The sequence below is a fragment of the Roseateles violae genome, assembly GCF_030410485.1.
Classification (GTDB): Bacteria; Pseudomonadota; Gammaproteobacteria; order Burkholderiales; family Burkholderiaceae_C; genus Roseateles_D; species Roseateles_D violae.
On the sequence record NZ_JAUHHC010000007.1, the window covers coordinates 170,652 to 222,212 of the forward strand.

The 51,561-nt window shown below is 68.0% G+C and carries 45 protein-coding genes (1 of these 45 cut by a window edge); 18 read left to right on the forward strand and 27 right to left on the reverse strand.

Annotated features, from left to right (window positions below; genetic code table 11):
• The 4 genes from QWJ38_RS22880 to QWJ38_RS22895 form a co-directional block, all read right to left on the reverse strand.
• Positions 1–1,446, reverse strand: the 5' portion of a protein-coding gene (locus tag QWJ38_RS22880; RefSeq protein ID WP_290361450.1) for a RelA/SpoT family protein. It extends 831 nt beyond the left edge of the window; the window shows 1,446 of its 2,277 coding nt (coding positions 1–1,446); its start codon is at positions 1,444–1,446; its stop codon lies beyond the left edge, outside the window.
• Between the two features lie 103 nt (positions 1,447–1,549).
• Entirely contained in the window at positions 1,550–1,753 is a 204-nt protein-coding gene (rpoZ, locus tag QWJ38_RS22885; RefSeq protein WP_077036989.1) for a DNA-directed RNA polymerase subunit omega, read from the reverse strand.
• Positions 1,754–1,795: 42 nt separating this feature from the next.
• Positions 1,796–2,416 (reverse strand): guanylate kinase, encoded by a 621-nt coding sequence (gene gmk, locus QWJ38_RS22890; RefSeq protein WP_290361451.1) that lies wholly within the window; start codon positions 2,414–2,416, stop codon positions 1,796–1,798.
• Positions 2,417–2,443: 27 nt separating this feature from the next.
• Complete coding sequence (locus tag QWJ38_RS22895) at positions 2,444–3,358, reverse strand: YicC/YloC family endoribonuclease (RefSeq protein WP_290361452.1); 915 nt, start codon at positions 3,356–3,358, stop codon at positions 2,444–2,446.
• Positions 3,359–3,390: 32 nt separating this feature from the next.
• On the opposite strand from QWJ38_RS22895, the gene QWJ38_RS22900 reads away from it, so the two are divergent.
• From QWJ38_RS22900 to hemW, 5 genes are all read left to right on the forward strand, one after another.
• Entirely contained in the window at positions 3,391–4,359 is a 969-nt protein-coding gene (locus tag QWJ38_RS22900; protein WP_290361453.1) for a serine/threonine protein kinase, read from the forward strand.
• 76 nt (positions 4,360–4,435) lie between these two features.
• Complete coding sequence (locus QWJ38_RS22905) at positions 4,436–5,335, forward strand: PP2C family protein-serine/threonine phosphatase (RefSeq protein WP_290361454.1); 900 nt, start codon at positions 4,436–4,438, stop codon at positions 5,333–5,335.
• A 12-nt stretch (positions 5,336–5,347) separates the two neighbouring features.
• On the forward strand, positions 5,348–6,082 hold the full coding sequence (gene rph / locus QWJ38_RS22910) for a ribonuclease PH (RefSeq protein ID WP_290361455.1): 735 nt from the start codon (positions 5,348–5,350) through the stop codon (positions 6,080–6,082).
• A gap of 4 nt (positions 6,083–6,086) precedes the next feature.
• A complete protein-coding gene (gene rdgB, locus QWJ38_RS22915) occupies positions 6,087–6,692 on the forward strand; it encodes an RdgB/HAM1 family non-canonical purine NTP pyrophosphatase (RefSeq protein WP_290361456.1) in 606 nt (201 codons plus the stop codon).
• Between the two features lie 4 nt (positions 6,693–6,696).
• On the forward strand, positions 6,697–7,899 hold the full coding sequence (gene hemW / locus QWJ38_RS22920; protein ID WP_290361457.1) for a radical SAM family heme chaperone HemW: 1,203 nt from the start codon (positions 6,697–6,699) through the stop codon (positions 7,897–7,899).
• Here the strand turns inward: hemW and QWJ38_RS22925 are convergent.
• Positions 7,865–8,830, reverse strand: coding sequence for a LysR substrate-binding domain-containing protein (locus QWJ38_RS22925; protein ID WP_290361458.1), 966 nt, complete (start codon positions 8,828–8,830; stop codon positions 7,865–7,867). The genes hemW and QWJ38_RS22925 overlap by 35 nt on opposite strands.
• 102 nt (positions 8,831–8,932) lie before the next feature.
• Between QWJ38_RS22925 and QWJ38_RS22930 the strand changes: the two genes are divergently transcribed.
• Positions 8,933–9,232 carry a hypothetical protein gene (locus tag QWJ38_RS22930; RefSeq protein WP_290361459.1) on the forward strand — a complete coding sequence of 100 codons (300 nt, stop codon included), beginning with the start codon at positions 8,933–8,935 and terminating at the stop codon, positions 9,230–9,232.
• 37 nt (positions 9,233–9,269) lie between these two features.
• Here QWJ38_RS22930 and QWJ38_RS22935 read toward each other — a convergent pair whose 3' ends face one another.
• The 3 genes from QWJ38_RS22935 to QWJ38_RS22945 are packed head-to-tail and all read right to left on the reverse strand — an operon-like array spanning position 9,270 to position 11,966.
• Positions 9,270–10,358, reverse strand: coding sequence for a protein-glutamate methylesterase/protein-glutamine glutaminase (locus QWJ38_RS22935; protein WP_290361460.1), 1,089 nt, complete (start codon positions 10,356–10,358; stop codon positions 9,270–9,272).
• A gap of 28 nt (positions 10,359–10,386) precedes the next feature.
• A complete protein-coding gene (gene cheD, locus QWJ38_RS22940) occupies positions 10,387–11,061 on the reverse strand; it encodes a chemoreceptor glutamine deamidase CheD (RefSeq protein WP_290361461.1) in 675 nt (224 codons plus the stop codon).
• 50 nt (positions 11,062–11,111) lie between these two features.
• Complete coding sequence (locus QWJ38_RS22945) at positions 11,112–11,966, reverse strand: CheR family methyltransferase (protein WP_290361462.1); 855 nt, start codon at positions 11,964–11,966, stop codon at positions 11,112–11,114.
• Positions 11,967–12,159: 193 nt separating this feature from the next.
• On the opposite strand from QWJ38_RS22945, the gene QWJ38_RS22950 reads away from it, so the two are divergent.
• Both QWJ38_RS22950 and QWJ38_RS22955 read left to right on the forward strand, forming a co-directional pair.
• On the forward strand, positions 12,160–12,882 hold the full coding sequence (locus tag QWJ38_RS22950) for a GGDEF domain-containing protein (RefSeq protein WP_290361463.1): 723 nt from the start codon (positions 12,160–12,162) through the stop codon (positions 12,880–12,882).
• Complete coding sequence (locus QWJ38_RS22955) at positions 12,879–13,700, forward strand: MinD/ParA family protein (protein WP_290361464.1); 822 nt, start codon at positions 12,879–12,881, stop codon at positions 13,698–13,700. Before QWJ38_RS22950 ends, QWJ38_RS22955 begins: the two co-directional genes overlap by 4 nt.
• A 294-nt stretch (positions 13,701–13,994) precedes the next feature.
• Here the strand turns inward: QWJ38_RS22955 and QWJ38_RS22960 are convergent, their stop codons facing one another.
• Both QWJ38_RS22960 and xylB read right to left on the reverse strand, forming a co-directional pair.
• Positions 13,995–15,311 carry an MFS transporter gene (locus QWJ38_RS22960; protein ID WP_290361465.1) on the reverse strand — a complete coding sequence of 439 codons (1,317 nt, stop codon included), beginning with the start codon at positions 15,309–15,311 and terminating at the stop codon, positions 13,995–13,997.
• Between the two features lie 109 nt (positions 15,312–15,420).
• A complete protein-coding gene (xylB, locus tag QWJ38_RS22965) occupies positions 15,421–16,866 on the reverse strand; it encodes a xylulokinase (protein WP_290361466.1) in 1,446 nt (481 codons plus the stop codon).
• Positions 16,867–17,069: 203 nt separating this feature from the next.
• Here xylB and QWJ38_RS22970 point away from each other — a divergent pair, with 203 nt between their 5' ends.
• Positions 17,070–18,140, forward strand: coding sequence for a LacI family DNA-binding transcriptional regulator (locus tag QWJ38_RS22970; RefSeq protein WP_290361467.1), 1,071 nt, complete (start codon positions 17,070–17,072; stop codon positions 18,138–18,140).
• A 4-nt stretch (positions 18,141–18,144) separates the two neighbouring features.
• Here the strand turns inward: QWJ38_RS22970 and QWJ38_RS22975 are convergent, their stop codons facing one another.
• The 10 genes from QWJ38_RS22975 to QWJ38_RS23020 form a co-directional block, all read right to left on the reverse strand.
• The gene (locus QWJ38_RS22975) at positions 18,145–19,389 is read right to left on the reverse strand and encodes an ROK family transcriptional regulator (RefSeq protein WP_290361468.1); all 1,245 of its coding nucleotides are present in this window, start codon (positions 19,387–19,389) and stop codon (positions 18,145–18,147) included.
• 76 nt (positions 19,390–19,465) lie between these two features.
• The gene (locus tag QWJ38_RS22980) at positions 19,466–21,700 is read right to left on the reverse strand and encodes a DUF6445 family protein (protein WP_290361469.1); all 2,235 of its coding nucleotides are present in this window, start codon (positions 21,698–21,700) and stop codon (positions 19,466–19,468) included.
• 9 nt (positions 21,701–21,709) lie between these two features.
• Positions 21,710–22,705, reverse strand: a complete 996-nt coding sequence (locus tag QWJ38_RS22985) for a cupin-like domain-containing protein (RefSeq protein ID WP_290361470.1) — start codon at positions 22,703–22,705, stop codon at positions 21,710–21,712.
• Positions 22,706–23,022: 317 nt separating this feature from the next.
• Positions 23,023–23,715 carry a SapC family protein gene (locus tag QWJ38_RS22990; RefSeq protein ID WP_290361471.1) on the reverse strand — a complete coding sequence of 231 codons (693 nt, stop codon included), beginning with the start codon at positions 23,713–23,715 and terminating at the stop codon, positions 23,023–23,025.
• Between the two features lie 16 nt (positions 23,716–23,731).
• Positions 23,732–25,294 carry a tryptophan halogenase family protein gene (locus QWJ38_RS22995; protein ID WP_290361472.1) on the reverse strand — a complete coding sequence of 521 codons (1,563 nt, stop codon included), beginning with the start codon at positions 25,292–25,294 and terminating at the stop codon, positions 23,732–23,734.
• 122 nt (positions 25,295–25,416) lie between these two features.
• Positions 25,417–28,392, reverse strand: coding sequence for a TonB-dependent receptor (locus QWJ38_RS23000; RefSeq protein WP_290361473.1), 2,976 nt, complete (start codon positions 28,390–28,392; stop codon positions 25,417–25,419).
• A gap of 539 nt (positions 28,393–28,931) precedes the next feature.
• Positions 28,932–30,440, reverse strand: a complete 1,509-nt coding sequence (locus QWJ38_RS23005) for an MFS transporter (protein WP_290361474.1) — start codon at positions 30,438–30,440, stop codon at positions 28,932–28,934.
• 56 nt (positions 30,441–30,496) lie between these two features.
• Positions 30,497–32,149 (reverse strand): glycoside hydrolase family 43 protein, encoded by a 1,653-nt coding sequence (locus QWJ38_RS23010; protein WP_290361475.1) that lies wholly within the window; start codon positions 32,147–32,149, stop codon positions 30,497–30,499.
• Between the two features lie 4 nt (positions 32,150–32,153).
• Entirely contained in the window at positions 32,154–33,473 is a 1,320-nt protein-coding gene (gene xylA, locus QWJ38_RS23015; protein WP_290361476.1) for a xylose isomerase, read from the reverse strand.
• Between the two features lie 26 nt (positions 33,474–33,499).
• Positions 33,500–34,594: an endo-1,4-beta-xylanase gene (locus QWJ38_RS23020; RefSeq protein ID WP_290361477.1), complete on the reverse strand. Its 1,095-nt coding sequence runs from the start codon at positions 34,592–34,594 to the stop codon at positions 33,500–33,502.
• A gap of 559 nt (positions 34,595–35,153) precedes the next feature.
• Between QWJ38_RS23020 and QWJ38_RS23025 the strand changes: the two genes are divergently transcribed.
• From QWJ38_RS23025 to QWJ38_RS23055, 7 genes are all read left to right on the forward strand, one after another.
• Positions 35,154–36,521: a GH1 family beta-glucosidase gene (locus QWJ38_RS23025; RefSeq protein WP_290361478.1), complete on the forward strand. Its 1,368-nt coding sequence runs from the start codon at positions 35,154–35,156 to the stop codon at positions 36,519–36,521.
• 1 nt (position 36,522) lies between these two features.
• Positions 36,523–37,548 (forward strand): glucokinase, encoded by a 1,026-nt coding sequence (gene glk / locus QWJ38_RS23030; RefSeq protein ID WP_290361479.1) that lies wholly within the window; start codon positions 36,523–36,525, stop codon positions 37,546–37,548.
• An 86-nt stretch (positions 37,549–37,634) separates the two neighbouring features.
• Positions 37,635–38,681 carry an ABC transporter substrate-binding protein gene (locus QWJ38_RS23035; protein WP_290361480.1) on the forward strand — a complete coding sequence of 349 codons (1,047 nt, stop codon included), beginning with the start codon at positions 37,635–37,637 and terminating at the stop codon, positions 38,679–38,681.
• Positions 38,682–38,773: 92 nt separating this feature from the next.
• A complete protein-coding gene (locus QWJ38_RS23040; protein ID WP_290361481.1) occupies positions 38,774–39,316 on the forward strand; it encodes an SCO family protein in 543 nt (180 codons plus the stop codon).
• A 26-nt stretch (positions 39,317–39,342) separates the two neighbouring features.
• Positions 39,343–39,738, forward strand: coding sequence for a cupredoxin domain-containing protein (locus QWJ38_RS23045; protein WP_290361482.1), 396 nt, complete (start codon positions 39,343–39,345; stop codon positions 39,736–39,738).
• Between the two features lie 53 nt (positions 39,739–39,791).
• Positions 39,792–40,529 (forward strand): ABC transporter permease, encoded by a 738-nt coding sequence (locus QWJ38_RS23050; protein ID WP_290361483.1) that lies wholly within the window; start codon positions 39,792–39,794, stop codon positions 40,527–40,529.
• A complete protein-coding gene (locus QWJ38_RS23055) occupies positions 40,519–41,277 on the forward strand; it encodes an ABC transporter ATP-binding protein (RefSeq protein ID WP_290361484.1) in 759 nt (252 codons plus the stop codon). Before QWJ38_RS23050 ends, QWJ38_RS23055 begins: the two co-directional genes overlap by 11 nt.
• A gap of 21 nt (positions 41,278–41,298) precedes the next feature.
• On the opposite strand, the gene QWJ38_RS23060 is transcribed toward QWJ38_RS23055, so the two are convergent.
• From QWJ38_RS23060 to QWJ38_RS23090, 7 genes are all read right to left on the reverse strand, one after another.
• Entirely contained in the window at positions 41,299–42,084 is a 786-nt protein-coding gene (locus QWJ38_RS23060; RefSeq protein WP_290361485.1) for a polysaccharide deacetylase family protein, read from the reverse strand.
• A gap of 1 nt (position 42,085) precedes the next feature.
• On the reverse strand, positions 42,086–43,138 hold the full coding sequence (locus tag QWJ38_RS23065; protein ID WP_290361486.1) for an ABC transporter ATP-binding protein: 1,053 nt from the start codon (positions 43,136–43,138) through the stop codon (positions 42,086–42,088).
• Between the two features lie 2 nt (positions 43,139–43,140).
• Complete coding sequence (locus tag QWJ38_RS23070) at positions 43,141–44,001, reverse strand: carbohydrate ABC transporter permease (protein ID WP_290361487.1); 861 nt, start codon at positions 43,999–44,001, stop codon at positions 43,141–43,143.
• Positions 43,998–44,861, reverse strand: a complete 864-nt coding sequence (locus QWJ38_RS23075; protein ID WP_290361488.1) for a carbohydrate ABC transporter permease — start codon at positions 44,859–44,861, stop codon at positions 43,998–44,000. Before QWJ38_RS23075 ends, QWJ38_RS23070 begins: the two co-directional genes overlap by 4 nt.
• A 9-nt stretch (positions 44,862–44,870) precedes the next feature.
• A complete protein-coding gene (locus QWJ38_RS23080) occupies positions 44,871–46,145 on the reverse strand; it encodes an ABC transporter substrate-binding protein (protein WP_290361489.1) in 1,275 nt (424 codons plus the stop codon).
• Between the two features lie 84 nt (positions 46,146–46,229).
• Positions 46,230–47,675 carry a sensor histidine kinase gene (locus tag QWJ38_RS23085; protein ID WP_290361490.1) on the reverse strand — a complete coding sequence of 482 codons (1,446 nt, stop codon included), beginning with the start codon at positions 47,673–47,675 and terminating at the stop codon, positions 46,230–46,232.
• Positions 47,672–48,349: a response regulator transcription factor gene (locus tag QWJ38_RS23090; protein WP_290361491.1), complete on the reverse strand. Its 678-nt coding sequence runs from the start codon at positions 48,347–48,349 to the stop codon at positions 47,672–47,674. The genes QWJ38_RS23085 and QWJ38_RS23090 overlap by 4 nt, the downstream gene beginning before the upstream one ends.
• Positions 48,350–48,489: 140 nt before the next feature.
• Between QWJ38_RS23090 and QWJ38_RS23095 the strand changes: the two genes are divergently transcribed.
• Both QWJ38_RS23095 and QWJ38_RS23100 read left to right on the forward strand, forming a co-directional pair.
• Positions 48,490–51,012, forward strand: a complete 2,523-nt coding sequence (locus QWJ38_RS23095; RefSeq protein WP_290361492.1) for a glycoside hydrolase family 3 protein — start codon at positions 48,490–48,492, stop codon at positions 51,010–51,012.
• A 33-nt stretch (positions 51,013–51,045) separates the two neighbouring features.
• The coding region (locus tag QWJ38_RS23100) for an aldose epimerase family protein (protein ID WP_491572023.1) at positions 51,046–51,561 on the forward strand (516 nt) is incomplete at its 3' end.

Here is a 51,561-nt window from a genome sequence, read left to right on the forward strand (position 1 = left end):
CGCGCCGGGGGCGGTGACGATCTCGACCACGTCGCCGCTGCGCAGCTCGGTGCGCAGGGGCACCGGCTCGCCATTGATCTGGGCGGCCACGCAATGGTCGCCGACGTCCGAGTGGATCGCATAGGCAAAGTCGACCGGCGTCGCGCCCTTGGGCAGGGCCATGATCTTGCTCTTGGGCGTGAACACGTAGACCGCGTCGGGGAACAGGTCGATCTTGACGTGTTCGAGGAACTCGTTGGCGTCGCGCGTCTCGTCCTGGATGTCGATCAGCGACTGCAGCCAGTTCGCGCCCAGCTGCTGCATACCCTGCGAGCTGGTGCCGGCCTTGTACATCCAGTGCGCGGCCACGCCTTTCTCGGCCACCAGATGCATGTTCTCGGTGCGGATCTGGAACTCGACCGGCGTGCCCAGCGGGCTGACCAGGGTCGTGTGCAGCGACTGGTAGCCGTTCGGCTTCGGGATCGCGATGTAGTCCTTGAAGCGGCCCGGCTGCGGCTTGTAGAGCTGGTGCAGCACCCCCAGCGACAGATAGCAGCTGGGCAGGTCGGCCACGACGATGCGGAAGCCGAAGATGTCGGACACCTGGGCAAAGCTCAGGTGCTTGTCCTTCATCTTCTTGTAGATCGAGTACAGCGTCTTCTCGCGGCCGTGGATCTCGACCTTGAGCTCCGACTCGCCGAAGGCCTTCAGCACGTCGCGCTCGATGCGCGAGACCAGGTCGCGGCGGTTGCCACGCGCCTTCGTGATCGCCTTGGACAGCGCCGCATGGCGCCAGGGGCTGATGAACTGGAAGGACAGCTCCTGCAGCTCGCGGTAGATCTGGTTCAGACCCAGCCGGTGCGCGATCGGCGCGTAAATGTCCAGCGTCTCGCGGGCGATGCGGCGCTGCTTGACGGCCGCCATCGCGTCCATCGTGCGCATATTGTGCAGGCGGTCGGCCAGCTTGATCAGGATCACGCGCACATCGCGCGCCATCGCCAGCAGCATCTTGCGGAAGGACTCGGCCTGCGATTCCTCCTTGGTCGAGAACTGCAGCTTGTCCAGCTTGGTGAGCCCGTCGACCAGCTCGGCCGTCGGCGCCTCGAACTTCTCGATCAGCTCGGCCTTGGTGACGCCGCAGTCCTCCATCGTGTCGTGCAGCAGGGAGGCCATGATGGCCTGGGCGTCGAGCCGCCATTCGGCGCAGATGCCGGCCACCGCGATCGGATGGGTGATGTACGGCTCGCCGCTGGTGCGCAACTGGCCCAGATGGGCTGCGTCGGCAAACTTGTAGGCCTCGCGGATGCGCCGGATGTCGGCCTTGGGCAGGTAGTGCAGCCGGTGGGCCAGCGCGTCGAAGGAGGCGGCCTCGGCCTCGGTCGGCGCCGGCGCGGCCGTGCTGCGCAGGCCCGGCAGGCCGGTCAGGGCTGCGGGCAGGCGGGCGACGGCGAATGAACGGAATCCCATGGGGCGAATTTAACGCATCGCGCCCGGGCCAGCCGGGGCAGGGATACCGCCAAAACGACAACGGGCACCCGCAGGTGCCCGTCGATCGCACAGCGGCGCCGGTTTAGACCGGCACCTTGCGCAGCATCTCGACGCCGACTTCGCCGGCGGCGATCTCGCGCAGCGCCGTCACGCCGGGCTTGTTCTTGCTCTCGATCTTGGGCGTGTGGCCCTGGCTCAGCATGCGGGCGCGGTAGGTCGCGGCGAGCACCAGCTGGAATCGGTTCGGGATCTTGGTCAGGCAGTCTTCGACGGTGATGCGGGCCATGTGGTGGTTCCGGGCTGGGTGTTGCGGGTGCCGAACCGGGGGTTACGGCAGATTGAGCGCGTAGAACACCGCGGAGCGGTTTCGGCGCTGAGCGGCGTATTTTAACCGCTGCGCGTGGACAATCGATTTCAGGTCGAAAACAGCCGTGTCGAACACCGCATTGACGACGACGAAATCGAAATGCCGCGCCTGGGCGACCTCGACGCGGGCGTTTTCCATGCGGTGGGCGATGACCTCCGGGTCGGTGTCGCCGCGGCGCGCCAGGCGCTGCTGCAGTTCCTCCCAGCTCGGCGGCAGGATGAAGATCAGCACCGCATAGGGGAACAGCTGCTTGATCTGCAGGGCGCCCTGGTAGTCGATCTCCAGCACGACGTCCTCGCCATGCGTCATGCGCGCCTCGATCGCCGCGCGCGAGGTGCCGTAGAGATTGCCGTGCACCTCCGCCCATTCGAAGAACTCGCCGCGCTCCGCCATTGCCTTGAACTCGTCCTTGCCGACGAACCAGTACTCGCGGCCATGCTGCTCCTGGCCGCGCGGCGCGCGCGAGGTGTGCGAGATCGACACGTCCAGCTTGGCGTCCAGTTCCAGCAGCGCCTTGACGAGGCTCGATTTGCCGGCGCCGCTGGGTGCAGCGACGACGAAGAGATTGCCCGGATATTCCATATCGCTATTGTCTTTTCTTCTGCTGCTTCACTCGATGTTCTGGACCTGCTCGCGCAGCTGTTCGATGGCGACCTTCATCTCCACCGAGATATTGGTCAGCTCGATCGCGGCCGACTTGGAGGCAAAGGTATTGGCCTCGCGCAAGAGCTCCTGGACCAGGAAGTCCAGGCGCTTGCCGAGTTCGCCGCCCTTCTTCAGCAGGCGGCTGATCTCGTCCAGATGGGCGCGCAGGCGGGCCAGTTCCTCGGCCACGTCGATGCGGATTGCATAGGCGGTGGCCTCGTTGAGCGCGCGCTCGCGGGACGCTTCCTCGGACACGGTCTGCGCCGCGCCGGCGCTGGCCAGCGCTTCCTGCCAGCGCTCCAGAAAGCGCTGCTGCTGGCGCGTCACCACGGCCGGCACCAGCGGCTCGGCCTCGGCGGCCAGTTCGCGCAGGCGCTTGACGCGCTCCAGCAGCACGGCGACCAGCTTCTCGCCCTCGCGCTCGCGCGCCTCGGCCAGGCCGTCGAGGCAGGCGCGCGCGGCCTCCATCGTCGCCTCGTCCAGGCGCTCGGCGGCAGCGCCGCCGTTCTTGCACCACTGCAAGGCCTCGTGCACCGACAGCGGCTTGGCCTGCGGCAGCCAGCCCTGCACGGTGCTTTCCAGCCGCGCCAGCCGGTTCAACTGTTCCGGCTGCGGCTGGGGCCAGGCGTTGTCGGCCTCGCGCTGGGCGTTGATGCGCAGCTCGATCTTGCCGCGCTTGAAGCGCGCCGTCAGCAACTCGCGCAGCGCCGGCTCGAGGCCGCGCAGTTCCTCGGGCATGCGGAAGGCGAGGTCGAGAAAGCGGCTGTTGACCGAGCGCAGCTCGACGCTGACGGAGGCCTTGGAGGCGCCGGTGTTTTCACCGGAAACACTGGGTTGCGAGGCGGCACTCGCGTAACCCGTCATGCTGTAGACTGGCATCTAGCACTCGGTAAGCAAAGCAAAGCGCGATTATGTCAAAGCCGAAACCGGCGCCCCTGCCTGCGGGCACGGTGGTGGGGGGCTACCAGATCATCAAGCGACTGGCAGCAGGCGGCTTCGGGGTGGTCTACCTGGCCGAAGATCCCGAACACCACCTGGTGGCCCTGAAGGAATATCTGCCCTCCAGCCTGGCCGAGCGCTCGCCCGGCGAACTGACGCCGCGCGTCAAGCCGGAGAAGCAGCCGCTGTACCGTCTGGGCCTGAAGAGCTTCTTCGAAGAGGGGCGGTCTCTCGCGCAGATCTCGCATCCCAGCGTCGTCTCGGTGCTGAACTTCCTGCGCGAGAACGAGACCGTCTACATGGTGATGAACTACCTGCAGGGCGATACCCTGCAGGACTTCATCGTCACCGCGCGCGACATGAAGCGCGACAAGGTCTTCCGCGAATCGACGATACGCTCGCTGTTCGACGAGATCCTGCGCGGCCTGCGCATCGTCCACCAGCACAAGATGCTGCACCTGGACATCAAGCCGGCGAACATCTTCATCACCAACGACAACAAGGCGGTGCTCCTGGACTTCGGCGCGGCGCGCGAGGTGCTGAGCAAGGAGGGCAACTTCATCCGCCCGATGTACACGCCCGGCTTCGCCGCGCCCGAGATGTACCGCCGCGACGGCGCCCTCGGCCCCTGGACCGACATCTACGCGATCGGCGCCTGCATCTATGCCTGCATGCAGGGCTATCCGCCCAACGACGCGCCGCAGCGCCTGGAGAAGGACCGGCTGGCCCTGAGCCTGTCGCGCCTGCGCAATGTCTATTCGGACAATCTGATCGAAGTGACCGAGTGGTGCATGTCGCTCGATCCGCTGTCGCGACCGCAAAGCGTGTTCGCGCTGCAGAAGGAGCTGGCCCGTGAGACCGAGCGCCGCTACACCAAGCTGAGCTTCAGCGAGCGGCTGAAACTGCAACTGGAGAACCTCAAAACCGGGGCGAAAGCGTGAGCCCCCACGCTCACTTTCGTTCGCTGCCCCCCGAGAGGGAGCGAAGCCTCCTTGAGGCGGCTCGGCGGAGGCCTTCGTGAAGTTTTCGGTCTTCCAGGTCAGCCGCAAGGGCGGGCGCGAGAAGAACGAGGACCGCATGGGTTACTGCTACACCCGCGAGGCCGGCCTGTTCGCGCTGGCCGACGGCATGGGTGGGCATCCGGAGGGCGAGGTCGCGGCGCAGAAGACCCTGCAGGCCCTGGCCGCGCTGTTCCAGCGCGAGGCGCGGCCGCAATTGGCCGAGCCGCAGCGCTATCTGCAGGACGCGGTGCTGATCGCGCACCAGCAGCTGCTGCGCTACGCGATCGAGAAGGGCCTGTCGGACACGCCGCGCACGACCGTCGTGGCCTGCGTGATGCAGGGCGACCAGGCCTTCTGGGCCCATTGCGGCGATTCGCGCCTGTACCTGCTGCGCGAGGGCAAGCTGGTCGCGCGCACCCGCGACCATTCCTATATCGAGCTGGCCGAGGCGCTGGGCCGGGCGACGCCGGGCGCCGAGCGTTTCAATCGCAATGTGCTGTTCACCTGCCTGGGCAGCCCGGGCAAGCCCATGGTCGACACGGCCGGCCCGCTGTTGCTGGAGCCCGGCGACCGGCTGCTGCTGTGCTCGGACGGGCTCTGGGGCAATCTGAGCGATGACGAGATCGTCGCCCAACTGGCCGAGCGGACCATTGCCGACGCGGTGCCGGAACTGGTCGAGCGGGCGCTGCGCAATGGCGGCCCGCGCTGCGACAATGTCACCGTGCTGGCGGTCGAATGGGAAGGCAAGGGCGAACTCGATGCCCCCTCGACGCAGGAGCTGGACGAGGATGGTTTCGCCTCGACGATCCAGGGCGTCGCCGACCATCGCGTCGAGATGGACGAGAGCGAGATCGAGCGCGAGGTGCGCGAGATCCGCGATGCGATCCAGCGCGCCGCCAAGAAGCCCAAACCCTAGAAAGAATTTCCGATGACTGTTGAACTGAAGAAGCCGCGCATCGGACGTGCGGCCGACGCGCTGCGCCCGGTGACCATCACCCGCCGCTACACCCGCCATGCCGAGGGCTCGGTGCTGATCGAGTTCGGCGGCACCAAGGTCCTGTGCACCGCCTCGGTCGAGGAAAAGGTGCCGCCGCACAAGCGCGGCTCCGGCGAGGGCTGGGTGACGGCCGAATACGGCATGCTGCCGCGCGCCACCCACACGCGCAGCGACCGCGAGGCGGCCAAGGGCAAGCAGAGCGGCCGCACGCAGGAGATCCAGCGCCTGATCGGCCGCTCGCTGCGCTGCGTGTTCGACCTCGCCAAGCTCGGCGAGCGCACGATCTCGCTGGACTGCGACGTGATCCAGGCCGACGGCGGCACGCGCACGGCGGCGATCACCGGTGCCTATGTGGCCGCGCATGATGCGGTGAGCTGGCTGATCGCGCAGGGCAAGCTGAGCAGCTCGCCGATCAAGGACGCGGTCGCGGCGATCTCGGTCGGCATCGTCGACGGCGTGCCGCTGCTGGACCTGGAATACACCGAGGATTCGGCCTGCGACACCGATATGAACGTGGTGATGACGGCGGCCGGCGGCTTCGTCGAGCTGCAGGGCACGGCCGAGGGCGTGGCCTTCACGCGCAAGGAGATGAACGCGCTGCTGGACCTGGCCGAGAAGGGCATTGGCGAGCTGCTGGCCGCGCAGCGACGCGCGCTGGAGATCTAAGCCGATGAAGCTGGTGCTGGCCTCGAACAACGCCAAGAAGCTGGCCGAGCTGCAGGCCCTGTTTGCGCCGCTGGGAGTCGAGCTGATCACCCAGGGCTCGCTGGGTATCGCCGAGGCCGAGGAGCCGTTCCACAGCTTCGTCGAGAACGCGCTCGTCAAGGCACGCCACGCCGCCCGGGCCAGCGGCCTGCCGGCGCTGGCGGACGATTCGGGCCTGGCCGTCGAGGCGCTCGGCGGCGCGCCGGGCGTGCTGTCGGCGCGCTATGCGACGCTGTTCGGCCGGCCCAAGAGCGATGCCGAGAACAATGCGGTGCTGCTGGAGAAGATGGCCGGCATGGCCGACCGGCGCGCGCGCTTCGTCTGCTCGCTGGTCGCCGTGCGTTCGGCCGAGGACCCGGAGCCGCTGATCGCGATGGGCCGCTGGCAGGGCGAGATCCTGACCGAGCTGAAGGGCGCGGGCGGCTTCGGCTACGACCCGCTGCTGTTCATCCCGGCGCTGGGCCGCAGCGTCGCCGAGCTGGGCGCGGCCGAGAAGAATGCGCTGAGCCACCGCGCGCTGGCGGCGGCCGACCTCGTGCGCCAGATGCGCGAGGTCTGGCACCTCGGGTGATGCGATGGCCGATGTGATCAAGCTGATGCGGCCGGGCACCCTGAGCCTGGCGGCGCTGCCGCCGCTGTCGCTCTATGTGCACCTGCCCTGGTGCCTGAAGAAATGCCCGTACTGCGACTTCAACTCGCATGAGTGGAAGAACGGCAAGGAGTTGCCCGTCGAGACCGCGCGGGCCTATCTGGCGGCGCTGCGCAGCGATCTGGAGGCCGCTCTGCCGCTGATCTGGGGCCGGCCGGTCGTCAGCATCTTCATCGGCGGCGGCACGCCCAGCCTGTTCGCGCCGGAGCAGATCGCCGAACTGATCTCGGACCTGCGCGCGCGGCTGCCGCTGGAGCCCGGCTGCGAGATCACGCTGGAGGCCAACCCCGGCACCTTCGAGAAGGACCGCTTCAAGGGCTTCCGCGCGGCCGGCGTGACCCGGCTGTCGATCGGCGTGCAGAGTTTCGACGACGCCAAGCTGAAGCTGCTGGGCCGTGTCCACGATGCGAAGCAGGCGCGCGCGGCGCTGGCCGAGGCGGCGCAGTGCTTCGAGACCTTCAATCTGGACCTGATGTATGCGCTGCCGGGCCAGACCCTGGCCGAACTCGATCTGGAACTGCGGACGGCGCTGGCCTTTGCACCGCCGCATCTGTCGGTCTACCACCTGACGATAGAGCCGAACACGCTGTTCGCGAACCGGCCGCCCGCGCATCTGCCCGACCCGGACCTTGCCAGCGAGATGCTGGACCTGATCACGGCGCGCACCGGCGCGGCCGGCCTGGCGCGCTACGAGGTCTCGGCCTATGCACGCGCGGGCCACCGCTGCACCCACAATCTGAACTACTGGCAGTTCGGTGACTACCTAGGCATCGGCGCCGGCGCACATACCAAGCTGTCCTTCCCGCACCGCGTGCTGCGCCAGGTGCGCTGGCGCGAGCCAGCGGCCTATATGCAAAAGGCCGGCGAGGGCGCGGTGGTGTCGAACGAGCACGAGGTCGCGCGCCGCGAGCTGCCTTTCGAGTTCATGCTCAATGCGCTGCGCCTGAAGGAAGGCGTGCCGCTGACGCAGTTCCTGGAACGCACCGGCCTGCCGCCGTCCAGCATCGCCCGCGCGATGGAGCAGGGCCGCGCCCGCGGCCTGCTCGAGGCCGACCCGGCACGCATCGCGGCGACGGCCCGGGGCTTCGACTTCCTCAGCGATCTGCAGTCGCTGTTCCTGGCGGACTGATCTCCTGCATCGGCGCCTGCGCCGGTAGATGGCCGGCCAGCGCGGCGCGCGAGGCGGCGATCTCGGCATGCAGCCAGTCGCAGAAGGCGCGCAGGGCCGGGTCTTGCGCCAGCGCCGGCGGATAGACCAGGTGGTAGCGCTGCTGCTCGCTGGCCAGCGGCACTTGCGGCGCGACGCGCACCAGCCGGCCGTCCAGCAGCGCGTCGGCGGCCAGCAGCTCGCGGGTCAGGCCCACGCCCATGCCTTGCTCGGCCGCCTGCAGCAGCATGCCCGCATCGTTGAAGATGGCCATCGGCAGCACGCGCTCGCGCAGGCCGGCGGCCTCGAACCACTGCGTCCATTGCGCCGGATCGCCCAACAGCGGCTGGCGCGCGAGTTCGCTCACGGGTCGGCCGATCAGCCGGTTGGCCAATGCCGGCGCGGCCACCGGCAGCAGATTCGACTCGATCAGCGCCTCGTTGACCAGGCCGGTCCAGGGCCCGCGGCCCTGGCGCAGGGCCAGGTGGTAGCCCTCGCGCTCCAGGTCGATCACCTCCTGCGAGACATGCAGCTCCAGCGCGATGCCGGGCTGCAGCGCATGCCAGCGGCCAATGCGCGGCATCAGCCAGCGCTGGGCGAAGGAGGGCAGCATGGTCACCCGCAGGCTGCGCGCGACGCTGCCATGCTCGGCCGCCGCGGCCAGCAGCGCTTGCTCCAGTTCGCCGTAGGCGCGCTCGACGCCGCGCAGCAGCGCCTCGCCGGCGGCGTTCAACGCGACGCGCCGGCCCTGGCGCTCGAACAGCGCGAAGCCCAACTGGCCCTCCAGCGAGCGGATCTGCTGGCTGACCGCGCTGTGCGTCAAGTTCAGTTGCTCGGCGGCGGCGCGCAGGTTCTGCGTCCGGGCGGCGGCACGAAAGGCGGCCAGGTATTGCAGCGGCAGTCGTTGACTCATGGTGGAAAGATTGGCTTACCAATCTGGCCAGGATAAACAGTTTGTTAAGCGGTTGTTGGAAAAATATTATTACCAGCATCGATGTCCCAACAGGAGCTTCCGATGTCTGCCCAACACTGCTACCGCCTGCTGCGCAAGCCCGAACCGCTGGCGCTGACCCTGCTGACGGCGCTGACCGCGCTGCTGTCCTCGCTGCTGCTGGCCCTGGTGCTGGTGGAGCCGGCGCTGGCCGCCGGCGACGCGAATGCCGAGCTGCGCGAGCGCGCGCTGGCCCAGGCCGAGGCCGCCCAGCTGCGGGCCATCGCGCAAGTGGCATCCGCCCAGCGCGCGACGCCGAGCTGGCCGCAGCGCCTGGCCGAGGCGCGCGCGGCCGCGCCGCCGCTGCCACCGCGGCCGCGTTGAGCGGGAAAGGGAGGAAAGGGTCGAAAGGAAGCCGGGCTCAGATCCGGTTCAGCGACATGCCGGCCGTGCTGCGCAGGCGCTCGATCAGGCGCGTGGCGATCTGGTTGAGCGGCAGCACTTCGTCGGCGGCGCCGGCCGCGATCGCCTCGCGCGGCATGCCGAAGACGACGCAAGTGGCCTCGTCCTGGACGAAGTTGTAGGCGCCGGCGTCCTTCATCACCTTCATCGCCTTGGCGCCGTCGGCCCCCATGCCGGTCAGCATCACGCCCAGCGCATTCGGGCCGACGACCTTGGCGGCCGAGTGGAACAGCACTTCGACCGAGGGCTTGTGGCGGTTCACTGGGTCGCCGTCCTGCACGCGGGCGATGTAGTTGGCGCCCGAGCGCTCGACGCTCAGGTGCAGGCCGCCCGGCGCGATATAGCCGTGGCCGGGCAGGATGCGCTCGCCGTCCTGCGCCTCCTTGACCTTGATCTTGCACAGGCCGTCCAGCCGCGCCGCATAGCTCTTGGTGAAGCCCGGCGGCATGTGCTGGGTGATGACGACGGCCGGGCAGTCGGCCGGCAGATTGATCAGCACGTCCTTGGTCGCCTCGGTGCCGCCGGTCGAGGCGCCGATGAAGATGATCTTCTCGGTCGACATGCGGCCCAGGCTGGCGATCGTGACCGGCTTGGCCGGCGCGGCGGGCGCGGTGCCGCCGGGCACCGGCACGCTGGAGCGGTGCACGCGCGCCTTGGCGGCGACGCGGATCTTGTCGGTGATGTCCTGGGCCAGCTGGCGGATGCCCTCGGCCACGCCGATCTTGGGTTTGGCGACGAAGTCGATCGCGCCGAGCTCCAGCGCCTTCATCGTCACCTCGGCGCCGCGCTCGGTCAGCGTGGACACCATCACCACCGGCATCGGCCGCAGGCGCATCAGCCGCGAGAGGAAGTCCAGGCCGTCCATGCGCGGCATCTCGACGTCCAGCGTGATCACGTCCGGGTTCAGGTTGCGGATCATCTCGCGCGCCACCAGCGGGTCGGCGGCCGCGCCGATGCACTGCATGTCCGGCTGGCGGTTGATGATCTCGGTGAGGATGCTGCGCACCAGCGCGGAATCGTCGACGACGACGACTTTGGTCTTGGCCATGGGTCTACTTCTCCTGCGCTCGCGCCGCTCAGAACAGGTCGATCGTGCCGCCGCTGGCGACGACCGGCTGCGCCTGCTGGGCGGCGGCGCGGTCCTGCTGCACGAGCGCGTCGGTATTGGTCGGTGCCAGCCGCTTGACCATCGCCTTGCCGCTGTGCGGCAGGAAGCAGACCTTGCGCGGGTACACGTCCAGCACGTCCTTGGAGACGATGGGGATGCGCTCGGTCTTCAGATAGTCGATGACGAAATTGGTATTGCGCTCGCCGACATTGATCGTGTTCATGCCGGCGATGACGGCGCCGCCGCCGAAGATCTTGGCTTCCATGCGGCTCTTGACGGCGCCGCGCTTCATCAGCTCGTTGATCAGGAGTTCCATCGCGAAGGAGCCGTAGCGGCCCGAATCGCCGCTGCCCTCGGGCAGCATGAAATGGTTCATGCCGCCGATCTGCGCCTGGCGGTCCCACAGGCAGGCCGCGATGCAGGAGCCCAGCGTCGTCATCAGCAGCGTGTCCTCGTTGTCGACGAAATACTCGCCGGGCAGGATCTTCACCGCGGCGTTCTTGAAATGTGCGTCGTAGAAGAAGAACGAGGCTTCGCCGTTCTTGCGAGGCAGGGCCTTGAGCCGGGCCACGCGGGCCGCACCCGCGCCGGCGGCGTTGATCGTGCCGATGCCGGCACCGCTGGAGGCAGGGGAGGTGACCATCAGTCCTTATCGGCCGCTCGCGCCGTCACTTGAGGGTTTACCTGGGGCGCTCAGACGCGTTCGTAAATCGTCTTGCCGCGCAGCCGGAACAGGTCGCGCGACTCGGTGAAGTTCTCCGAATGGCCGACATAGAGCAGGCTGCCGGGCCGCATCACCTTGTGGATGCGCTCGAGCACCTTGCGCTGGGTCGGTGCGTCGAAATAAATCATCACATTGCGGCAGAACACCATGTGGAAGGGCTCGCCCAGCGACCACTGCGTGTCCATCAGGTTCAGCACGCGGAAGTCGGTCCAGCGCTGCAGCTCGGGCTTGACGCGGATGCGCCCGGCATTGGCGCCGGTGCCGCGCATGAAGAAGGCCTTCAGCCGGCTCGCGTCGAGGCCGCGCGCGTCGGCGTTGTAGACGCCGCGCTTGGCCGTGTTCAGCACATTGGTGTCGATATCGCTGCAGACGATCTGCATCTGCGCGCTGGCGCCCAGCGCCTCGGCGCAGGTCATCGCGATCGAATAGGGTTCCTCGCCGGTCGAGGCGGCGCAGCACCAGATCCGCACCGGCTTGCCCGCCAGCGGCTTCAGGTCCTCGGCCAGCGCGACGAAATGGTGGTCTTCGCGGAAGAAGGAGGTCAGGTTGGTGGTCAGGCAGTTGACGAATTCCTGCCATTCCTGCGCGCCCTGCGGGCCGCTGATGCTCTCCAGCCATTGCAGATAGGCAGCAAAGGAGCGGTGGCCGGTCTCGCGCAAGCGCCGGGACAGCCGGCTGTAGACCATCGCGTGCTTGCCGTCGTGCAGGCTGATGCCGGCATGCTTGTAGATCAGCTGGCGCACGCGGTCGAAGTCGGCGCGGCTGAAGCTGAACTCATGGTCGACGGCTTCGGCGCCGCCTGCGCCGGTGGGGACGGAGGACATCGGTGGGAAACTCGCTGGTGATCTCTGCCCGGCGCGGGCCGGGCTGCCGATTTTGCATGGCGTCCGAGTGTCGCCGGCGCAGATCGCCGCGCATAGCGTGAACAGTGCCTGCAACCAGGGCCTGTTTCGAGGCTTGGGAGGGGGATGGGCCCTGCTAGACTGCGCCGGCACCCTCAGAACGCGCCTTCGCCGCTTGGAACCGCTGCCTCAATCCGCCCTGTTCGATACCCGCCGGCTGCAGCTGGACGTGGCCCTGCAATTGCTGCAGCAGGCCGGCGCGCTGCTGCCCGACAGCGAACCGTACAGCGCCGAGTGGCTGCAGGGCGTGATCGACGCGCTGTGCGATCTGTCCAGCCGCGACGGCCTGACCGGCCTGGCGAACCGCCGCAGCTTCGAGATGGCGATGTCGCGCGAGGTCGACCGCGTCGCCCGCTCCGGCGAGCCGGCGCTGCTGCTGACCCTGGACATCGACCATTTCAAGAACATCAACGACACCTACGGCCATATGGCCGGCGACCAGGTGATCCAGGCGGTTGCCGATGCGCTCAAGCAGGTGGTGCGGCCGATGGATTCGGTGGCGCGCGTCGGCGGCGAGGAGTTCGCGATCATCCTGCCGAATTGCGCGACCGCCTTCGGCGCCACCGTGGCCGAGCGGGTCCGCGAGCGGGTCTCCGAGCTGCGCATCGAGGTCTCGCCGGGCCAGGTGGTCGTCGTCACCATCAGCGTCGGCGGGGCCTTTGCGCCGCAATGGGTGCGCTCGTCCTCGCTCTTGTGGATGGAGCGGGCCGACCGCCAGCTCTACCGCGCCAAGGCCGAGGGCCGCAACCGCGCCTGCCTGGAGCCGCAGATCGATTCGCTGGTCAGTGCCGAAGAAAAAGGCATGTTGTTCGCAGTAACGCAACAGGAAGTTGAATGAGTACGATAGCCGCCGCCCCGCACGCAGCAGCGTCGCCCACCGTCCGGACTTCGGCCGCCCGCGGGGGCGCCCGCACACTGGCCATCACCAGCGGCAAGGGCGGCGTCGGCAAGACCTTCGTCTCGGCCAATCTGGCCGCGGCGCTCGCCGCAAGAGGCCAGCGCGTGCTGGTGCTGGACGCCGATCTCGGCCTGGCGAATCTGGACGTGGTGCTGAATCTGCATCCGAAGCTGACCCTGCATGATGTGTTCACCGGCAAGGCGACGCTGGATCAGGCCATCCTGCCGGCGCCGGGCGGCTTCTCGGTGCTGCTGGCCGGTTCGGGCATGGTCGAGTACTCGCGGCTGACGCCGGAGATCCGCGACAAGCTGCTGCAGATCGTCGAGCTGGTGCGGCCGCGCTTCGACTGGGTGCTGCTGGACACCGGCGCCGGCATCTCCGACGTGGTGCTGTTCTCGATCTCGATGGCCAGCGACGTGCTGGTCGTGGCCACGCCGGAACCGACCTCGCTGACCGACGCCTACGCGACGATCAAGGTGCTGGCCACCCAGCAGGAGCGCCGCCGCATCGGCCTGGTGCTGAACCAGGCGAACCGCCCCGGCGAGGGTAAGCTGATCTGCGGCCAGCTGCAGCAGGTGCTGCAGCGCTTCGTCGGCGCCGCGCCCGGCCAGGCCTTCAAGCTGGAGTTGCTGGGCGAGGTCAAGGTCGACGCGCTCGTGCGCCAGGCGGTGCTCAAGCGCCAGCTGGTGCTCGAGCATTTCCCCGGCAGCGAGGCGGCGCAGGGCGTCAAGGCGCTGGCGCACAAGCTGCTCGGCTGATGGCGGAGCGGGGCAGCCCGACCAGCGCCTTCGCCTGACCGATCGCTTCTACGATGTAGCCATGACTCAGCGGCGTTAGATTGAACCTGAGAATGCCTCTAGCATCTTGAACGTTCAATCCTCGCCAGGGCCACGGCGGCCACGTTTGCACTGCGGCGCGCAGCCGGCTTGACAACTACACGGCCGTACTGACGCCATCAGGCGCTAAGCAGTTGCAGAGACTGGCGACGCGTACGTCAGCCGCCTGTGCCTGGCCAGCAAGCCCTGTCAATCCGGCATCGGCTGGTCGCACTGTCAGTGCGCACCGGCCGGGGCCAAGGCGGACGCTTCGTCGCGCGCGGGCTTGTGCTGGAAGGGCGCCCGCCAGGCCAGCAGCACCGGCACGACCGAGACGATCAGCACGCCGGTGAAGAAGACCTTGTAGTCGTGCCCGACGACGCTCCAGACCCAGCCGCTGGCGGTGCCGGTGGACCACTTGGTCAGCGCCATCACGCCGGTGGCAAAGGCGTAGTGGGTCATGCGGAACGGGCCCGGTGCCACCTGCTGCATCATGTAGAGCATCTGGCCCACCGAGCCCATGCCGAAGCCGAACTTCTCGATCGCCACCAGCAGGCCGATCGTGAACATGTCGGTGGGCATCGTGTGGCTGAGGATCCAGTAGGTCAGATGCGGCAGGTTCAGCACCAGGGCCATCAGCACGAAGGTGCGCGGCAGGGTCCAGCGGGCGACGATGAAGCCGCCCAGGAAGGCGCCGGCGATGAAGGCCAGCGTGCCGGCCGTGCCATTGATGAAGCCGAGCGCCTGATTGTCCAGGCCGAGGCCGCCGACGCTGCGCGCGTCGAGCAGGAAGAGCGGGCCGAATTTCTCGATGAAGCCTTCGCCGAAGCGGTAGAAGAAGATCACCGCCAGCATCATCCAGATCTGCGGCTTCTGGAAGAAGGTCAGCCAGGATTCGCGCAGCGCCGGCATGGCCGCGCGCAGGCCCTGGCCCTGCAGCGCCGAGGGCTCGCCCGGCGGCAGGTAGCGCAGATGCCAGAGCCCGAAGCCGCCCATCATTAGCGCGCTGCCGCCCATCACGATCATCCAGCACTGCACCCAGGGCAGGCCAAGGTCCTTGTGCAGCCAGCCGGTCAGCGAGACCAGCAGGCCCGAGGCGATCACCGCGCCCATGTTCCAGCACATGCCCTGCAGGCCGGCGTAGCGGGCCTGGTCGCGCGGCGACATCGTCGTCATGAAGACGGCGTCGGCGGCGATGTCCTGGGTGGCCGAGGCGAAGCCGGTGACCCAGAAGAAGGCCAGCGAGAGGCGGAAGAAGTCGTCCAGCGGCAGGCAGAAGGCCACCACGCCCAGCGAGGCCATCATCAGGAACTGCATCGCGATGACCCACCAGCGCTTGGTCCTGAACGGCTCCAGCAGCGGTGACCACAGCGGCTTCAGCACCCAGGGCAGGTACATCTGCGAGGTGTAGAGGGCGATGTCCTCGTTCGAGATGCCCATGTTCTTGAACAGGATGGCCGCGACCACGGCGACGGTCACATTGGGCAGGCCCATCGCCAGGTAGAGCGAGGGCACCCAGGTGAGCGGATGCCGGCGGGGAGTTTCTGTTGCCATGGATGTCTCAGGTTGCGCCCTGGCGGGGTGCTTTTTTCTTGTCGGGGCGTGCGCTGTCGATCTTATGACAGCGTTGTCGTTCCGGGTTTGAGGGTTAGCACCATTGGGCTCAGACGAGATCACGCGCGTGCGGGGCCAGCCGCTGCCAGCGCGCATATAGATCGGCATGCCGGCGCACCGCGTCGGCGCGAGGCTCGAAGGTATGCAGGCGCTGCGGTGGGCGGGCGACCTCCAGGCCGGCGCCGGTGGCCATCAGCGCCAGCCGCGCCGCGCCGAGGGCGCCGCCGTGTTCGCTCTCGGCGACCTGGTGCAGCGGGATCGCCAAGACGTCGGCCAGCACCTGTACCCAGTGGGCCGAGCGGGCGCCGCCACCGAGCACGCTGGCCTCCTGCAGCGTGGTGCCGGCGTCCTGCAGCGCGGCCTGGCAGTCGCGCAGCGCGTAGGCCACGCCCTCCAGCACCGCCTGGGTCATGCCTGCGCGCGAGGTGTCCGCGGCCAGCTGCGCGAAGCCGCCGCGCAGCGCGGCATTGTTGTGCGGCGTGCGTTCGCCGTTCAGATAGGGAGCGAACAGCGCGCTGCTGTGGGACAGGGCGGCGGCCTCGGCCACCAGCTGCGCCTCCGGCAGGCCGCAGACCTGGGCCCACCAGGCCAGCGACGAGGCGGCGTTCAGCAGCACGCCCATCTGGTGCCAGGTGTCGGGCAGCGCATGGCAGAAGGCATGGACCGCCCGCGCGGGGTTCGGCGCGAAGCCGGCCGTCGTGGCCCACAGCACGCCCGAGGTGCCCAGCGAAACGAAGGCATCGCCGGGCCGCACCGCACCGACGCCCACCGCGCCGGCGGCGTTGTCCCCGGCGCCGCCGGCCATGAGCGGCGGGCGCTTGAAGCCCCAGCGGGCCGTGTGCTCGGCGCTCAGCTCGGCGGCCGGCGCGCTGCCCTCGACCAGGCGCGGCATCTGCGCCTCGTTGAGGCCGGTGGCGGCCAGCGCCTCGGCCGACCAGCGGCGCTTCGCCACGTCCAGCCACAGCGTGCCGGAGGCGTCCGACATTTCCTCGACGAACTGGCCGCTCAGCTTCCAGCCCAGCCAGGCCTTGGGCAGCAGCACCTTGGCGATGCGGGCGAAGATCTCGGGCTCATGTTTGCGCACCCACAGCAGCTTGGGCGCGGTGAAGCCGGGCATGGCCAGATTGCCGCTCACCTCCCGCGAAGCCGGCCACGCCGCCTCGAACTCCGCGCATTCGAGCTGGCTGCGGCCGTCGTTCCACAGGATGCAGGGCCGCAGCGTGCGGCCTTGCGCATCGATCAGGGTGGCGCCGTGCATCTGGCCCGAGATGGCGATGGCCGCGGTCTCGGCCAGCTCCGCAGGTGCCTTGACGCGCAGCTCGTCCAGCCCTGCGCAGGCGGCGGCCCACCAGTCGGCGGGGTCCTGCTCGCTGTGGCCGGGGGCAGGGCGTTGCACGGTCAGCGGCCGGCTTGCGCTGGCGATGATCTCGTGGCCGTCGCGCACCAGCGCGAGCTTCAGTGCCGAGGTTCCGAGGTCCAGGCCGAGGGTGATCATGGTTGGCGTTCCTTCAGGGGGCGGTCATTGTTGGGGGGCATCAGCCGAGCGCAATTGTGCGGGCATAAAACTAATTGAGGAAAACGGAATGGCAACTGTCTGATTGCGAACCCCGGCATCACGCGCAATACGCGAGGAGCTTGTCCTTCGCGGCTGTGGCACAGTGCGGCATCTCGATAACAGACCCAGCGAGGACAGCAGCGGTGGCAAGCAGAGCAGCAGGTTCGTCGGCACCGACCATCGTCGATGTGGCGGCGCAGGCCGGGGTGTCGATCAAGACGGTGTCGCGCGTGCTCAACCAGGAGCCGGGCGTGCAGGAGAAGACCCGCGAGCAGGTGCTGAAGGTGGTGGCCGAACTGAAGTACCGGCCCAAGCTCTCCGCACGCAGCCTGGCCGGCGCGCGCTCCTTCCTGATCGGTCTGCTTTATTACGACCCCAGCGCCGCCTTCGTCGCCGGCGTGCAGCAGGGTGCGACCCTGCGCTGCCGCGAGGCCGGCTACCACCTGGTCGTCGAGTCCTTGCACAACGATGCGCCGGACATCGACAGCCAGGTCGAGCGCGTCGTCTCGGCGCTGCGGCCGGACGGCATGGTGCTGACCCCGCCGCTGTGCGACAACCCCAAGGTGCTGAAGGCGCTGCGCGAAAGCGGCACGCCCTGCGTGCTGATGTCGCCGGGCCGGCAGGCCAAGGGCCAGGCCAGCGTGCGCATGGACGACGTCCATGCGGCCGAGGAGGTGACCAATCTCTTGATCAGCCTCGGCCACGAGCGCATCGGTTTCATCCGGGGCGCGAGCGACCAGGCCGCGTCCGGCCTGCGCTACCAGGGCTTTGCCAATGCGATGAAGGCCCACGGTCTGGGGCTCGATCCGGAGCTGATCCAGCAGGGCGACTTCACCTTCCAGAGCGGTGTCGATGGCGCACATCAGCTGCTGAGCCGGCGCGTACGGCCCACGGCGGTGTTTGCCAGCAATGACGATATGGCCCTGGGCGTGCTGGCCGCGGCGCAGCGCCTGGGCCTGGCCGTGCCGAGCGATTTGTCGATCGCCGGCTTCGACGATTCGCCGGCCGCCAGCCTGGTGTGGCCGCCGCTGACCACGGTGCGCCAGCCGGTCGATCAGATGGCGCGGATGGCGGTGGAGATGCTGATCGCCGCGAACCGCAGCGACGCCCAGCCGCTGGCCGAGTCGGACTTGCACCGGGTGCTGCCCTATGAGCTGCTGGTGCGCAACTCGACCTGCGCGCCGGCCGCCAAGCCCGTGACCAAGCGGAAATAGACGCTCAACGCTGCTGCTGAAGCGCCGCCTGGTAGGGCTGCATCAGCGTGTACAGCGCATAACCGGCTCCGCCGACGGCAACCGCCAGCTCGGTATAGCGCGCCAGACGCACGGTGGGCGCACGCACGCCGGCCGCGGCGGCATAGTCGGCCAGCACCTGCAGCGCGGCATCGACGAAATCGTTGCCGCCCAGCGCCACCGCCTCGCCGCCCAGCACGATCGAGCGCGGGTCGAAGGTGGTCCAGATGTTCTGCAGCAGCACCCCGAGATTGCGGCCGGCCGCCTCGAAGGCCGTCCGCGCCCGCGCTTGGCGCGCGGCCATCGCCGCCTTCAGCGCCTCGCGGTCCAGCGGCAGCGCGCCTTGGCCGCCAGTGCCGGCTTCGCTTGCAATGGCGCGCAGCCCGATATAGGCCTCGGCGCAGCCGCGCCGTCCGCAGGAGCAGGGCCGCCCATCGGGATGCAGCGTCGTGTGGCCGATCTCCCCGCCGGCACCGGTGGCGCCGGTGAACAGCGTGTCGCCCAGCACGATGCCCGAGCCCAGGCCGACGCCGCAGCTGATGTAGACCAGCGGATCGGCCGGCGGGCGCGGGCCGAACTGGGTCTCGCCGATCGCCGCCAGGTCGGCCTCGTTCTGGTAGTGCACCGGCACGTCCGACAGGCCGGCCGGTTCGAGTACCGCGCGCAGGCGTTCGCCGACCGGCACATTGCGCCAGCCGATATTGGGGGCGAACAGCAGCATGCCGGTCTGCGAATCGACGGCCCCGGGCAGGCCCACGCCGATGCCCAGCAACTCCCGGCCCTCGCCGACGACGCGGCGCACCAGCACCGCGATCATTTCGACTAGCTGCTGGCAGGCCCCTTCCGGGTCGGCCCGGCGCAGCGCGGCCTGCTGGGCCTCCAGCACCTCGCCGCGGATCGAGGTGGTCACGACCCGTATCGTGTCGGGCGTCAGCTCGGCCCCCACCAGCACGAAGCGCTGTCCGTCGAGCTGCAGCGGCGTTGGACGGCGTCCCAGCTGCTTGCTGACGACGACCTCGTTCTCGCGCAGCCAGCCTTCGTCGATCAGTTCCTTGACCAGCAGGCTGACCGTCGAGCGGGTGAGCCCGCTGCGCTCGGACAGATCGGCACGCGACAGGCCTTCCTCCTCGCGCATCAGGCGAAGCAGGGCGATGCGGTTGATGTTCTTCACCAGGCGCTGGTCGCCGGTGATCGGTGGCGCGGCCGGTGGCGCAGGCGTTGCGGCGTTCATCGAATGGGCAATGGTGCTGGTCTGGGCTGCCGGCATTATCCGGGGCGAAGGCAAGGGCCATGGGGCCCTCGCAAGCTCAAGGATTCGGCCTGCTGCTCTTGAAGAAGGCGTTCAGCGTCAGCCGCCCCATGCCGGTCTGGTAAGCCGCCGGCGAGGCGCCCTGGATATCGCCGGAATGAAAGATGCCGCCGTCGTAGAAGACCGCGCGGTTCCATTGGGCGGGCACGCGGCCGATCACCTCGAAGTAGCGGTTGCTCTGCGTCATATAGCCCGGGGCCAGGTCGTACTTGGCTCCGAAGGCGCTGCCGTCCATCGCGTTGGCATCGCGCATAAAGGCCTGCGTGTCCTCCTCGGACATCAGCGAGCGGAAGAAGACGGTGCCGCCCAGCTGCTCGTCCTTGAACAGGTAGTGGACCGCGGCCGACATCATCTGCCCGGGCTCGAGGCCGGAGTCGTCGCGGTGGCAGATGCGCTGGCGGGCATCGAGCGTCGCGGGGTCCTGCGTCACGCGGGAGTAGCGGCCGAACATGGCCAGCGGCTGGCCGGCGCCCAGCGGCTCGCGGCAATGCTTCTGGAAGAAGGCGTCCAGCGTGCTGGCCATCTCCGCCGGCAGCGCCAGCTGTGGCCCGGGATAGGGGTGGCCGGGCTGGACCTTGAACTGCTGCATCGCCTTCTCGGCCTGCTGGACCAGTTCCTGCGGGTTCTCGGCGAAATCGTCGACGATATAGACGCGGGCGCCGCCGGCCAGTTCGAGCGTCTCCAGCTTCGCCGCGGGATTGATGCGCAGGCCCGGACCCGTCGGCATGTCCATCGGCTTCTGCGCCGGACAGAAGTCGTTGATATAGGCCTGGTGCTTGGGCAGCCGCATCAGATTGCGCGCGACGTCCTTGCGGATCTCGCCGAGGAATTCCGCCAGCTTGCGGTCCTCCATCTGGCGGGTGATCGGATGGTGGGCCGCGGGAAGAATGCCCTGGCCCATCATCACCTGGATCCAGGAGTTCTCGGCGAAGAGCTCGCCGGCACCGATGACCACGCGGGCGGTGTCGCGGAACTGCTGGATGCGGTGCCTGAGGTGTTCGGGCACCGCCATTTCGCGGCAGTCGCGCCAGAACTGCGAGTCCGTCCGGTTGGTGACGTGGTAGTGCAGGATGACGAAGTCGCGGATGTTCTCGATCGCGTCGCGCGCCTGCTGGTTGTATTCGTCGATGTCGCTCTGGCAGATGCCGTCGCTGGGGAACAACTCGATCAGCCGTGTCATGCCCTTCTGGATCAGGTGGATGCTGGTCGACTCCAGCGGCTCCAGGAAGCCGCTGGACAGGCCGATGGCGATGCAGTTGTTCTTCCACACGAGCTCGCGCTGGCCGGGCGTGAACTTGATGACCCGCGGCGGGCGGATGACCTCGCCCTGCACATTGGCCAGCAGCGCCGCCTTGGCCTCCTCGTCGCCGAGATGCTTGCTGCTGAAGACCAGGCCGTTGCCGACCCGGTGCTGCAGGGGGATCTGCCATTGCCAGCCCCAGGGATGGGCGATCGAGCGGGTGTAGGGCACGGCATCGCGGGTCAGCGTCGTCTGCGCGGCGACGGCGCTGTCGCAGGGCAGCCAGTGGGCCCAGCTTTCGTACTTGACGCCCAGCGTCTCGCCCAGTAGCAGCGAGCGCATGCCGGTGCAGTCGATGAACAGCTCGCCCTCGAGCAGTTCGCCACTGCCAAGCTGCAGGCCGGTGATGTCGCCGCTGGCGGCATCGGTGTGGACCTTGGCGATCTTGCCCTCGATGCGCTGCACGCCCAGCGCCTCGGAGAAGCGGCGCAGGTACTGGCCGTAGAGCGTGGCGTCGAAGTGATAGGCGTAGTTGATGCCGTTGTCGGGCAGGCGCGCAAAGCGATTGTCGAGCGCGGCGCGCAGCTCCAGGCAGTAGTCGCCGTAGTCGCTGGCGAGGCCGCGCTTGCGGCCTTCGAGCCAGAAGTGCTGGAAGCCGGCCGTCCAATGCCCCTTGCCGGTCCTGCCGAAGGAGTGGAAGTAGTTCTCGTTGACGTTGCGCCAGTTCTCGAAGCTGATGCCCAGCTTGAAGGTGGCCTGGGTCGCCTGCATGAACTCCTTCTCGTCCAGATCGAGGATCTCGTGCATGAAGTGCAGGGTCGGGATCGTCGCCTCGCCGACGCCGACGGTGCCGATCTCCTCCGATTCGACCAGGCGGATCTCGTACTGCTTGCCGAGGCTCTTGGCCAGCCCGGAGGCCACCATCCAGCCGGCCGTCCCGCCGCCGGCGATGACGATGCGGCGTATCGGCTTGCGTTGATCGGACGGGGTCATGGCTTGCTCCTAGCGGTTCAATCGGTTCAAGAGGAAGGAGCGCAGATGGCGCGCCCGGTCCTCGGTGATGGGGTCCAGCACGCCGCGGGCGGCGGGCGGGATGTGGGCGGCGGTCTGCTCGTCCGCCGCGAAGATGTAGTGATCGAACAGCGCCTTCCAGGCCTGGCGCTGGGCCGGCGGCAGGTCGCGCAGGCTCAGCAGCGCCAGCATCAGCGTGTTCAGCGGCGTGTCCATATAGCTGGGGGACTGGCGCCACCAGAAGTTCACCAGCGCGCTGACCGGCTCCAGCGCCTCGACCGCGTGCCACCACTGGCTGGGGATGAAGAGCGCGTCGCCCGGCTCAAGCTCCACCGTCATTGCTTGCGCTTGCGCTTGGGCGAAACGCGGGAAGCGGGCCAGGTCAGGGTGCTTGATGTCGACCAGGCTAATCGGCTGGCCGGCCGGCGTCAGGTCCAGCGGGCCGATATAGAGATTGGCCACCTGCTCGGGCGGGAACAGCGTGAAGCGGCGCCGGCCGGCCACGACGCAGGCGATGTTGTCGGGCACGTCGAAATGGGCGGCCACGCGGGCCCGGTTGCCCAGCCACAGGCTCACCAGCGGATCGAGCAGGCGCAGGCCCGGCAGATCGTTGCGTTCGCGCAGGCCCGGGAAAGTTCCCTCCAGCTCCGTCGAGCCGAGATAGAGCGCCGGCGGTCTCGGCGCATGGGCCTCGGCGAGCAACTCGGCCAGCAGCGCGTCGAAGACGCCGATCTGGCGCTGGTAGTTGAAGCCGCTGAAATCGGCGTTGTAGAAGAAGCGGCCCTCGATCTCAGGACCGCCGCGCCACAGGCCGACCCGCTTGCCGGCGCCAAAGGGGCTCAGGTAGTCGCAGAACTCGGCATCCGAGCGCAGCGCGGCCTGCACCAGCGGCCACTGGCGCACCAGGCCGCGCATCAGCACCGGCTCGGTCGAGCGCAGCACATCGTCGGGCAGCGCCGCCGGGCTCAGGTCCTTGCGTTCCAGCATGGTGTCCTAGCTCTCAAAACAGCTGCCGGCATTGCGCTGAGCCGTCCCAGCCCCGCCCGCTGCCGGGTTCAGCCGAGCGGGTCGGCTGCGCCGACTGCCCTCGATGCTCGCAAACCGGCTCGCGGCGCGAACTCGCTTCGCTACGCTCAGCTTAAACAAGCGCGCCGAGTCAGAGCTGGAAGCGCGCAAGCGCGCCTCGCCGGTTCGCTGCGCTCTCGGCCGCTCAAATTCACCCGTCAGCGGGCGGGGCCGGGACGGCAGCCAGCAGTGGTCTTCTGCGGGCCGAGCGCCGAGCACTCCTTGGACGAGGGGCTTGTTCATTCTCGGGCGAGATGGCGGCGTATCAGCTTCGTGAGGTTGGACAGCGAGGCGATCGCCATATAGATCGGCTGCAGATAGTCGGCCTGGTGCAGCAGGCTCACCGTGTCGGCGGACAGGGCGGCGAGGCGTTCCTCGTGGATCATCGAATAGCCGACCAGCTGTCCGTGCGTGCCGTCCGGGCGCTCGACGTCCAGCACGAAGGGCTCCAGCAACTCGTTGGCGACCAGCGCGTCGATGAAGCCGGGGATCACCAGATTGCCTTCGTGCAAGGTGCGCAGGATCGAATTGGCCCGCTCCAGCAATTCGCTGTTGCCGCCCTGGGGCAGGAAGACCGCCTCGCCTTCGGCGCCGCGGCTGATGCGCGGGCTGGCCATGTCCACCATCATGCGCAGCTCGTCGCCGGCGACGCCGATCGAGAAGGGCATGCGCAGCATCGCCAGCGGCAGGTACTCGGCGTCCCAGCCGCGCTCGTTGAGGAAGAGGTTCTGGCCCTCCTGCAGGCCGAACAGCGCGACCGGCAGGAAGCCGCCCTTGCCGTCCGGCTGGAACACGATTGGGTAGTCCGCCTGCAGGCTGCGGAATTCATCCGGGGTGACCGGGCAGGACATCACATCGTCGCCCCATTGCGCGCCGCGCTGCGTGACGATGCGGAGGTCTTTGTGAGAGATGTTGTTGAGCAGTTCGAGCATGGAGGTCGGGGCCTTTTCACGCAGCCGGCATGCCGTGCGCGTGGATGTGATGGATGAGATCGCGGTGCCGGGGCAAGCCCCCCAGCAGCCGCCGGGTGACTGTAGCCGCGTCGCGGAAGCAGGCCTGGGCCTCGGCCAGCCGCGCGGGACGGAGGGCAGCGGGCGCCGGCCTGAAGCCCATGCCGTAGAGCACGTATTGGTAGCTGGCGGCGGGGAAGACCTCCTCGATCCGGTACAGATCGTTGCGGTAGGGCGCGCGGTGCCGCCACAGTTGCAGCAGCTCGCGCAGGCGCTCGGGCTGGGTCTCCGGTCGGCGGTGCTCGCGCCAGTAGTCGGAGTCCTCGCGCCGGCTCAAGGCGTAATGCAGCTTGAGAAAATCGATGATGCGGGCCCAGCGGTAGGCAAAGGCCTCGTTGAAGCGCTTGGCCACCAGGTCCATGTCGGCGCGCTTGGCCGGCAACTCGTCGCGGATGAAGGCCGCCGACAACTCGACCAGGGCCAGCGCCGAGGCCTCCAGCGGCTCGATGAAGCCGGCCGACAGGCCCACCGCCACGCAGTTGCGGTGCCAGAAATGGTCGCGATAGCCGGGCGTGAAGCGGATCAGCCGGGCCGCCGGCAGATCCGGCGAATCGGCAGCCGGGCCGCCGCTGCGCTCGATGTGCCGTCGCAGCGCCCGCTCGGCCGCTTCGGCGCCGGTGTGCGCGCTGGAAAACACCAGGCCAATGCCGCGCCGGGTCGGCAGGCCGATGTCCCAGCTCCAACCTTCGGCGTGTGCGGTGGCTATCGTCGCCGAGGCCAGCGGTGCCTGGGCGTCGGTGGTGGGAACCTGCAGCGCCAGCGCGCTGTCGTTGAACAGCACCTGCTGCTGGGATTGCAGCGCGACGCCGTAGTGCTGGCCCAGCAGCAGCGAGGGCAGGCCGGAGCAGTCGATGAAGAGATCGCCCTCGATCTCGCCGTGGCCGCGGGTCTGCAGCGCCCGGATGTCGCCGTTCTCATGCGAGCGCACCGCGGTCACTTCGTCGGCGATGTGCCGCACGCCCAGCTGCTCGATCGCGTGCCGGCGCAGCAGCCGCCCGATCTTGACGGCATCGAAGTGATAGCCGTAGTTGGCGACGGCGGCGAATTCCGGGGTCGTCGTCTGCTTCGGGGCCAGACGTTCGTTGCACAGATGGGGCTGGGCGCTGACGCATTCGGCGAAGGGGCGATCGGCGTCGGCGCCGCTGAGCCAGCCGCCGACCAGATCGGCCTCGCCATAGCCCTGTGGCAGCGAGAAGGGGTGGTAGTAGCGATCGCCGGCGCTGCCGTCGACCCAGCCCTCGAAGCAGGAGCCCTGCTTGAAGGCCGCGTCGCACTCGCGCACCAGATCGGCTTCGCGCAGGCCGATGCGGCGCAGCGTTTCGCGCATCGAGGGCCAGGTGCCTTCGCCGACGCCGATGGCCGGCGTGTCCGGCGATTCGATCAGGCTGATCCGCAAGGCGCCGGGCTCCGCTCCGCCATGCTCGGCCGCCAGCAGGGCAGCGGTGATCCAGCCCGCCGAGCCGCCCCCCAGCACCACGATATGTCTCAGCGCATCCGTCACATCGGTCCCGTCAACATGAAATGCACCGATGCTCGCACGGAGGCAGGCGGCATCGGTAAAGGAATACGAGCAGGCCGGGCGCGCACCGCCCGCAGGCGGCACGGGCCCGGCCTCGGACCTGCTTAGAACTTGTAGCGCAGGCCGACCAGATAGCGGCGTCCGGTCTGAGTGACCGATATCAGCTGATCCTCGGAGCGGCCGTGCTGACGGATGTAGCCGTCGTTCAGGTTGATCAGGTCCGCCTGGATCGTCAGGCTCTTGCCGATGTGGTAGCCAATCGACAGGTCGAACTGGCCATAGGGCTCGGTGTAGACCGGGTTGTTGCCGGCGCCATCGGTCTTGCCCGCCAGGAACTCGCCGCGCCAGTTGTAGGCGGCCCGGATCGACCAGTTGGCGTTCTCGAAGAAGCCCACCAGGTTCGCCGAGTCGCTGACGCCCAGCAGCGCCGCCTGCGTGGCCAGGCTGGTGTCGTCGTACTTCAGGCCCGTCCTCGCCCAGGTGTAGTTGCCGGCGATGCCGAAGCCGCTGTTGCCGAACATGTGCTGCGCGTTCAGCTCCAGGCCCTTGATGTTGTCGCCGGCCTCATTGGACGAGGTAGTGACCACGAAGGGCATCAGCGGATCGGTCGGCAGGCCGGCGATCTTGCCCTGGATCTCGCCGGAGGCATTGACCCCGGTGATGGTGACCCCGGGCTGGCCCTTGTAGGTGTTGAAGATGTAGTTGCGGATGCACAGCGGCTGCGCGGTGGCGCCGCCGCAGGCCGCCTGTCCGGCCTTGTAGTAGGCACCGCCGATCGGGGTGGTGACGCCCGCAATCGTCGCGTTGACGCCCGAGCTACCGACGAAGTTCGTGACCTTCTTGTAGAAGGCGCCCGCCGCCAGATAGCTGGACTTGGCGTAGTACCACTCGCCGGACAGGTCGAAGTTCTTCGACAGCAGCGGCTTCAGGGCCGGATTGCCCTGGGTGGCCGTGCCGCCGCCGGCATTGGCATTGGCGCCGTTGACGTTCACCCCGCCCAGCAGCGTGTCCCAACCGGGTCGGCCGATGTTCTCGCCGTAGCTGGCGCGCACCTTCACGTCGGGTGCCAGATCGGCATCCCAGTCGATGCTGGGCAGGAAGTAGCTGTACTTGCCGCTGCCGGATCCGAAGGTCGGGCTGCCCCGGGTGTAGTTGATCTCGTTCTGGGAATCCCAGGACGTCGCCGTGACCGGGACGACCTGCGACGAGGAGTCGACCGTGGTCTTCTCGTAGCGCACGCCGATCGAGATGTTCATCGGGATGGCCGTGTCGAAGGCGTGATCCCACTGTGCGAAGGCGCTGGTCGACTTCTCTTCGGTACGCCAGTCATTGCCCTTGCTGTAGTCCGAGGAGGCCGATAGATAGGCTTCGGCTTGCTCGCGGGTATAGCCCCGCGAGGCCATCAGGACCTCGATCGAGCGGGCGCGCAGGCTGTTGAAGTCGAACATGTAGAAGTTCTGCCACTGCCGCGGATCGCCGGATCCGGGGATCTGGCCGAAGAAGCTGTGCAGGTTCTCGTTGCGCGTGCTCACATTGGCGTAGTCGCCCTGCTGGCCGACGCCGCCCCAGTCGTTGTTCTGGTTGTTGTAGTTGGCCGCACGGTTCTTCACCTTGGTGAAGCCCAGGCCGGCGCTCAGCAGGTTGTCGGCATTGAGCTTGTAGCTGAGGCCGGTCTGGAACTGGTCGACCGTCTGGTCGCTCAGATTGCTGTTGAACTGGCTACCGGTCAGCTGCAGCTTCTTGGCGTCGAAGACCGTCGTGGGCAGGCTCAGGATGGGGAACTTCTGGTCGTAGTAGCCAGTCGCGTTGCCCTGGGCGAACAGACCCAGATCCATCGTCGAGTAGGTGCCGTAGGGGCTGTTCGGCTTGGTGCTGGAGGTCGAGTGATGCAGGTCGACGTCGACCTTCATCTGCTCGTTGACCTTCCACGCGGTGTTGAAGCCGGTGGAGCTCAGCTTGGACTTCTCGCCGTAGATGCCGCCGTTGATCGCCAGGTCATGGTCGTTGTTGGGGAACAGCGCCGTCTGGATGATGGGGGTGGCCACCGGTCCGCCGGCGAAGGTCGTCGGCGGGTTCGATGCGCCGAAGGAGAAGTTGAACCAGCTCGACAGTTCGGCGTTCTTCTTGTCGATGGTGTTGGTCGCCATCGTGTGGTCAAGCGTGAACGTGAGGTCCTTGGTCGGCGCGAACTGCAGGGTCGCCTGGCCGTTGACGCGCTCGCGCTGCAACGCCGTGATCGAATAACGCATGTCGACCGAGGTCGAGTACAGGCCGGTCGGACGGTTGGCGATCGGGTCCGGGCCGCTGGCCGGCTTAGGCGGGATCGAGCCCCAGTCCCCCGAGGTCGGAGTGAAGGTGCGCCAGCCGCCAGGCGTATAGGCCTTGTTGGAGCCCGAGTCGCGCTTGGACCAACTGCCGCTGAGGGCAATGCCGATCGTGCGGTCGGCGAAGGTCTCGCTGTAGATGCCCGAGATCTCGGGCGTGACGGTGCTGCCCTGGAAGGGATCGGGCAGGCGCGAGTTGGACTCGTCGTAGTTGGCCTTCACGCCGATGCTGGCGACGCGGTCCTTCAGGTCCAGCGGACGGGCCGTCTTGATGTTGATCGTCGCGCCGATGCCGCCGGTCGGCGCATTCGCGCGGGAGGTCTTGTAGACCTCGAGGGCGGAGACCGAGTCGGAGGACAGATTCGCGAGGTCGAAGGCGCGCGAGCCGCTGGCGCCGCCGAGCTCGTTGCTGATCACCGAGGTCGGCATCTGGCGGCCATTCAGCAGCACCATATTGAAGTCCGGGCCGACGCCGCGGACGGTGACCTTGGAGCCTTCGCCGCTGGGCGCGCGGTCGATCGACACGCCGGCGATGCGCTGCAGCGATTCGGCCAGGTTGGTGTCCGGGAACTTGCCGATATCTTCCGCGACGATGCCGTCGACCACGCCATGGGCGTTGCGCTTCAGGCTCAGCGAGGTGTCCAGCGATTGCCGGATGCCGGTGATGACGACCGTATCCAGCGTCTTCGGGTCCGCGGGGGGCGTCGCTGGCGCGGTTTGCTGGGCGCCGGAGTTGGTCGCGAACAGCGTCAACATCGCCGCACAGGCGGCGGCGACCGGTTTGGGGTGCAAGTGGCGCCGCTGTGCGGTGTCAGACCTGCGCTGAAGGGGCCGAGCTTTTTTCATGTGTCTCCTCTGGATTCAGCAGTGGGTGCCGTGCAACGGAGTTACCCGTACCCGACATGAACAACAAGGCCCTGGAACTGCAAGCCTCGCAGCTGGCGGCGGTGAAGGGTGTCGCGGTTTGCGCGGCCGGGTGCACAAGCACAAGCCGCGACACTCCCACCCCGCCGGCATGGGTGCCGATGCCCATGGGCATCGGCTTGATCTCTAGGGGCGGTGACGAGCCGATGGTGACTGGCGCGGACAACGGTCTCCGCGCGATGGGCGCATGCGGGCCGGCGGCCCCATGCGGCTTGGCGAACTCGACGCTTTACTTGGCATGGCGAATGTCTCCAACTTTGTGCTGCGCTCGGGCGCTTTTTCTGTAGTTGCTTCGCGAGTCGAACAATTAAATGACACCGTTGTCATTTTCGATACTAGGGTCAGTACTCATGGCAGAAAAAGCGACGGGTTCACGCCACACCCGCCTCGGCCTTCATGCGCCGGCGCGCCAGCTCCTCGGCCATCTGCAGCGTGGTCTGGTGGCCCAGCTTGTTGGCGATCAGGCACAGGGTGCAGGCGGCGAACAGCAGGCCCACCACGATGCTGGAGGCCACGCGGTAGCCTTCGATGGCATTGGCGGCGGCCGGCGCCTGCGTGTCGTAGCCGAAGAAGCCGGCCAGGATCCACAGCAGGCTGGCCGAGCCGAGCGCGAGGCCCGCCTTCAGCGAGAAGCCGATGGTCGCGAACACCATGCCGGTGAAGCGCCGCCCGGTCTGCCACTCGGAGTAGTCGGCGGCATCGGCATACATCGCCCACATGATGGCGCAGGTCGGCGCGTAGACCATTGAGCCGATGACGGCGAGCCCCAGCATGCCCCAGACCGCGGTGGGCGGCAGCAGGTAGAGGGCGAAGGCATTGAGCGCCGCCAGCGCGAAGCAGACGACCGCGACGGTACGCCGGCCGAACCGTGCACTCAGGCCGGTGGACAGCATGATGAAGACGATGGTGGTGCCGAAGCCCGCCATGTTGACGATGCTGTTGAACACATCGGCGACGTTGGAGTTGGCGATCGTGTCGCGCGTGCCGTGGACGATGTAGCCCATCGTGTCCGCCAGGCTGCCGGTGCCGGACAGGCTGCTGGTGGTCAGGCCCAGCGTCTCGACGAAGTCGAACATGGCCGCCTTGTCGGCGTAGTGATGGTAGTAGTTGTAGTGGGCGCCGCCGCGCAGCGACAGCATGCCGAAGTGGAAGAGCGTGTAGCAGACCAGGGTGATCCAGGGGCCGTTCTTCAGCAGATCGGCGAAGTCCTGCTTCGGCGAGGACTTCACCTGCATCACCGGCTTGATGCGTTCCTTGGTCGTGAAGAAGGTGACCATGAACAGCAGCAGGCAGGCCACCGCCCAGATCGTCATCGTCATCTGCCAGCCGTACTGGCGGTCATGGCCTTGCGCGAACTTGGCGACCAGCGGCAGCGTGCAGCCGCCGACGACGAACTGCGCGATGTTGACCGAGACGAAGCGGTAGGAGTTCAGCTTGGTGCGCTCGTTCAGGTCCGCCGTCATCACCCCGCCCAGCGCCGAGTAGGGCATGTTGTTCATCGAGTACAGCGTCATCAAAAGGGTGTTGGTGATGCCGGCATAGGCCACCAGCATGCCGGTGCTCCAGCCCCAGCTCTTGTCGGGCGTCGTGTAAGCCAGCACCATCACCACGGCCCAGGGCACGGCCGTCCACAGGATCCAGGGTCTGAACTTGCCCCAGCGCGTCTCGGTGCGATCGGCCAGCACGCCCATCACCGGGTCGAAGACAGCATCCCACAGCCGCGGCCACAGCAGGATGGCGGCGGCCGCGTTGGCGCTCAACCCGAACACATCGGTGTAGAAATTGAGCTGGAACAGCACCATGGTCATGAAGACCAGGTTGGCGGCGGCGTCGCCCGCGCTGTAGCCGGCTTTCTCGAGGAAGGACAGGGGCTGGCTCATGGGTCGGGTCTTGTCTCTTGTTGTGATGTCTTCGTGAGCGCCTGGCGTCGCGGCCTCTAGGTCACTTCGTAGTCGAAGTGGGCGAAATCGGCATGCAGCCGCGTGCCCGCCAGGTCCTGGCAGGCCAGGCCGATGTAGTTGCCGGTGAAGCCGAAGCTGCGCGCGAAGCCGTCCTCGAAGCGGGTGGCGGCCTCGTCGCTGAGCATCGCCGTGTCCAGCGCCGGGCCGAAGGCCTGCCAGACCCCGCCCTGGGCGCTTTGGGAAAATTGGAACTGGTACTGTGCGTGGCTGAATTCGACGGCCAGCTCGACCGCACCGTCGGCCAGCGGCAGCGGCGCGCAGGCCTCGCTGAGCTTGCCGTCGCGGTTGACCTGCAGCCGCAGCAGGCGAGCGCCGCTGTCGGGATCGCAGGTGACGTGCAGATAGGCGTGGTTGCTGGTGTTGTAGTAGGCGACCAGGCCCGCCATCTGCTGGAAGTGGGCCGGCGCGAAGTCCAGGCGGGTGGCGACCCGGCACATGAAGTGCTGCTGGCGGCGCGCGATCAGGCTTTGCTCGAACAGGCTCATCAGCGATTCGCGCCCCTTCAGGCGCAGCCAGCCGGGGCGTTCGCTCAAGCTGAGCCAGCTCTCGTCGACGGGGACACGCAGCGAGTTGAGCTGCGGGCTCAGCTCCGGCCCGTCGAAGCCGATGCGCACCGGCTCGGGCGCGAACGGATGGGGGGGCAGCGCCGGTGCGGCAATCTGCGCATGGGGAACGTTGCCGCCACCCTCGATCTCGGGCCAGTCGTCGTCGCGCCAGTGGATGCGCTGCAGCGCCGTCTCGCGGCCCAGCGGGCAGTGCAGGGCCGGGTAGCCCGCGGACGGGTCGTTGCGTTCCAGATTCGGGCCGCTCCATTCGAGCGGCCGGCCGCATAGATGGGCCAGCATCCACTCGCCGTTCTGGGTCTCGACCAGGCTGGCGTGGCCGGCGCGCTGCAGGCCGTCGGTGCGCTGCTTCCACGCGGTCAGCAGCGGGTTGCCGGGCAGGGTCTCGTAGGGGCCGTCGATGCTGCGCGAGCGTGCCAGGGTGACCGCATGCTCGTAGAAGGTGCCGCCCTCGGCCGTCATCAGGTAGTACCAGCCCTTGCGGCGGTACAGGTGCGGGCCTTCGACCACCTGCAGCTCGGTGCCGGCATAGATGTTCTTCACCGGCCCGACCAGGCGGCGGGCCTCGGGGTCGTATTCCTGCAGCAGGATGCCGTTGAAGTTGTGCTTGCCCGGCACATGGATCCACTGCTGGTTCAGCAGCCAGTGGCGGCCGTCCTCGTCGTGGAACATGCTGGCGTCGAAGCCCGAACTGTTCAGCGCGATGCGCTCGCTCCAGGGGCCGTCGATGCTGGGCGCCGTGATCAGATAGTTGTGCGCATCCTTATGCGCGCCATACATGCTGCGCACATCGGTGTAGACCAGCCAGAACAGGCCTTCCGAATAGCTCAGGCAGGGCGCCCAGATGCCGGACGAGTCGGGATGGCCGATCAGGTCGAGCTGGCTCTTGCGCGTGACCGCGTAGGCGCGATGCTGCCAGTGAACCAGGTCCTTGCTGTGGTGGATGCGCACGGCCGGCCACCACTCGAAGGTCGAGGTGGCCAGATAGTAGTCGTCGCCGACGCGGCAGATCGACGGGTCCGGGTGGAAGCCCGGCAGCACCGGGTTGTTGATGAGGCCGGACATGGGCTTAGCCGACGAATTTATTGCACCAGTTCTCGAGGAATTCCTGGCGGCCCGAGACGGGCGGCTGGTCGATATTGCGGTCCCAGGCATGCTGGGCCACGGTGTCGAGCGAGCTCTTGCCGGCAAGCACATGCTGCGCCCAGGGCGCCGACCAGCTGCTGTAGCGCTGCTCGACGAAGCGGCTCATGGTGCCGTCCTTGATCATCGCCTCGGCCATCAGCAGTGCCTTGGCGCAGACGTCGACGCCGCCGATATGGGCATGGAACATGTCCTCGGCATCGAGCGACTGGCGGCGCGCCTTGGCGTCGAAATTGGTGCCGCCATGGGTATAGCCGCCGCCCTGCAGGATGTAGTACAGCGCCAGCGCGGTCTCGGGGATGTTGTTGGGGAACTGGTCGGTGTCCCAGCCGCACTGCATGTCGCCGCGGTTCATGTCGATCGAGCCGAACAGGCCGGTGGCATTGGCCAGCGCGATCTCATGCTCGAAGCTGTGGCCGGCCAAGGTCGCGTGGTTGGCCTCGATATTGACCTTGACCTCCTTTTCCAGCCCCCAGCGCTGCAGCGTGCCGTAGACGGTGGCGACGTCGAAGTCGTACTGGTGCTTGCTGGGCTCGCGCGGCTTGGGCTCCAGCATCACGAAGCCGGGCAGGCCGATCTTGTGCTTGTACTCGACCACCATCTGCAGGAAGCGGCCGAACTGCTCGCCCTCGCGCTTCAGGTCGGTGTTGAGCAGGGTCTCGTAGCCCTCGCGGCCGCCCCACAGCACGTAGTTGATGCCGCCCAGCGCCCGGGTCGCGTTCATCGCCTCGCGCACCTGCAGCGCCGCCATCGCGAAGGTCTCGGCATCCGGGTTGGTGGCCGCGCCGCTCATGAAGCGGCGGTGGCTGAACGCATTGGCCGTGCCCCACAGCAGCTGGATGCCGGTGTCGGCCTGCTTGCGGCCCAGCACGTCGACCATGGCCTTCAGGTTCTCGACCGTCTCGCGCGGCGTTGCGCCCTCGGGGGCCACGTCGCGGTCATGGAAGGTGTAGTAGGGCAGGCCCAGCTTGCTGATGAAGGCAAAGGCGTTGTCGGCCTTGGCCTTGGCGGCGGCCATCGGGTCCTGGATCGTCCACCAGGGGCGCTCGAAGGTGCCGGTATGGCTGAAGGGGTCGAAGCCGTTCCAGCAGAAGTTGTGCCAGTAGCAGACGGCAAAGCGCAGCTGTTCCTTCATCGTCTTGCCCAGCACGATGCGGTTCTCGTCGTACCAGCGGTAGGCCAGCGGGTTGTCGCTTTGGGGGCCCTCGTAACGGATCGGGGCGATGGCGTCGAAATAGGTGCTCATGGGGTGTCCTGCTTGGAGAAGCGTGCTTATTGCGCCGCACGTGCGGCGGCGAGTACCGCGTGGTACGCGGGTTTGGGTTGGAGTCGGGTATCGAACAGCAGCGGCGCCTCGAAGCGCGGCTGGGGCCAGCCCAAGAGCCAGGAGTAGGCATCGGCGATGCCCCACACAAGCAGCGCGCTGACCTTGTCGCGCCGGCTCAGCAGCAGGTTCACCAGCTCCGCGTAGCGCTGCGCCTGCGCCTGCAGCAGCTCGGGCGTGGCGGCCTGGACGGCGCTGCCGGTGAGGGTGTCGTTCAGCGCAATATCCAGCTCGGTAACATGCTGCCTGAGCCCCTCGGCGGCCAGCGCGTCGATGGCGTCCGCCACATCCGCCAGCTTCGGCCAGACGCGCCCGCAGTGCATCTGGTGGCCGATGCCGTCGATGCGCACGCCGTCGGCGCGCAGATCCCGCACCAGGCCGCGCATCGCCGCCACCTTCTTCGGGTTCTGGCTCTCGTAGTCGTTGTAGAACAGCAGCGCATCGGGGTCGGCCTTGGCGGCGGCGCGGAAGGCGATGGCGATGAACTCGGGGCCGATGATGCGCCGCCATGTGCTCATCCGCATGCCGGCCGCATCGGTCTGCGCGTCAGGCTCGTCGAACTGGAAGGCCTCGTTAACGACATCCCAGGCGAACACGCGGCCGCGGAAATGGCCGACCACATCGGCGATATAGCGCTCCAGCCGGGCGACCAGGGTGGCGCGGGAGACTTCCCCGGCGCCATCCGTGAACATCCAGTTTGCCGCCTGGTGGTGCCAGACCAGTGCATGGCCGCGCACCGGCATGCTGCGCTGGCGCGCGAAGTCGACGATGGCATCGGCGTCGGCGAAGTCGTAGCGACCTTCGCCGCGCGACAGCGACTCCTGCTTCATCGCGTTCTCGGCCACCAGCATGCCGAACTGGTGGGCGATGAAGGCCGCCACGGCCGGGTCGCGCAGTTGTGCGGCGGTTACCGCCGCGCCGAAGGGCAGGCGCTTGCCCAAGGCCTGGGCCAAGGAGGCCGGCTCGGTCGCCGCAAGACGTGCGCCGGCGGGCAGCGCAAGGCCCAGGGGGAGGGCGGCAAATTGGCGACGGCTGAGCAGCATGGGCGTCGGTGCGGTGTGGACTACCCCGAGCCGGCATGCTGCCTTTAGCGGGTCGATCCAGTTTGTTTTGTGCTCGTATTAAATCCAGGTGGCGGCCGAACTGCCATAGGGATTGCACTAGGAACGTGCGCCGTGCCGCTTTTTTGTGCATGCGTCCGACCCGGCTCGAGCCGGAATGGTTCGCATTGCCATCGAGACTTCGGTGGGCGTCGATCAATCTTCTTTTATATTTGACAACGCTGTCATTATGTCCTTACCATCCGTTCCGTTCGGAAATAAGAACGGGCAGCAAGCGGCCGGACCAGCCCCAGGTCAAGAGCGGAGGTCGCAAGCTGGCAAGGACGGATGGAGACAACATGACTGGCAAAACTCCTGGCGGTTTCCCCGGCGGCGGCCCGCTGCAGCAGCATCCTGCGGCCAGCAAGCAGACCGCCTCAAGGCGGCGGCAAGCCTGATCGCCGTCATCGCGTGCCGTCGCCCCCGTGCTGCCGACGGCTCCCCTGAACGACCCGGCTTCGAGCGCTCCGCGCTGCTTATGCTTTCACCATTGATTGAACCGATGAACGCCAAAGACAACGACTCACAGCTCGGGCCCGAGGCCCTGGCCCGGGTTTTCCGTGCCGACTTCCAGTGGGGCTCGGCCACCAGCGCCGCCCAGATCGAGGGCGCGGCCTTCGAGGACGGCAAGGGGGAGTCGATCTGGGACCGCTTCTGCCGCGAGCCGGGCCGCATCAACGACGGCTCCAATATCGACATCGCCTGCGACCATTACCACCGCTACAAGGACGATGTCGCGCGGATGAAGGCCATGGGTCTGGACGCCTACCGCTTCTCGATCGCCTGGCCGCGCGTGCAGCCCGATGGCTCGGGCGCCTGGAACGAGGCCGGCTTCGGCTTCTACGATCGCCTGATCAACGAGTTGCTGGCCGCCGGCATCAAGCCCCATGCGACGCTGTACCACTGGGATCTGCCGGCCGCGCTGCATGACCAGTTCAACGGCTGGGCCTCGCGGGACATCGTGCCCCTGTTCGCCGCCTACGCGGCCGAGGTCGCGCGCCGCTTCGGCGACCGGCTGGCCTCGATCGCGACCTTGAACGAGCCCTGGTGCGTCGCGACGCTCGGCTATGAGACGGCCCAGTTCGCACCCGGCCAGACCAGCCGCGCGACGGCCGCGCAGGTCTCGCACCATCTGATGATGGCCCATGGCGCGGCGATCAAGGCGATGCGGCCCTTGACGAAGACGCCGCTGGGTGTGGTGCTGAACCACACGCCGGCCTTCCCCGCGCAGAACACCGAGAGCGACCGCCGCGCCGCCCGCATCGACGACGGCCTCAATGTGCGCTGGTATATGGACCCGATCTTCCGCGGCCAGTACCCTGCCGACGTGATCGAGTACCTGGGCGAGGACGCACCGGTGATCGAGCCGCAGGATCTGCCCCTGATCCAGCAGCCGCTGGACTTCCTGGGCGTCAATTTCTACACCCGCAGCTTCATCAGCACCCAGCAGCCGGCCGTGCCGGCGCCCGGCAAGCAGGGCTTCACCGACATGGGCTGGGAGATCTATCCGAAGGCCTTGACCCAGCACCTGGTGCGCATCACCCGCGAGTATTCGCCGCCGCCGATCGCCATCACCGAGAACGGCATGGCGAATGCCGACCAGGTCGTCGACGGCCGCGTCGCCGACGAGGAACGCATCGCCTATCTGCGCTCGCATCTGCAGGCGCTGGCCGACGCGATCGAGCTCGGCGTCGATGTGCGCGGCTATTTCTACTGGAGCCTGCTCGACAACTTCGAGTGGAACAGCGGCTACACCAAACGCTTCGGCCTGTTCCATGTCGACTACGCGACGCAAGAGCGCCTGGCCAAGGACAGCGCGCACTGGTACCGCGACTTCATCGCCGCCCACCATGCGCTGAAGAAGCCCTGATATGGCACATCTGTTCGATGCGACGCCGCCCGCTGTCATGATGAAGAACCCCACCGGCTATCCCCGTCTGCTCGCCGATGTCGGTGGCACCAATGCCCGCTTCGCCAGCCAGTCGCGCCCCCAGGGACCGCTCGAGCATTGCGGCAGCTACCGCTGCGCCGATTTCGAGACCTTGTGGGACGCGATCTGCCACCACCTCTGGCGCGAGGGTCTGGACAAGCCGCGCGCCGGCGCGATCGGCATCGCCACCGCGATCACCGGCGACCATGTGCGCATGACCAACCACCACTGGGCCTTCTCGATCAAGGGCCTGCAGGATGCGCTGGGCCTGGAGCGCCTGCTGGTGCTGAACGACTTCTCGGCGCTGGCGCTGGCGCTGCCGGCGCTGCAGCCGGGCGCCTGCCGCCAGATCGGCGGCGGCGCGCCGGTGGCCGGCGCGCCGATCGGCCTGATCGGGCCCGGCACCGGCCTGGGCGTCTCGGGCCTGGTGCCGACCGTCAATGCCGTGCCGGGCGCCGCGCTGGCGCCGCTGGGCGGCGAGGGCGGCCATGTGACCTTGAGCTCCTACGAGCCCGAGGAGGCGGCCGTGCTGCAGCTCCTGCAGCGCCGCTTCGGCCATGTCTCGGCCGAGCGCGCGCTGTCCGGGCCGGGGCTGGAGAACCTCTATCTCGCCCTGGCCGAGCTGCGCGGCAACGCCGCGCCGCAGGCCCATGCGCGCTCGATCAGCGCCGCCGCGCTGTCCGGCGGCGATGCGCTGGCCGAGGAGGCGCTGCAGATGTTCGCCAGCCTGCTTGGCAATGTGGCCGGCAATCTGGCGCTGACGCTGGGCGCGCGCGGCGGGCTCTACATCGGCGGCGGCATCGTGCCGCGTCTGGGCGAGTGGTTCGAGCGCTCACGCTTTCGCGCCGCCTTCGAGGCCAAGGGACGTTTTCGCGCCTATCTGCAGGAAATCCCGGTCTTCGTCGTGGAGGCCGCCGACCAGGCCGCCCTGGTCGGCGCCAGCCGAGCGCTCGACTCGGTCCACTAGCCCGGATGTTTCGTGCGCGAGCCGCCATCATTCCCGAGTGATGGAGAATGATCCGGCCCAACGACGCGAGACCGACCTTGTTCCCCATGCAGCCCGCCGATCCTGAACATTCCCTCCTCCGCCCGGATCGCCGGCGCCTGCTGGGCGGGGCCCTGGCGGCGGCGCTGCCGGCGCTGAGCCCGCCCGCCGCGGTGGCTGCGGCATCCGGCCCCTTGCAGGTAGGCGGTTTGCCGGTCACCTGCAATCTGACTCTGCCGGTGGCCTGCGTGGCCCGGGCGGCGGCCAACAAGGGTAGCGCGGGTCCGCGCTTCGAATTCGAGTACGCCAAGTACAACGGCTGGCCCGAAATCAAGGAATCGCTGATGGCCGGCCGCATCCAGGCGGCCTATATGCTGGCGCCGCTGGTGATGGACCTGGCGGACAAGAAGATCCCGGTCAAGATCGTCTCGCTGGGCCACCGCTCGGGCGCCGTCATCATGGTGCGCAGCGACTCGGCCTACAAGCGCTTCAAGGATCTGACGGGCAAGCGCATCGCGATACCCAGCCGCTTCGCGGTCGACTTCCTGTTCCTGCGCAAGATGCTGGCGCAGGAGGGCATGACGCCCAAGGACATCCAGATCGTCGAGATGCCCCCGCCGGACATGCCGGCCGCCCTCTACGCCAAGGCGGTCGACGCCTATTGCACCGGCGAACCTTTCGGCGCTGCCGCCCAGCGTGCCGGTTATGCGCGCGCCTTGCGCATGACGCGCGACGAATGGCGCAACTACATCTGCTGCGTGCTGACCGTGCGCGAGGAACTGATCCGCGACAACCGGACACTGGTGCAGGATCTGGTCAACCATGTGCTGGGCGCCGGTCAATGGCTCGATCAGCAGCAGGAGAACCGCAACAAGGCGGTGGCGATCGCGGCGGGCCGCAAGTACTTCAACCAGGATCCCAACATCATCAAGTTCGTGATGGAGAATCCGACCGACCGCGTCACCTATGGCGATCTGCGCATGATCCGCGCGGAGTTCGAGGAACTGATGCAGCTGTCCATCGAGGCGGGCACGATCAAGAGCCCGGTGGCCTACGAGAAGTACATGGACGAGAGCTTTGCCAGGGCGGCCCGACCGACCACCATCACGCTTTGATTGCTTTGATTCAATAAGGCCGCTTCTTGAACCGCTTCTGCTTGTCTTTCCTCGCGCTGGTCTGCGCTGCCTTGATAGCACCTGCAAACGCCGTGGCCGCGGCAGCCGCAACGCCCAAGCTGAAGGCCGGCGTGTTCGAGCCCGCGCACCCGGCGCCCGAGTTCTCCCTGCAGGCCAGCGATGGCGGCGCGCTGAAGCTGGCGCGCTATCGCGGCAAGCTGGTCTTGCTGGTGTTCGGCTTCACCCACTGCCCCGAGGTCTGCCCCACCACGTTGGCGACCCTGGCCCAGGCGCGCAAGGCCCTGGGCGCGAGCGCCGCCGAGGTGCAGGTGCTCTACATCACGGTCGATCCGGCGCGCGACGATCTCGAGCGCATCCGCAAGTACCTGGCGGCCTTCGACACCAGCTTCATCGGCGGCACCGGCAAGCCGGAGGATCTTGCCGCCATGCGCAAGCAGTACGGCGTGGTCGCCCAGAAGGTCGAGACCAAGCCGGCCAGCGAGTTCTACGGCATGAACCATTCGACCTCGGTCTTCCTGATCGACCGTGAGGGCCGGCTGCGCGCGATGATGCCCTACGGCCACGATGCGGCCGACTTCGTGCACGACCTCAAGCTGCTGCTGACCGCAAAGTGAAGCGCGGCCGGCTTGCTGCATTGCTGTTGCTGCTGGCGCTGTCGGCCCTGCTGGGCTGGGCCGCGCTTGCCCCGCTCGCGCCTGACTCGCGCGACGAGCTGTTCGAGATCCCCAAGGGCACCTATGCGCGCCGCATGGCCGGCGACAAGGTCGAGATCCTGCCCGACACGATCCGGCTCACCTTGGGCGGCCGGGACGTGCTGCTGCTGAAGAACCTGGACGAGGTGCCGCAGATCTTCGGCCCGGTGCTGATCATGCCGGGGCAGAGTTTCCGGCTGCCCTTCGAGGTCGCGTCTACCTACAGCTTCGCGTGCAGCGCGCATGCGAGCGGACAGATGAACGTGATCGTCGAGCCCGCGCCGACGCGCGGCTGGGAAACACTGCGCTGGCGCGCGCAGGACTTGATCAAGAGGATTCTGTGAGTTCAATCGCTTCACATGGTTTCGGTGCCATCAGAGCGCGGCTGGGAAAGATCGTGCCGCCGCTGCTGGTCATGGCCCTGGTCATCGGATTCTGGTGGTGGACGGTCGCGCGCACCGAGAGTGCGATCTTCCCGACGCCCTGGGCCGTCGTTACCGGCACGCTGGAACTGGCCGAGGACGGCACGCTGTGGGAGCACATCGGTGCCTCGCTGTTCCGCGTCGGCGTGGGCTTCGGCCTGGCCGTCGCCGTGGCGGTGCCGCTGGGCCTTTGGATGGGCTGGGTGGGCGGCGCCTACCGCACGCTGAACCCGATCTTCCAGATGCTGCGCCCGATCTCGCCGATCGCCTGGATCCCGCTGGCCATCCTGTGGTTCGGCATGGACGATATCTCGCCGATCTTCCTGATCTTCATCTCCTCGGTCTTCCCGATGATCGTGCAGACGACCAATGGCGTGCACACGATCGAGCGGCGCTATCTGCGGGCGGCGGCCAACTTCGGCGTCTCGCGCGCCGTGCTGTTCCGCCAGGTGGTGATCCCCGCCGTGCTGCCCGAGATCATCGTCGGCATGCGCATCGGCATCGGCGTGGCCTGGCTGGTGGTGGTGGCGGCCGAGATGATCGCGCTGCGCTCGGGCCTGGGTTTCCTGATCATGGACTCGCGCAATGCCGGCAACCGCTACGACCTCGTCATCGCCAGCATGATCATCATCGGCCTGATCGGCCTGCTGCTCGACGGCATCACCCGCCTGCTGGAAAGACTCAAGACCGTGAAATGGCGCTATGTCCGATAAGAAGAACCAGGACGGCAAGATCGTCGTCAAGGACCTGAGAAAGAGTTTCGCCGCGCTGCCCGTCATTGACGGCGTCGGCTTCAGCGTTGCCGAGGGCGAGTTCGTCGCCATCGTCGGGCCCTCGGGCTGCGGCAAATCCACGCTGATGAACATCATCGCGGGCTTCGAGCGTCCGGACGCCGGCCAGGTGCTGGTCGACGGCCGTGAACTGACCGGCCCCAGCCCCAAGGGCATCGTGATCTCGCAGCATGGTTCGGTCTTCCCCTGGCTGACCGTGCAGCAGAACCTGATGTTCGGACTGACCGACGCGGTGCACGGCGGCACGGCCGAAGAGAAGGCGGCGCTGGCCGACCACTATGCGGCGATGGTGGGGCTGAAGGGCTTCGAGTCGGCCTATCCGCACGAACTGTCGGGTGGCATGCTCAAGCGCGTGGAGATCGCCCGCGCCTTCGTCGTGAAGCCCGAGATCCTGTACATGGACGAGCCCTTCTCGGCGCTCGACGCGCTGATGAATCTGCGCATGCGCAACGAATTGCTGCGCATCCTGGCCGAGGAGCGGCACACGGTGCTGCTGATCACCCACGACGTCGAGGAGGCGATCTATATGGCCGATCGCATCCTGGTGCTGTCGGCGCGCCCGACCGCGATCCAGAGTAGCTTCGAGGTCGACCTGCCGCATCCCCGCAGGCTTTCCAGTCCCGAGGCTCAGGCCCTGCGCGAAGCGATCCTGAAGGAGCTGGGGCTCTGAAGCGCTGGCGCGCTGGCCGGCTCAGTGCCGGCCGCGCACGTAGTTCATGATGTTGATGAAGCTGTCGGTCCAGTAGATCTCGCGGTGCGCCGCCAGGTAGGCCAGCAACTCGGCATGGGCCTGTGCGCTGACGCTCAGGTGCTCGGCGCCGATGCCGTGGAAGGTGATGTTGATCATCGTGCCGGCCTGGGCCGCCTGCTGCACCAGGGCGATCAGTTCGGCACCGCTGGCGCCCGCCGGCGCGACAAAGGCGACGCGATGGGGATCCAGGCCGCGCATGTCCGCCACCACGCCGCCGAAACCCGCCTTGATCGCCACGAAATCGCTCTTGAGCAAGGCCAGATAGTCCTGCCCGCCGGCCAGCGATTCGCCACAGGGCGCGGTGAAGGTTCGCTCGCTGCGCCCGTCGATCGCCTGCAGCAAGGTGTTGCCGACTCGGACCTGCGCCGCCATCTGGGAGGCGCTGGTGTGGTCCAGATCATTGTCGGCGCTGACCCAGCCACGGTCCGGCGCCTGGCGCGAGCATTGGTGGAAGAGGCTGTGATTGCCCAGTTCGTGACCGCGGGCGGCGACGGCGCGCCAGTCGGCCATGCGGCTGCGCAGCGTCTCGCTGCTCAAGATCAGATAGAAGCTGGCGCGCAGGCCGGCCTTGTCTAGCGCAGGGATGGCGGTATCGAGCTGGCTGGCCAGCGCGTCGTCATAGGCGAGGCTGACCGCGGCCTTGGCGCCGCCGGGCCAGGCCCAGGGCTCGGCCGCCTCGACTTGCAAGCCGGTGCACAGCAGCGCCAGCGCGATCCAGCGTCTCATATCAGGCCAAGCGCAGCTCGGTGGCCGGGTCGAACAGATGGGCGGCCTCGGCCGACCATTGCAGATGCACCGCATCGCCGACCCGGCCGCGCAGATTGCCGGGCACGCGCGCGGTCAGGCGTCCCAGCGCGGTGTCCACCAGCACATAGGTCTCGGGCCCGGTCGGCTCGATCATCAGCAGGCGGCCAGGCAGGCCTTCGTCGGCCAGGCGGATGTCCTCGGGGCGCAGGCCGTAGAGCAGTTCCTGTCGCGCGATCGGCTTCTGGCCCTCGCTCGCGGGCAGCGCGTAGTCCCCGGCGCTGAGGCCCGCGCCATCGGCCAGCGCGGTGAAGAAGTTCATCGTCGGCGAGCCGATGAACTCGGCGACGAAGCGAGTGGCCGGGCGTGAATAGATCTCCTCGGGCGTGCCGAACTGCTGGACCACGCCGTCCTTCATCACCGCGATGCGGTCGCCCAAGGTCATCGCCTCGACCTGGTCGTGCGTCACATAGACGGTGGTCGTGCGGGTGCGCTGATGCAGGAGCTTGATCTCGGCGCGCATCTCGATGCGCAGCTTGGCGTCCAGGTTCGACAGCGGCTCGTCGAACAGGAAGAGCTTGGGCTCGCGCGCCAAGGCCCGCCCCATTGCCACGCGCTGGCGCTGGCCGCCGGAGAGCTGGCCGGGCTTGCGGTCCAGCAGGTGATCGATCTGCAGCATGCGGGCGACCCGCTCGACCGTTTCCGCCCGCTGGGCCTTGGGCACCTTGCGCATCTCCAGGCCGAAGGCGATGTTCTGCGCCACCGTCATGTTCGGGTAGAGCGCATAGCTCTGGAACACCATGGCGATGTCGCGCTCGCGGCTGGGCAGATCGGTGACGTCACGCTCGCCGATGTGGATCGTCCCCGAGCTCGGCGACTCCAGCCCCGCAATCATGGACAGCAAGGTCGACTTGCCGCAGCCCGAGGGGCCGACCAGGATCAGGAATTCGCCGGCCTCGATCTCGATGTCGATGCCCTTCAGCACCTCGGCCTTGCCGAAGCGCTTGCGGACCGCGGAAATGGTCAGTGCACCCATGCTCAAGCTTTCACGGCGCCGGCGGTGAGGCCGCGCACGAAGTATTTGCCCGCCACGATATAGATCAGCAGGGTGGGCAGGGCGGCGATCATGGCGGCGGCCATGTCGACGTTGTATTCCTTGACCGCGCTGGAGGTGTTGGCGAGATTGTTCAGGCCCACCGTCACCGGCCGGCTGTCGCCGCCGGCGAACACGACGCCGTAGAGAAAGTCGTTCCAGATCGCGGTGAACTGCCAGATCAGCGTGACGACCAGGATGGGCGTCGACAGCGGCAGCACGATGCGCCGGAAGATCTGCCAGAAGGAGGCGCCGTCCAGGGGCGCGGCCTTGACCAGCTCGTTCGGCAGGCCGACGTAGTAGTTGCGGAAAAACAGCGTGGTCGAGGGCAGGCCGGCCAGCACATGGACCAGGATCAGGCCCCAGATCGAGTTGGCGATGCCCAGCCAGCCCAGCACCTGGCTCATCGGCAGCAGCACCACCTGCATGGGCATGAAGACGCCGAACAGCAGCAGCGCGAACAGCAGCTCGCTGCCGCGAAAGCGCCACTGGGTCAGCACATAGCCGTTCAGCGCGCCTAAAGCGGTGGACACGGCCACGGCCGGCACGACCATCAGCACCGAATTGACAAAGAAGGGCCGCAGGCCGCCGCAGTCGGTGCCGGTGCAGGCGCTGGACCAGGCCTGCGCCCAGGCGGCGAAGCTGGGCGCGGCGGGCAGGGCCAGCAGCGTGCCGTCGCGGATCTCGTCCATGCCTTTCAGCGAGGTGGCCACCATCACGTACAGCGGCATCAGGAAAAAGGCCGCGAATAGCAGCAGCGCGCCCAGCAGCACGATGCGCTGGAAGTGAAAAGCGGGCTTGATCATCGCGCGGCCCTCAGCTCGGAATAGAGGTAGGGCACGACGATCGCGGCCACCGTCGCCAGCATCATCGTGGCGCCGGCCGCGCCCAGGCCGATCTGGCCGCGCGAGAAGGCCATCGTGTACATGAAGGTGGCCGGCAGGTCGGTGGCATAGCCGGGGCCGCCGGCGGTCAGCGCCATCACCAGATCGAAGCTCTTGATCGCCAGATGGCTGACCACCATCAGCGTCGAGAAGAACACCGGCCGCAAGGTCGGGATGATGATGCGGCGATAGACCTGGGGCAGGCTGGCGCCGTCGACCTGGGCGGCCTTGATGATGCTGTCGTCGATGCCGCGCAGCCCGGCCAGGAACAGCGCCATCACGAAACCGGCCGACTGCCAGATGCCGGCGATGACGACGCAGTAGATCGCCATATCGGGGTCGACCAGCCAGCCGAACGTGAAGTCCTCGAAGCCCCATTGCCGCATCAGGTGCTCCAGCCCCAGGCCGGGGTTCAGTATCCATTTCCAGGCTGTGCCGGTGACGATGAAGGACAGCGCCATCGGATACAGATAGATCGTGCGCAGCACACCCTCGGCGCGTACCTTCTGGTCCAGCAGGATGGCCAGCAGCAGGCCCAGGCCCATGCCGCCGACGATGAAGAGCCCGCCGAAGATGGCGAGGTTCTTCATCGCCAGCCACCAGCGCTCGTTGTCGAACAGCGCCTCGTACTGCGCCAGGCCGACGAACTCGTAATTGGGCAGCATGCGCGAGGCGGACAGCGACAGATAGCCGTTCCAGGCCATCAGCCCGTAGATGAAGGCGAAGGCCAGAAGGAAGGCCGGCGCGATGACCAGCTTGGGCAGCAGCGGGGCGCGCGGCATGGAACAGTGTCAGCGGGTGCGGGCGGCGGCGACCAGCTTGGCCTGCGCATCCTTGACCGTCATCTTGTCGCTGTTCCAGAACTGGCTGATCACGTCCTTGATCGCGCCCTCGGCCGGTGTCGGCACGGCCATGCCGTGGGCAATCGAGGGCAGCAGGGTGCCGGCCTTGGCGGCGGCGTTGAAATCGGTGGCCGAGGTCTTGGCGCAGTCGTCGAACTTGTCCATGGCCACGCCCAGCCGCACCGGGATCGAGCCCTTGGCCAGGTTGAACAGCTGCTGGAACTCGGGCGACAGGATGGCCGAGGCCAGGTCCTTCTGCGCCTGGCTGTTGGCGGCGTTCTTCAGCTTGAACATCGCGAAGGAATCGATGTTGTAGCTGAAGCTGGCGGCGCTGCCCGGCGCCGGTAGGCAGACGAACGTCTTGCCCGGCTGGCCGCCGGCGGCTATGAACTCGCCCTTGGCCCAGTCGCCCATGAACTGCATCCCGGCCTGGCCCTTGATCACCATCGCGGTGGCGAGGTTCCAGTCGCGACCGGGCGAATTCTTGTCGGTATAGGGCTTGATGCGCTTGAAGGTCGTCAGCACCTTTTCCATCAGCGGGCCCTTGAGGGTGTCGGGGTCCAGCTTGACCAGGGCCTTGGCGTAGAAGTCGGCCCCGCCCAGGCCCAGGGCGACGCTCTCGAACAGGGTCAGGTCCTGCCAGTTCTGGCCGCCATGGGCGACCGGGATCACGCCGGCCTTCTGCAGCGCATCGGCGGCGACGAAGAACTCGTCCCAGTTGGTCGGCAGCTTGGCGCCCGCGCGCTTGAAGACCTCGGGGTTGGCCCAGAGCCAGTTGACGCGGTGCACATTGACCGGGACGGCGATGTACTTGCCCTGGTACTTCATCTGCGCGGCCACCGCCTTGGGCAAGATATCGTCCCAGTGCTCGGCGCGGGCCAGCTCTTCCATCGGGGCCAGCACGCCTTCAGCGGCCCAGTCCTGCAGCGAGGGCCCCTTGATCTGCGCCGCGGCCGGGGCATTGCCCGAGACCACGCGCGACTTCAAGACCGTCATCGCCGAATCGCCGCCGCCGCCGGCCACGGCGAAGTCCTTCCAGGTATGGCCCTTGGCCTGCAAGGTGGCTTTCAGCGCCTGGGCGGCGCGCGCCTCGCCGCCGCTGGTCCACCAGTGCAGGACCTCGACCTCACCGGCCCGCGCCGGCGCCGTCGCAACAAGCCCCGCCAGCAGCAGGGCGGCCCCAAGGGGGTGGGGCGAGGACAAGGGCTTGCGGCGGCTGTTCATGGCGCTGTCTCCGTTGTTCTTGGGCGCGTAAAAGATTACGGGCCGAAGAATTATTAACGAAACATTAACAAACGAAGGCGAGGGCTAACCCTCGGCCAGCGCCGGCAGGCTGATCCGGGCGATCAGGCCGCGCTCGGGTGCATGCAGCAGGCTCACGCGGCCGGCATGGCGCTCGACGATCTCGCGCACGATGGGCAGACCCAGGCCGCAGCCCTCGCCGTCCTGGCTGCCGCGCACGAAGCGTTCGAACATCTGCGCCAGCTGCGCATCGGCCAGGCCGGGGCCGTTGTCCTCGACCTCCAGCAGCAAATCGCCGGACGGGCCGGCCGAGCGGCGCAGCCGCACGGTGACGCTGGCGCCGCGGCCGGCATAGCGGATCGCGTTGTCGATCAGATTGATCAGCGCCTCGCGCAGCAGCAGTGCGATGCCGCGCACGCGCAGCGCGCCGTCGTCCTCCGGCTCCTCCAGCCCCAGGTCCACACCGGCCGCCAGCGCGCGCGGCACCAGCTCGGCCGTCACCTCCTGTGCCAGGCGCCGCAGGTCCAGCGGCTGCATCGGCTGCTGCGAGGCCGATTCCGGCTCGCTGCGCGCCAGACTCAAGAGCTGGTTGACCAGATGGGCGCTGCGCCGGGCGCTCTCGTGCACCCGCTGCAGCCGCGCCAGCAGCTCGGGCGCGGCCTGGGCCTCGCGGGCCTCCTGCATGGCCAGCTCGGTCTGGCTCTTCAGGCCGGCCAGCGGGGTGCGCAGTTGGTGGGCCGCGTCGCTGATGAAGCGCTTGTGCGCGCCGATGCTGTGGTGCACGGCGCTCAGCAAGGTGTTGATCGCCTGGGCCAGCGAGCGCACCTCCGGCGGCGCGTCCTCCAGCTGGATGGCGGTCAGGTCATTCGCCGCGCGGCCGGCCACGCGCGCCTGCAGCTGGGCCAGCGGCGCCAGGCCGGCGCGGATGCCGGCCCAGACGATCATCGTCATCAGCAGCATCAGGCCGGACAGCGGCAGTACCGTGTCGAGCAGGATGCGCCGCGCCAGTTCCTCGCGATTGGCGCTGGAGCGGGCGACCTGCACCAGCAGCGGCTGGTCGGGTCTGTCGCCGGCGCCGTAGTTCAGCAGCAGGGCGGCCACGCGCACCCGGCTGCCGGCGGCCTGCGGCGCGCCCGGGTCCTGCAGCTCGCCGTTGTAGAAGAAAGGCTCGCCGACCTGGACGGCGGCATCGGGCGGCAGTGGCGGCAGGTTGCGGTTGCCGAGGATGAAATGCCCCGGCGGCGTGCTGACCGTGTAGAGCACGCGGTCGCTGGGATCGGCCTCGAGGATGTCCTGGGCGGCGCGCGGGAAGTCGATGAACAGGCCGTTGTCCAGCGGCTTGACCTGGCGGGCCAGCGCGCGCGAGGACTGCGACAGGCTGGCGTCGATCGCCTCGTTGGCATAGCGACCGGCCAGCTTGTAGGTGAAAAGTGCGGCCGCCAGCCACAGCACGACCTGAGGCGCCAGCAGCCAGATGAACAGCTGCCGGTGCAGCGAGCGCGCCTGGATCATGCGGCCGCTTCGACCTCGAGCAGATAACCGAGGCCGCGCACGGTGCGGATCGCCAGGCCCGACTGCTCCAGCTTGCGCCGCAGCCGGTGGATATAGACCTCGATCGAGCCGGCGCCGCTGCTGCTCTCGCTCTTGTCCTGCGCCCAGGCCTGGCTGATCTGCTCCTTGGTCACGACCTTGTCGCGCTCCTGCAGCAGCAGGTCCAGCAGCATCGCCTCGCGCGGGCTCAAGTCCAGCGGCTCGCCGCCGGCCGTGGCCCGGCGGGTCTCGCGATCGAAGCTCAGCCGGGCCAGCTCGGTGCCGCCGCTCAGCGGCCGCCCGCGGCGCAGCAGCGCATGCAGGCGCGCCTCCAGCTCGGGGAAGTCGAAGGGCTTGGTCAGGTAGTCGTCGGCGCCCGCATTGAGACCGGCGACGCGGTCGTCCAGGCTGTCCAGCGCGGTCAGCACCAGCACCGGCACATTGCGGCGCGCCTGGCGCAGGCGCTTGAGCACGGTGAGGCCGTCGACCATGGGCAGGCCGAGGTCGAGGATGGCGATGTCGAACGCTGCTTTCAGCAGCAGGTACTCGGCCACCGCGCCGTTCGGCGCGTGCTCGACCTCGAAGCCGGCCCGGCGCAGCTGCGCGCCCAGCGCCTCGGCGAGGATGGCGTCGTCTTCGGCGAGTAGGAGCTTCATCGGCTAAGGGTTAACGTTCTATTAACGCATTCTTAATGTCATTAAGAATATGTCATCACGAGCGGGCGGCCAAGGGCGTGCGCAGTGTACTGTTTGCATTCAGGCCAGAGCCGCAGCTAAGCGGCCAGATCGAGACAAGCATGAACGCTAAATTTCAAGCGCGCCGTCGGCGCCCGGGCTTTCCCTCCGCTTCTTCTTTCTCGCTGCTGCTACTGGCGATTGTCCCCGCCGTGGCGGCCACGCCGGACTGGCCGAGCCGGCCCGCGCCGCGGCCCGACCCGGCGCTGGAGGCTCGCATCGAAAAGCTGCTGGCCGGCATGAGCCTGGCGCAGAAGGTCGGGCAGATGACCCAGCCCGAGATCAAGTCCATCACGCCCGCCGAGGTCACGCGCTATTCAATCGGCTCGGTGCTGAACGGCGGCGGCACCTGGCCGGGCAACAACAAGCAGGCCGGCGTGGGCGACTGGCTGGCGCTGGCCAAGGCCTACCACCAGGCCTCGCTGGCGGCGCCCGGCGGCATCCCGCTGATCTGGGGCACAGACGCCGTGCACGGCCACAACAACGTGCTCGGCGCGACGCTGTTTCCGCACAATATCGGCCTGGGCGCCAGCGGCGACGCGGCCCTGGTCGAGGAGATCGCGGCGGCGACGGCCAAGGCGGTGCGGTCCACCGGCATCCGCTGGGTGTTCGCGCCGACGATCGCGGTGGCGCGCGATGCCCGCTGGGGCCGCACTTACGAGAGCTTCTCGGAGAACCCGGCCCTGGTGGCCCGTCTGGGCGCTGCCCATGTGCGCGGCCTGCAGGGCCAGCTGAAGGGCGATGCGAACGTCGTCGCCACGGCCAAGCACTTCATCGGCGACGGCGGCACCGAGCTGGGCCGCGACCAGGGCGTCAACCGTTCGGATCGAGCCGAGCTGATGGCGGTCCACGGCCAGGGCTATCTGGCCGCGCTGGATGCCGGCGCGCAGACGGTGATGGCCTCCTTCAACAGCTGGCACGAGGAGGCGGCCGGCGTGGGTTACGGCAAGCTGCATGGCAGTCATGCGCTGCTGACCGGCCTGTTGAAGGAGCGGCTGGGTTTCGACGGCCTGCTGGTCTCGGATTGGAACGGCATCGGCCAGGTGCAGGGCTGCAGCAATGCTTCCTGCCCGCAGGCGATCAAGGCCGGCATCGACATGGTGATGGTGCCCGAGGACTGGCGCGCCTTCATCGCCAACACGATCGCGGAGGTCGAGCGCGGCGAGATCCCGCAGGCCCGCATCGACGACGCGGTGCGCCGCATCCTGCGCGTCAAGCTGCGCGCCGGCCTGTTCGACAAGGCACCGGGCGAGGGCGTCTGGGACGGCAAGGCCGAGGCCCTGCAGGCGCGCGAACTGGCGCGGCGGGCGGCGCGCCAGACCCTGGTGCTGCTGAAGAACAACGGCGGCGTGCTGCCGCTCACGCGCGGCAAGCGCATCCTGGTGGTGGGCAAGAGCGCCGACAGCCTGCCCAACCAGGCGGGCGGCTGGACGCTGACCTGGCAGGGCACGGAGAACCGCAGCAGCGACTTCCCCGCCGCCACGACCATCCTGGCCGGCCTGCGCGAGTTCGGCGAGCTGCAGTTCAGCGAGACGGCCGAGGGCGTCGACGTGCGCCGCTTCGACGCCGTCATCGCGGTGATCGGCGAGACGCCCTATGCCGAGGGCCATGGCGACATCCCGGCCTCGGGCACCCTGCAGCACAGCAGCCGCTATCCGGAAGACCTCGCAGTGCTGAAAAAGGTGTCGGGGCAGGGCGTGCCGGTGGTCACCGTCTTCCTGTCCGGCCGCACCGTCTATGCCAACGACCTGATCAATCTGTCGGACGCCTTCGTGGCGGCCTGGCTGCCGGGCAGCGAGGGCGGCGGTGTCGCCGATCTGCTGTTCCGCGGCGCGCCGTCCTATGACTTCACGGCCCGTCTGCCCTTTGCCTGGCCGGCCGCGATCTGCCCGGGCAAGACCCGGCCCCTGTTCGCGCTGGGCTATGGCCTCAGCTATGCGGGCAAGCCGGCCAGCGTGCCGCGGCTGCCAGTGCAGCAAAGCTCGGGTGGCTGCGCCGCCGCCACCGAAATGGGCATCTTCGTCAAGTCGAATCAGCCGCCGTATCAATTGCAGGTGGGCAGCCTGGACGGCAGCTGGCCCGAGGCGGCGCTCGGCGGCGATCTGAACGCGAGCCTCGGCTATCCGTCCGAGGCGGCGCCGCGGGTCAGCGTATCGACGGTGCAGATCAACACGCAGCAGGACGCCCGCCGCGTCGTCTGGCAGGGGCCGGCCCGGCTGTTCGCCGGCTCGGCGCAGAAGGCGGCGCTGCAGACCTATCCGAACGGGGCCCTGGTCTTCGACACCGTGGTCGAGCAGGCACCGAGCGCTTCGGTGCGCCTGGCCATGGGCTGCGGGGCGGGCTGTGCCGGCATGCTGGAGCTGGGCGATGTGCTGCGGCGCCTCGGCGTTGGCAAGCGCAGCACCGTGAAAGTGCCGCTGAGCTGTTTCGCCGCGGCCGGTGCCGAGCTGAGCCGGATCGAGCAGCCCTTCAGCCTGGCGGCCGACGCGCCGTTCACCGCGGCCTTTGCCAATATCCGCGTGCAGGCCGGCGCCGCGCTCGATGCCGATGCGCTGAAATGCAGCCAGCTGAAGCTGCAGCGCTGAGCCCAGACCCCGACCGATGGAGAGTGAAACCGAATGCAGATCCAGCGCTATTCACTGGATGACGGTTGCGGCCTGCAGCTGGAGTTGATGGACTGGGGCGCCAGCTGGCTGAGCGCGCGGCTGCATGGACGCGAGCTGCTGCTGGGCCACGCGGATCCGGCGGCCTATCGGGATCAGTCGGCTTATATGGGCGCGATCGTCGGACGGGTCGCCAACCGCATCGCCGGCGCCGGCTTTGCGCTGCAGGGGCGCGAGTACCGCTTGACCGCCAACGAGGGGCTGAACCAGCTCCATGGCGGCCCCGACGGCTTTCACCGGCGGGCCTGGCGGGGCGTGCAGCGCTCCGCCACGCGGGCCAACTTCGAGCTCGACTCCGCCGATGGCGACCAGGGCTTTCCGTCCAGGCTGCGAGCCACGGCGAGCTACCGCTTGACCGCCGCCCAGCAGGTCGAGATCCATTTCGAGGTCGAGAACCTCGGCCCGACCGACACCATCGCCGGAATCACCAGCCACGCCTATTTCAGCCTCGATGGCCCGGAGCAGGGGGTG

Coding starts and splice junctions, on each gene's coding strand:
- rpoZ (WP_077036989.1), bottom strand. CDS start 1,753: ATGGCCCGCATCACCGTCGAAGACTGCCTGACCAAGATCCCGAACCGA.
- gmk (WP_290361451.1), bottom strand. CDS start 2,416: ATGGAATATCCGGGCAATCTCTTCGTCGTCGCTGCACCCAGCGGCGCC.
- QWJ38_RS22895 (WP_290361452.1), bottom strand. CDS start 3,358: ATGCCAGTCTACAGCATGACGGGTTACGCGAGTGCCGCCTCGCAACCC.
- QWJ38_RS22900 (WP_290361453.1), top strand. CDS start 3,391: ATGTCAAAGCCGAAACCGGCGCCCCTGCCTGCGGGCACGGTGGTGGGG.
- rph (WP_290361455.1), top strand. CDS start 5,348: ATGACTGTTGAACTGAAGAAGCCGCGCATCGGACGTGCGGCCGACGCG.
- rdgB (WP_290361456.1), top strand. CDS start 6,087: ATGAAGCTGGTGCTGGCCTCGAACAACGCCAAGAAGCTGGCCGAGCTG.
- hemW (WP_290361457.1), top strand. CDS start 6,697: ATGGCCGATGTGATCAAGCTGATGCGGCCGGGCACCCTGAGCCTGGCG.
- QWJ38_RS22925 (WP_290361458.1), bottom strand. CDS start 8,830: ATGAGTCAACGACTGCCGCTGCAATACCTGGCCGCCTTTCGTGCCGCC.
- QWJ38_RS22930 (WP_290361459.1), top strand. CDS start 8,933: ATGTCTGCCCAACACTGCTACCGCCTGCTGCGCAAGCCCGAACCGCTG.
- QWJ38_RS22935 (WP_290361460.1), bottom strand. CDS start 10,358: ATGGCCAAGACCAAAGTCGTCGTCGTCGACGATTCCGCGCTGGTGCGC.
- cheD (WP_290361461.1), bottom strand. CDS start 11,061: ATGGTCACCTCCCCTGCCTCCAGCGGTGCCGGCATCGGCACGATCAAC.
- QWJ38_RS22945 (WP_290361462.1), bottom strand. CDS start 11,966: ATGTCCTCCGTCCCCACCGGCGCAGGCGGCGCCGAAGCCGTCGACCAT.
- QWJ38_RS22955 (WP_290361464.1), top strand. CDS start 12,879: ATGAGTACGATAGCCGCCGCCCCGCACGCAGCAGCGTCGCCCACCGTC.
- QWJ38_RS22960 (WP_290361465.1), bottom strand. CDS start 15,311: ATGGCAACAGAAACTCCCCGCCGGCATCCGCTCACCTGGGTGCCCTCG.
- xylB (WP_290361466.1), bottom strand. CDS start 16,866: ATGATCACCCTCGGCCTGGACCTCGGAACCTCGGCACTGAAGCTCGCG.
- QWJ38_RS22975 (WP_290361468.1), bottom strand. CDS start 19,389: ATGAACGCCGCAACGCCTGCGCCACCGGCCGCGCCACCGATCACCGGC.
- QWJ38_RS22980 (WP_290361469.1), bottom strand. CDS start 21,700: ATGACCCCGTCCGATCAACGCAAGCCGATACGCCGCATCGTCATCGCC.
- QWJ38_RS22985 (WP_290361470.1), bottom strand. CDS start 22,705: ATGCTGGAACGCAAGGACCTGAGCCCGGCGGCGCTGCCCGACGATGTG.
- QWJ38_RS22990 (WP_290361471.1), bottom strand. CDS start 23,715: ATGCTCGAACTGCTCAACAACATCTCTCACAAAGACCTCCGCATCGTC.
- QWJ38_RS23000 (WP_290361473.1), bottom strand. CDS start 28,392: ATGTTGACGCTGTTCGCGACCAACTCCGGCGCCCAGCAAACCGCGCCA.
- QWJ38_RS23005 (WP_290361474.1), bottom strand. CDS start 30,440: ATGAGCCAGCCCCTGTCCTTCCTCGAGAAAGCCGGCTACAGCGCGGGC.
- QWJ38_RS23010 (WP_290361475.1), bottom strand. CDS start 32,149: ATGTCCGGCCTCATCAACAACCCGGTGCTGCCGGGCTTCCACCCGGAC.
- xylA (WP_290361476.1), bottom strand. CDS start 33,473: ATGAGCACCTATTTCGACGCCATCGCCCCGATCCGTTACGAGGGCCCC.
- QWJ38_RS23020 (WP_290361477.1), bottom strand. CDS start 34,594: ATGCTGCTCAGCCGTCGCCAATTTGCCGCCCTCCCCCTGGGCCTTGCG.
- QWJ38_RS23025 (WP_290361478.1), top strand. CDS start 35,154: ATGAACGCCAAAGACAACGACTCACAGCTCGGGCCCGAGGCCCTGGCC.
- glk (WP_290361479.1), top strand. CDS start 36,523: ATGGCACATCTGTTCGATGCGACGCCGCCCGCTGTCATGATGAAGAAC.
- QWJ38_RS23035 (WP_290361480.1), top strand. CDS start 37,635: ATGCAGCCCGCCGATCCTGAACATTCCCTCCTCCGCCCGGATCGCCGG.
- QWJ38_RS23055 (WP_290361484.1), top strand. CDS start 40,519: ATGTCCGATAAGAAGAACCAGGACGGCAAGATCGTCGTCAAGGACCTG.
- QWJ38_RS23060 (WP_290361485.1), bottom strand. CDS start 42,084: ATGAGACGCTGGATCGCGCTGGCGCTGCTGTGCACCGGCTTGCAAGTC.
- QWJ38_RS23065 (WP_290361486.1), bottom strand. CDS start 43,138: ATGGGTGCACTGACCATTTCCGCGGTCCGCAAGCGCTTCGGCAAGGCC.
- QWJ38_RS23070 (WP_290361487.1), bottom strand. CDS start 44,001: ATGATCAAGCCCGCTTTTCACTTCCAGCGCATCGTGCTGCTGGGCGCG.
- QWJ38_RS23075 (WP_290361488.1), bottom strand. CDS start 44,861: ATGCCGCGCGCCCCGCTGCTGCCCAAGCTGGTCATCGCGCCGGCCTTC.
- QWJ38_RS23080 (WP_290361489.1), bottom strand. CDS start 46,145: ATGAACAGCCGCCGCAAGCCCTTGTCCTCGCCCCACCCCCTTGGGGCC.
- QWJ38_RS23085 (WP_290361490.1), bottom strand. CDS start 47,675: ATGATCCAGGCGCGCTCGCTGCACCGGCAGCTGTTCATCTGGCTGCTG.
- QWJ38_RS23090 (WP_290361491.1), bottom strand. CDS start 48,349: ATGAAGCTCCTACTCGCCGAAGACGACGCCATCCTCGCCGAGGCGCTG.
- QWJ38_RS23095 (WP_290361492.1), top strand. CDS start 48,490: ATGAACGCTAAATTTCAAGCGCGCCGTCGGCGCCCGGGCTTTCCCTCC.